A 55966-nucleotide genomic window follows, 5' to 3' on the forward strand; every position below is an offset into this window, starting at 1 on the left:
GGCATTGGGCGCCCTCTTCCTTGCCGATGGCCAGGTAGGACATGATCTTGTCCATCTGCATCTGGGAGGCCTGAGCGCCCATCATGGAGTCGGTGTCCAGGGGACTGCCCTGCTTGATGGCCTTGACCCGGGCCAGCACCCGTTCCATGAAGTGGTCGTAGATGGATTCGTGGATCAGGGCCCGGCTGGGGCAGGTGCACACTTCGCCCTGGTTGAAGGCGAACAGCACCAGGCCTTCGATGGCCTTGTCGAAGAAGTCGTCGTCGGCGGCGGCCACGTCGGCGAAGAAGATGTTGGGGGACTTGCCGCCCAGTTCCAGGGTGGCGGGAATGAGGCTGTTGGCGGCGGCCTGGGCGATGACCCGGCCGGTGGCGGTGGAGCCGGTGAAGGCGATCTTGGCGATGCGCTTGCTGGAAGCCAGGGCCATGCCGGCATCGCGGCCGTAGCCGTTGACGATGTTGAGTACGCCCGGGGGCAGCAGGTCGGCGATCAGCTCGGCCAGCACCAGGATGCTGATGGGGGTGGATTCGGCGGGCTTCAAGACCACGCAGTTGCCGGCGCCCAGGGCCGGGGCCAGCTTCCAGGCGGCCATCAGGATGGGGAAGTTCCACGGGATGATCTGGCCCACCACGCCGAGGGGTTCGTGGAAGTGGTAGGCGATGGTGTTCTCGTCGATCTCGCTGATGGAGCCTTCCTGGGAACGCAGACAGCCGGCGAAGTAGCGGAAGTGGTCGGCGGCCAGGGGAATGTCGGCGTTGAGGGTTTCGCGGATGGCCTTGCCGTTATCCACCGTCTCCACGTAGGCCAGCATTTCCAGGTTGGCCTCGATGCGGTCGGCGATCTTCAGCAGGATGTTGGAGCGTTCGGTGGCGGAGGTCTTGCCCCACTTGTCGGCGGCGGCGTGGGCGGCGTCCAGGGCCAGCTCGATGTCCTCGGCGCCGGATTGGGCGGCCTGGGTGTAGGGCTTGCCGGTGATGGGGGTGATGACGTCGAAGTACTGGCCCTTGACCGGGGCCACCCACTTGCCGCCGATGAAGTTGTCGTAGCGGGCCTTGTACTGGTGTTTGGCGCCGGCGCTGCCGGGGGTCGCGTAAAGCATGGTGTCTCCTTCCGTTTTTATGGGGATCGAACAAGGCTCCATAAAGGGAGCCCGGCTTCTCCTTATCAAGGGCCGTGCCAACGCCGCCACCCAAGCCCAAGCCATTGATTCCTATGGCACCGCCCTCTGCCGCCGGCGGCGGTCGCCGCCCCGTGGCACGTCCCGTCCCGGCACAGCTGTACCAAAATGACACACCCGGCCGGACACTTCCGGGGAAAGCATTGCACCGGGGAAACAGAGGGCTATACTCGCCGGACCACACCATCCGACCCGTCAGAGGCCGGAGCGAAGGAGACATTGATGAACCATCCGCACCCGCGGGCTGGCGCTCCCTTGCTGCGCCAGGCCCGACGCCTGTTTCTCGAGCAGGGCGAGCTTCCCCCCGGCCTGGTGGACGAGCGCCTGCTGCGCTCCTGGCACCGCAGCCGCGGCGCCGGCCTGGAGCCGGTGGGGCGCAACCCGGAAACGCCGCGCCTCTCCGAACAGCACCTGCGCCAGGCCCTGGAGCGCCACCAGGAATTCGTCGCCCACGCCGAGCCGGTCATGGAATACCTCTACGCCCAGGTCCAGGCCTCCCACAGCATGGTGGTGCTGGCCGACAACCGGGGCCTGCTGGTGCATGCCCTGGGGGACCCGGACTTCCTCGGCAAGGCCGAGCGGGTGGCCCTGGCCCCCGGCGCCTCCTGGCACGAGCAGCACCGGGGCACCAACGCCATCGGCACCGCCCTGGCCGAAGGCGCCGCGGTGGAAATCCACGGCGCCGAGCACTTCCTCGAACGCAACACCTTCCTCACCTGCGCCGCCGCCCCCATCCTCGATCCGTCCGGCAAGCTCCTCGGCGCCCTGGACATCTCCGGCGACCACCGCAGCCACCACCCCCACACCCAGGGCCTGGTGCGCACCGCCGCCCAGATGATCGAAAACCGGCTGCTGCTCTCCCGCCACCGCCGCCACATCCGCCTGCACCTGCATCCCCGGGCCGAAGGCATCGGCACCGTGGCCGAAGGGGTGCTGGCCCTCTCGGAAGACGGCTGGATCGTCGGCGCCAACCGGGCCGCCCTGGCCATGCTCGGCCTGCAGCCGGCAGACCTGGGGGCGACGCCCCTGGAGCGGGTGCTGGACAGCCGCAGCGAGGACCTGCTCGACTGGGGCCGGCGCCAGGGCCAGCAGGCCCTGCTGGTGAACACCCGGCGCGGCGGCAGGCTGTTCCTGCAGATCCACGCCGGCAAGGCGCCCATCCCCGTCGGCACTGCCGCGGCGAGCACCCCGCCCCAGGACGCCCTGGCCGCGCTGGATACGGGCGATGCCCGGCTGAAAGCGGCTCTGGACAAGGCCCGCAAGGTGGCAGGCAAACCCATTCCCCTCCTGCTCCACGGCGAATCCGGGGTCGGCAAGGAACTGCTGGCCCAGGCCATCCACCGCAGCAGCCCCCACCGGAAAGGCCCCTTCGTCGCGGTGAACTGCGCCGCCCTGCCGGAAAACCTGATCGAGGCCGAACTCTTCGGCTACGCCCCCGGCGCCTTCAGCGGCGCCCGCAAGGAAGGCAGCCCCGGCCGCCTGCGCGAAGCCCACGGCGGCACCCTGTTCCTGGACGAGATCGGCGACATGCCCCTCAACCTGCAGAGCCGTCTGCTGCGGGTGCTGCAGGAACGCCAGGTGACGCCCCTGGGCAGCGGCAGGCCGGTGGCGGTGGATTTCGCCCTGGTCTGCGCCACCCACCGGCCCCTGCGCCAGGAGGTGGAAGCGGGCCGCTTCCGCGCCGACCTGTATTACCGCCTAAACGGTCTCACCCTGACCCTGCCGGCCCTGCGCGAGCGCAGCGACTTTTCCGCCCTGGTGGCGCGGCTGCTGGCGGAAATGGCCCCCGGGCGGAGCCTGGCCCTGACTCCGGCGGTGGCCAGGGCCTTCGCCGACTACGCCTGGCCGGGCAACCTGCGCCAGCTGGCCAACGCCCTGCGCACCGCCACCGCCCTGCTCGAGGCAGACGAGGAATGCATCGACTGGCCCCACCTGCCGGACGACCTGGCGGAGGAACTGCAGCAGCGCCCCCTTGCCGCCGACGCCGCCGCGACGATGGCGGAGCCGGCGCCGGACCGGCTGCAGGAAGTCTCCCGCCTGGCCATCCAGCGGGCCGTGGCCGCGGCCCGGGGCAATCTGTCGGAAGCGGCCCGGCGCCTGGGCATCAGCCGCAATACCCTGTACCGCAAGCTGAAGGCCGGCGCCGCGGGGGAAGTTTCGTAAACGTCCAAGACGGCCGGCCTGACACCCAATAAGGACGGGCCTGTGCGGCATGGCATGCCGGACAGGCCCGTTTTCATTGGCTCCCGGGGCAGGCCCCGGTGCTGGGATCAGCGCGGACGGATTTCCTGGCGGGCGGAGAGTTCGCCCTTTTCCAGATGCATGATGGCGTGGGCCGATTCCGCCGCCCGCTGGTCGTGGGTGACCATGACGATGGTTTTGCCCAGCTCGTCGTTGAGGCGCTGCAGGAGGTGCAGGATGTCGCCGGCTGACTCCCGGTCCAGGTCGCCGGTGGGTTCGTCGGCCACGATCAGGGTGGGGTCGGTGATGAGGGCCCGGGCGATGGCCACCCGCTGCTGCTGGCCGCCGGAAAGCTCGTTGGGTGTGTGGTCCATGCGGTCCGCCAGGCCCACCATGGAAAGGGCCAGTTCGGCCCGCTCCCGCCGCTCGGCTTTGCCGAGGTTTTTCAGCAGCAGGGGCAGTTCCACGTTTTCCAGGGCGGTCAGCACCGGCATCAGGTTGTAGAACTGGAAGATGAAGCCCACGTTTTCCGCCCGCCAGGCCGCCAGCTCGGCCTCTTCCAGGGCGGCGATGTCCTGGCCGGCGACGCTGAGGGTGCCGGAGTCGGGCCGGTCGATGCCGGCGATGAGGTTGAGCAGGGTGCTCTTGCCGGAACCGGACGGCCCCATCAGGGCCAGGAATTCGCCGGCGGCGATGCCGAAGCTGATACGCTCCAGCACCGGCACCACCTGCTGGCCCCGGCGGTAGCTCTTGGAAAGGTTGTCGAGGACGATCAGGGGCGCCGCGGGGGTGCCGCTGCCAGTGTCACCTGTCCCGGCACCCAGTCCGGCTTGATGGCCGACAGCGTTCAGCACGCTGCCCGCGGCGGCGCTTCCGTCCACCGCGCCGCTCACTTGCTCACCACCTTGACCCGGTCCCCGTCCCCCAGGCGCTCGCCGGGACGGGCCACCACTTTGGCTCCCGGCTGCAACGCCGGGTTAGCGCTCACTTCCAGCAGATCGTTGATCTGGCGCCCCACCGTCACCGCCACCCGCTTCGCCTTGCCATCCTCGATAAGGAACAGGGACTTGCCGTCGGCCGCCAGGGCATCCTTGTGCACCGCCACCAGGGGCTGGCGCTCACCGTCGCCCATGGGCTTTTCCAGGAAGGCCACCTTGGCGCTCATTTCCGGCAGGATGCGCTCGTCCCGGTCCACGAAGCGCACCTTGGTCATGACCGTGGCCTTGGAGCGGTCCACCGTCGGCACCAGGCGGCTCACCTCGCCGCGGAAGCGCAACTCGGGAAAGGCGTCGAGCTGGATTTCGCAGGGCTGGCCCACCTTGATCCTGGCCAGGTTGGATTCGGCCACGTCGGCTTCCACCTCCAGGCTCTCCATGTCGGCCATGGTCACCACCGCGCCCTTGCTTTCCAGGGCCGAGGAGAAGGGAGTGATGACGTCGCCGATGTTGGCGGTCTTGGTCAGCACCACGCCGTCGAAGGGGGCGCGGATGAGGGTCTGCTCCACCCCCACCTGGGCCGCCCGCAGATTGGCCTGGGCCACCGCCACGGCGGCGGCGGCCTTGTCGAAGCGGGCCTGGGCCGTATCCAGGGAGGAACCGGAGACGAACTTCTTCTGGGCCAGGTCCTTCGCCCGCTCCAGGGCGGCCCGGGCGTCCTTCAGTTCGGCCTGGGCCGACAGCACGCCGGCGCCGGCCTGGTCGGCCTGGGCCTGCACGTCCTTGTTCTCCAGCCGGGCCAGCACCTCGCCGGCCTTGACCCGGCTGCCTTCCAGCACCCCCAGCCATTCCAGGCGGCCGGTGGCCTTGGAGGCGACGGAGGCCTTGCGGCTGGCCACCACGTAGCCGGCCGCATTGAGCAGGGTGACGCCCTGGTAGGGATAGGCGGTGGTGACGGAGACCGTCTCCACCTCGGTCTCGCGCCGGGAGAGGGAGGCCAGCAGCAGGCCGCCCAGCACGAGGACAGTGGCGCCGATGAGCCAGGTGCGGCGGCGGGAGCGGGGCGCGGCCGGGGCGGCAGGCCCCCGTTTGAGGCTGAGGCGGGAGAGATCGGGCTTGGACATGGCAGTGGGGGGAGTCGGGATTCCGGGCTGTCGACGGGGCGCAATGATGGGCCGATTATAGCCGTCCCCGGCCCGTCCCCTGCCGGGAATGGGGACCGCCGCCGTATCGGGCGCCGGCAGCGGCTAATCCCCATAAATGACGGGGACTTCCCGGGCTTGTCAGCGTGGGCCTCTAATGCGACCATGGAGCCCATTTTTCCATTCGAGGAGTGCCGTTCGTGACCACCAGCAATCTGAACATCGACGCCTTGCTGTCCTATGTGCCCATGTTCAATGGCCTGGCCCCGGACGAAATCGCCCGCATTGCCCGCGGTACCCGGGAAATCCACGCGGCCCGCGGCGACATCCTGTTCCACAAGGGCGATCCCTGCCAGGGCCTGCACCTGGTGGTCTACGGCCAGGTCAAGCTGGCCTTCACCTCCGCCCAGGGCGGCGAGAAGGTGGTGGAAATCCTCGGCCAGGGCCAGACCTTCGGCGAAGCCCTGATGTTCATGGACAAGCCCTACATCGTCTACGCCCAGGCCCTCACCGACTCCCAGCTGCTGCACATCTCCAAGGCCGTGCTGTTCGAGGAACTGGAACGGGACCCCAAGCTGGGCCGCAAGATGATCGCCGGCCTCTCCATGCGCCTGCACCAGATCATCACCGACGTGGAATCCTATTCCCTGCACTCCGGCCGCCAGCGCATCATCGGCTACCTGCTGCGGGACCTGCCGGACGAGGAACACCTGCCCAAGGAAACCACGGTGAACCTGCCCACCAACAAGGGCATCATCGCCTCCCGCCTCAACCTGACCCAGGAACACTTCTCCCGCATCCTGCATGAACTGTCCGAGCGGGGCCTGATCAAGGTGGAAGGCCGCAAGATCCACATCCCCGACGTGGAAAAGCTGCGCACCTTCGACCTCTAGGCATTCCGGGGCCGCCGGCGCGGCGCCCGCAGTCCGCGAAAAAGCCCCTCTGCCGGGGCTTTTTTGTTTTCTGCGGCAGGCCCGGCGGCGAAGGGGCCGCTGTCATATTGGGATAAATCGCCGGGTGTAGAATCCCCGCCATGGCCCTCGAAACCGAACTCAAGCTGCGCCTGCCCCCCGGCGGCGCCGCCCGCCTCCTGCGGCATCCGCTCCTGGCCGGCAGCGCCCCCCTGCGCCAGCGGCTGCTCAACACCTATTACGACACCCCCGACCTGGAACTGCTCGGCCAGCGCATGGCCCTGCGTCACCGGCGCAAGGGCTGGGACTGGCTGCTGACGGTGAAGACCGCCAACCCGGCCAGCGGCGGCCTGGCCCGGCGCAATGAGTGGGAAGCCAAGGTGGCACCCGGCCAGTTCGATTTTTCCCACGTGGACGATGGGGACCTGCGGCGCTGGCTGGAAAAGCGCACGCCCCGCCTGGAAGCCGCCTTCACCACCGACTTCACCCGCCTCGCCTGGATCGTCGAACCGGCACCCGGCACCCGCATCGAGATCGCCCTGGACCGGGGCACCATCCAGAGCAAGGGTCAGCGGGAGCCCCTGGGGGAACTGGAACTGGAGCTCCTGGCCGGCCCCGAGACCGCCCTCTTCGCCCTGGCCCGGGAACTGTCCACCGCCCTTGGCGAACGCCAGGCCCTGCACCCGGTGGCGGCGAGCAAGGCGGAGCGGGGCTACGCCCTGTTCACCGGCCGCCGCAGCCCGCCCCAGAAGGCCCGTCCGGCGCCCCTGGACACGAACCTGACGCCCCTGGCCGCCTGCCGCAGCGCCGCCCTGGACTGCCTGCAGCACCTGCAGGCCAACGAGGCCGGCGCCCAGCGCGGCGACAGCCCGGAATACGTGCACCAGGTGCGGGTCGCCATCCGCCGCCTGCGTTCCCTGCTCAAGCTGTTCGCCCCGGTCCTGCCGCAAGCCTTCCGGCAACGCTGGACCGGCCCCTGGCGCGACCTGGGCCGGGGCCTGGGAGAAGCCCGCAACTGGGACGTGTTCCTCAGCGAAACCCTGCCTCCCCTGAACGCCGCATTCCCCGGCGTTGCCGAGCTGACCCGCCTGGAACGGCACGCCAATAGCCGCTCCCAGGCCGCCCACCTCGCCGTGCGCCGCCTGCTGGGCTCGCCGGCCTACTCCCGCCTGCTCCTGGAATTCAGTGCCGACCTCTTCGCCCTCGGGGAAGAGCCGGCCGGCCAGCGCCCCCTGACCGACTTCGCCGCCCGCCGCCTCGACCGCCGCGCCCGCCAGGCCAGCCGTCTGGCCCGCAACCTGGCGGAGCTGGACCACGCCGGCCGCCACCGCCTGCGCATCGCCTTCAAGAAGCTGCGTTACGCCATCGAGTTCCTCGCTCCCGCCGGCGGCAACGGCGCCCCCTACACCCAATCCCTGGCCCGCCTGCAGGAACACCTGGGGCGCCTCAACGACCTGGCCACCGCCCGGGAGCTGCTGGCTCCCACCCTGCCGGCCCGGCCCGGTCTGGTCATGGGCTGGCTCGGCGGCCGCAGCGACCTGCTGCTGGAAGAACTGCCGGCTTTCCTCGAGGATTTCCTGGCCCAGACGGCGCCCTGGGAAAAATCCCCCGGCAAGCGCAACAAGACTGCAAAGCGGAGCGGCTAGGATGGCGCCTTTGTCCCCGGAGACCGCCATGGACCTGATCCTCTGGCGCCACGCCGAAGCCGAGGTCGGCAGCGACGACCTGGCCCGCCGCCTCACCGTCCGCGGCGCCAAGCAGGCCCGGCAGATGGCTGCCTGGCTCAAGCCCCGCCTGCCCAAGCACACCCGCATCCTGGTCAGCCCGGCGGTGCGCACCCAGCAAACCGCCGACGCCCTGGAACTGCCCTACGAAACCAGCCGCAAGCTGGCGCCCGATGCCAGCGTCTACGACCTGCTCTCAGCCGCCGGCTGGCCCGACAGCCGGCAGACCATCCTCATCGTCGGCCACCAGCCCACCCTGGGCCAGCTGGCCGCCCTGCTCCTCTCCGGCCAGGAAGCGCCGTGGACGGTCAAAAAGGGCGCCGTATGGTGGTTCTCCAACCGGGTCCGGGCCGGGGAGACCCAGACGTTGTTGCGCTGCTGCCTGGGCCCCGACATTTTGGCTAGCGGCAGTTGAAATTCGCTTAGTTAGGCAAGAAGCGACAGCGTGCTCTGATACACGCCGCCACCCATAAAAAAAGCCCGCCGAAGCGGGCCTTTTCATCACAAAACCTGGGATTAGCTGCAACCCTTCGGCTTCATGTCAGTGGGCAGGGCGCTGGCGTCGCAGGACCAGGCACCACCGGCAGCCCGGGCCAGCTTGATAGCCAGACCATTGACCTTGGTCGGGGCATTCTTCAGGGCGCAGGAGATGCCGGTGTTGTCCACGGTGTAGGTACAGTGGCCGCTCTTGGCAGTGTCAAGCCCGATGGTAGCTTCGGTCGGGGTGCCGCCATCGTTGGCGATCATTTCATAGGCGGTACGGACGGCAGAAATTTCTGCCAGACCGGCGGCGATCTTACCCTTGGCCTGGTAGTCGGAGTAAGCCGGCAGAGCAACTGCGGCCAGGATACCGATGATAGCAACCACCACCATCAGTTCGATCAGGGTGAAACCTTGCTGAACCTTGTTCATGACAATCTCCTATTGGAAGAAGGATATATGGGAGTCTCTGAATATCCGGAACTCCTCAATCAAGTATGAGCAAGTAGGATGCCAGCTTGCTTTTCCTTGATTTCACCGGGGCTACGCCGCAAAAAACTGACGTTTTTTGTCACAACACATCCCTATCGCGGCACTTTCTGACTAGGCGACGTCAAGCTGGCTCTTGTCCATAAAACGCTCGGCATAGCGCAGAAACACCCGCTGCTTCAGGAAAACGTCGAGCAAATCCCCGTCCACATGTCCGTTGTCGCGGAATTTCCGCATGATGGAGAGGGCCTGGGACAGCTTCATGCCTTCCTTGTACGGCCGGTCCCGGGCGGTGAGGGCTTCGAAGATGTCGGCGATGCCCATGATCCGGGCCTGGACGCTCATCTGCTCCCGGGTCAGGCCCCGGGGATAGCCCTTGCCGTCCATGCGCTCATGGTGGCCGCCGGCGTATTCCGGCACGTTCTTCAGGTGCTTGGGCCAGGGCAGGGATTCCAGCATGCGGATGGTGGCGACGATGTGGTGGTTGATGATCTCCCGCTCGGCCTCGGTCAGGGTGCCGGCCCGGATGGTCAGGTTTTCCACTTCGTCCGCGCTGAGGAAATCGTTTTCCTTGCCCTGCGCATCCTGCCAGCGGTAGCGGCGGGCGATCTGCCGCACCCGCTCCTGGTCTTCCGGCTGCATGGCTTCGCCGCCCACATTGCAGCGCTGCAGGAAGCGCTGGTCTTCCTCCATCTGGGCCAGACTCGCCTCCAGTTCCTGGCGCGCCTGGCTTTCCCCTCGGCCGCCGGCAATGGCCTGCCACATGCGGATCTGGGCATCGCGCCGGATCACCTCGAAACGGGTATCCAGCAGATGGATGCGATCGAAGATGGTCTGCAGCTTGGTCGCCTTGTCCACCACGTGCACCGGCGTCGTCACCTTGCCGCAATCGTGCAGCAGACCGGCCATTTTCAGCTCGTAGCGGTCCTTGTCGGACATGCTGAAGTCGGCCAGGGGACCTTCCGTGGTGGCATTCACCGCCTCGGCCAGCATCATGGTCAGCTCCGGCACCCGCTGGCAGTGGCCGCCGGTGTAGGGGGATTTTTCGTCGATGGCGGTGTTGATGAGCTGGATGAAGGACTCGAACAGTTCTTCCAGCTGGGAAATGAGCTGCCGGTTGGTCAGGGCGATGGCCGCCTGGGAGGCCAGGGATTCGGCCAGGCGCTGGTCCGCATAGGAGAAGGCCCGCACTTCACCGCTGACGGGATCCTGGGCGTTGATCAGCTGCAAGACGCCGATGACCTCGTTCTCGTGGTTCTTCATGGGCACCGTGAGAAAGGACTGGGAGCGGTAGCCGGTGCGGGCGTCGAAGGCCCGGGTGCCGGAGAAGTCGAAGCCCTCCGCCGTGTAGGCGTCGGCGATGTTGACCGTCTGCAGGTTGAGGGCGCTGTAGGCGGCCACCATGGAATTGTTGGGCTCGCCGCTTTCGGTATGCAGCGGCAGGTCGGGGAACTTGGAGGAGAGGGGCTGGCCGCTGCTGCCGCCAAAGGCGATGGCCAGGGAGTCGGTGCGGACAATCTCGAAGCGCAGGTGGCGCCCGTCCTCGGTCATGCGGTAGAGGGTGCCGCCGTCCGCGTGGGTGATCTGCTTGGCCGCCAGCAGGATGCGCTCCAGCAGGCGGTCCAGGTTGCGCTCGTGGGAGAGGGCCGCCCCGATCTCGTTGAGTTGCTCCAGGCGCCGGAAAAGATCGTCCAGGGTATCCATGCCCTACCTCCTATTTGATGCAGACCGCGTGTACCTGCTTCATGTCGGTAATGCCCTGCAGCACCTTGTCGATGCCGTCCATCTTCAGGGTGCGCATGCCGTCGTTGAGGGCGCAGGCCACCAGCTCGGCCACCCGGGCATGTTCCTGGATCAGTTTCTTGACGCCGTCGGTCCCGGCCATCAGCTCGTGCAGGCCGACCCGGCCCTTGTAGCCGGTGTCGTTGCAGGCGGGGCAGCCCTTGGGACGATACAGGGTGAACTGGCCATCCTTGGCGTAGCGGCTGTTCCAGTCCCGGTAAACGGCTTCATAGGAGCCTTTGGGGTCCTTCTTCCAGCTGTCGGTGTTGGTCAGCTCCTCGCAGTACTCGGTCAGCAGCCGCTTCATGTCCTCCGGCGAGGGCTGGTAGGCCTCCTTGCACTCCTTGCACAGGCGCTTGGCCAGGCGCTGAGCCAGGATGCCGAGCAGGGCGTCGGCGAAATTGAAGGGGTCCATGCCCATGTCCAGCAGGCGGATCACCGATTCGGGGGCGCTGTTGGTATGCAGGGTGGCGAACACCAGGTGGCCGGTGAGGGAGGCCTCGATGCCGATGCCGGTGGTTTCCGCATCCCGCATTTCGCCCACCATGATCACATCCGGATCGGCCCGCAGGAAGGAGCGCATGACCGTGGCGAAATCCAGGCCGGCCTTCTTGTTGATCTGCACCTGGCGCAGGCCCTTCTGGGTGATTTCCACCGGGTCTTCCGCAGTCCAGATCTTGGTGTCCGGCGTATTGATGTGGCCCAGGATGGAATGCAGGGTGGTGGTCTTGCCCGAGCCGGTGGGGCCGCAGACGAAGAAGAGGCCGTAGGGCTTGCTGATGATGCTCTTCAGGGTCTCGTGGTTGTGGGGCGTCAGGCCCAGGCTGTCCAGGGGAATGGGCTCGCCGGCGGCCAGGATGCGCATCACCACGTCTTCCATGCCGCCGGCGGTGGGGATGGTGGCCACCCGCAGCTCGATATCCAGGGGGCCGTATTTCTTGAACTTGATCTTGCCGTCCTGGGGCTTGCGCTTCTCCGAGATATCCAGATCGCACATGATTTTCAGGCGGGCAATGAGGGCATTGCGGTAGGAGGCGGGAATCTCGATGTAGGGCACCAGGGAGCCGTCCTTGCGGAAGCGGATCAGGGTCTTTTCCTTGCCCGGCCGGGGTTCGATGTGGATGTCGGAAGCCCCTTGCTGGGAAGCCTCGATGATGATCTTGTTCACCAGCTTGACCAGCTCGTTCTCGGCGGCGGCAGAAACGTCGTCGCCGACAACGTCGCCTGCCTCGTCGTCACCATCCCCCAGGTCGGAGAGCAGGTCGCCCACCGAGGCCACGTCCGCCAGGGCACCGAAGAAATGGTCCAGCACCTGGAGGAATTCCCGGTTAGTGGTGACCCGGTAGACCACCTTGCTCTTGGGGAAGATGTTGTTCACCACCCGGGAGTTGCGCACCCGCTCCGGGTCCGTCGCCACCACCACCACGCCTTCCCGGGTTTCCTCCACCGGCACCCATTGCTGGGATTCGAGATAGTCGCGCTTGAGGTTGCGCAGCAGGTCGATGGGCTTGACCCGCTCGCTGCGGTAGGGCTCGTAGGGGTCGCCGAAGTACTTGGCCAGTGCCTGGCCGATGGCCGCCGGCTTGACCTGGAATTCCTTGACCAGGACCTCCTCCAGATCGAGCCCCTTGCGCCGGGCCGAGCGCTGGGCCAGGTCCAGTTCGGCGGCGGAGATGACGGCATCGCTGACCAGGCCGTCGTACTTGGAGCGCACCCCCGGCACCGCCTTCTGCCGCTGGGCGAAGGCGATGGCCAGGGTCTGGGCCAGGCCCTGGACGCCCTCCTCCGCCACGGCGGCAAAGGGCACATCGTCCCGGTTATTGATGATCTGCACCACCCCCAGCAAAGCCCCCTCCCCGTCGCTGATGGGCGCCACCAGCATCTGCTTGGTGCGATAGCCGGTGCGCTTGTCCACCTCCTGCAGGAAGTTCATCTTGGGGGAATAGGCCTTCAGCTCCACGTCGTCGTAGACGTCCCGGATATTGGCCATTTTCTGGGTCATGGCCACGTAGCCGGCCACGCTCTGCTCGGTGATGGGCAGCTTCAGGTCCTTGAAGGAATTGAGGCCGGTCTTCACCTTGGAGACGATGCTGCTACGGTCTTCGCTGACGGTGTAGATGGTCAGCCGGTCTGCATTGAAGAGATTGCAGATGTCCTGGGACAGCTCCAGCATGATCTCGTCAATATTGCTGGTGGCGTGGATCTTGTTGGTGACCGCCTGCAGGTTCTTGAAAAAGAGCAGGCGGCTATTGACGTCGCCCTGGGCGCTGCTGTCGGGGGTGGGATGTGCTGCGTTCATTATTGTTCCTTCGTTTCGGCCAGGGGGCCCCAGAGCCCGCCTTCCAGCCACCAGGCCTGATAGCCCTGCTGCGTCAGGAGAAAGGCGACGGCCGAGCTGCGGCGTCCGCTTTGACAATAGACCACGTATTCCCGGTTCGGATCGAGGCTGCCGAAGGCGCCGCGCACCTCGTTCACCGGCAGGTTGATGGCCCCGGGCAGGCCGTCGAAACGGAACTCCGCCGGATAGCGCACATCCACCCAGACGGCGCCCCGGGCCACCCGATCCTGGGCCTCGTCGCGGGACAGCCCCTTGAGCAGGGGCGCCCGCAACAAAGCATCGAAATCCTCCTTGCCCAGCTTCAGCAGGACGCCCTTGCTCTTCATGGTGACGCTGGCGTTGCGCCGGGCATTGGCCACCAGGGCCTCCTCGCCGAAAGCCTGGCCGGCCCCCAATTGGGCCAGGACGACCTCCTTGTTGCCGAGGCGGCGGGTCACCTCGCAGCTGCCGGACTCGATCAGGTAGTAGGCATCACCCACGTCCCCTTCCCGGATCAGTACTTCTCCGGCCGGCACCCGCAGGCGGCGGAAGCGTTGCAGCAGGACATCGATGTGGGCCGGCGGCAGCTGGCCCAGGGCGCTGGCGGTGAGCACCTGGACATTGAAGGCGCCGGACATCTGCCGCCAGTCGGTGGTCTCCTCCGGGGCGGCAGGGGCGACGGCCGGGGCTTTCTGCACGCCGGCGTTGGCCGCCAGCTGTTCCCAGGTAAGCAGGATGTCCAGCAACTGCCCATCAACGCCCAGCAGTTCAACGTTCCCCACCGCCAGCAGCGCCTGGGGCCGGGGCTCCTGCAGGCCCAGGGGCCAGGCAGCCGCCTCGCTGCCGGCCTGCAGCACGGCGCTGCTGCCGTCGGCAAACGACAGCCGCAGTTCGCCCTGCAGCAGGTAGAGGGAAAGCCCGGCCTCCAGGCGCTGGCGCGGCAGCGCCTGGCCCGGGGTCAGGCTTTCCAGGCGGCAGTAGGCGGCCAGTTCAGCCAGCCGCTCTCCCGACAGATTGCCCAGGGGCGAAAGGCGCGCCAGGGCTTCCACGCTCACCTTGGCCATGACGCGCTCACAGTTCGAAGACCTGGTTGTTCTGCAGCATGCGAGGCTTGAAGCCGGCCACGCCTTCCTCGATCTCCTGCATGGTCTGCTCGATCTGGCCGGGCTTCAGGTGGGTGATGAAAACCTCGGCCGGTCGCGCCAGCTTGGCCAGTTCCTCCGCCAGCAGGCTTGGACAGAGGTGCTTGGAGGCGATGGCCAGGGCCCGCTCCTTGTTGGAGAAGGCCGTCTCGATGATGAGGTAGCGCAGGTTGGCAACCTCGTTCACCCGGGGCCAGAAGCTGTCGTTGCTGGTGGTGTCGCCGCTGAAGGCCAGGCTGTTGCTGCCCGAATCCAGCAGATAGCCCACTGCCGGCACCGTGTGTTCCGCCGGCAGGGCGGTGATGCTGCGGCCGCAGCCCAGATCTACCCGCTGCCCCAGCTCCATGGCCTGGAACTGCAGGCAGGGGGCTTCCCGGCTCGGGATTTCGCTGAAGTCGGGCCATACCAGCCAGTTGAAGACATGCTGGCGCAGGATGGCAAGGGTGGCCTCGCTGGCGTGCACCGTCACCGGCCGGCCGATGCGCATGTCCATGACGGTGTCGATCAGCAGGGGTAGGGAGGCGATGTGGTCGAGATGGGAATGGGTGAGGAAGATGTGGTCGATCGCCCCCAGCTCCGCCAGGGAAAGGTCCGCCACGCCGGTTCCCGCATCCACCAGCACATCGTGATCCACCAGCATGGAGGTGGTCCGCAAATGCCGGCCGCCGATGCCGCCGCTACAACCGAGAATCCTGATTTTCATGATTTTCCGGCCGCTACTTGGTTTCGAAAGTGGTGACGCCGTCCCAGCCGTCGCCCGGAGCTTGCTGCCGCAGATGGGCAACGCGCTCGCCGTAAAGCTGATAGAGCCGGCAGTCGCCGTTGAGGCGCACCAGGTTCATCAGCTGCAGCTCGGCCTGGTCCCATTCCTGGGCACGATAACAGCGCAGGGCCTGCTGCCACAGTTTCAGTTCATCCAGCACGGCCTGGGGCACGCTGCCCGCCAGGCCCAGGGGTTCGTAAATGGCCACCGGCTCATCCTTGCCCTTCACCCGGACCCGGTCAAGCTCGCGGAAGACACCGTCCCGCACCGCCGCCCGAGTGGCCTCGCCGACAATGATGCCGACGCCGTACTGCTTGGTCAGGCCCTCCAGGCGGGAGCCCAGGTTCACCGCATCGCCCATCACCGTGTAGGCCTGGCGCAGGGGCGAGCCCATGTCGCCGACGGTCATGAGGCCGGTATTGATGCCGATGCCGATCTGCAGGGCCGGCCAGCCCCGGGCGGCGAAGGGGGCGTCGAGACGGCGCAGCTCCACCTGCATCTCCAAGGCCGCCAGCAGGGCGTGACGGGCATGGTCGGGGTCGGCCACCGGCGCCCCCCAGAAGGCCATGATGGCATCGCCGATGTATTTGTCCAGGGTGCCCCGGTGGTGCCGGATCACCGTGGTCATGGCGCCCAGGTATTCGTTGATCAGATGGGCCAGGTCCTTGGGGTCCAGGCCTTCCGAGATGCTGGTGAAGCCGCGGATGTCGGAGAACAGCACGGTCAGCTCGGCGTTGCGGCCTTCCATGCTGTAGCGCTCCGGGTCCCGGGCCATTTCGTCCACCAGCTCCGGCGGCACGTACTGGCCGAAGAGCTGGGTCAGCTGGCGCTTGCTGTGGGATTCGACGAAGTAGCCCCAGGACATGTTCATGGCGTAGAGGGCCAGGATCAGGAGCAGCACGCCGGCCACCGGCAGGGCCAGGCCGGACTGCCACAAAGCGAGGTTGAGGCCCACCACCCCGGCCAGCACCGCCCCGGTGAGCAGGGTGGCCCGGGATGGCGACAGGGACGGCAGCAGCAGGGACAGCAGCAGGCCCACCAGCAGCACCTGGACCACGTCGAAACCCAGGGCGTAGGGCGGCTTGTGCTTGAGGCTGCCGTCGAGCATGCCGGCAATCAGGTTGGCGTGGATTTCCACCCCCGGATAGGCCTCGCCCACCGGGGTCGCCCGCAAGTCCATGAGGCCGGGCGCGGTGGTGCCCACCAGCACCACCTTCCCCTGCAGGCTGGCCGGCGCCACCCGCCCCTGCAGCACGTCCGCCGCCGACAGGTAGACGAAGCTGCCCTGGCCGCCCCGGTAGGGCACCAGGGTGGCCACGTTCTCGTCCACGGGAATGCGCAGCGCCCCCCGGAGGGTCGGCAGGTCCAGCCATTCCAGGCCGGCATAGCCGGAACCGCTGCCCCCTTCGGCGTAGCCCGGCCGCACCGGCACATTGCCCAGCAGCAGGCGCACCATGGCCAGGGAGAGGGATTCGTAGTACTGGCCGCCGTGCTCCACCAGCATGGGCACCCGGCGGGAAATGCCGTCGAAATCCACCAGGGGATTGAAGTGGCCGCCGGCCGGGGCCGCCGCCTGGAAGGCCGGCAGGTTGCCGCCGTAGCCGCGCCAGGAGGTGAACAGGATGTTGCGCCCCTGGAAGGTGCCGGCCGGCAGCACCGCCGGTGGCAGCGCCCCCTGGGGAATGCCGTTGGACATGTAGAAGCCCAGCACCACCGGCCGCCCCTTGAGGGTGGCGGCGAACTGGCCGTCGTAATCCAGGCTGCCGCGCAGGGAGGAGAGGGAGGCAAGGAAAGCTGCGTCGCCCTTCAGGCTGGTGGCGCCCATGCGCTCCAGGACCCGCAGGCCGGAGCTTTCATCGGGTTCGGCAAAGACCACGTCGAAGCCGACCAGCTGCACGCCGTAGTGGTCCGTCAGCTGCCGCACCAGCCGGCTCACCTTGTCCCGGCTCCAGGGCCAGCGCCCCACTTCGGCCAGGCTCTTCTCGTCGATATCGACCACCACCACCCGGCTGTCCTGGCCGCCGGGCTGGGTCAGGCGCAGGCGGGCGTCGTAGGTGATGGCATCCAGGTGGGACAGCAGGGGATGCTGGTAGAGGCGGATGGAATGCCCCAGGGTGAGCAGCACCAGCGCCAGGCCGAGGGCGATTCTGACAAGGTTCTTTTTCAATTTGCCCCCGGCTGGCCGTGCGGCGCCGCTGCGTCCGCGCCCCTCAGTTCTTCAGGAAGAATTCCATCTTCACCCCGGCGATTTCGACCACATCGTGGTCCGCCAGGGGATGGGCCTGGGCGTCCAGGGTCTTGCCGTTGACCACCGGGAACTGGCCGCCTTCCACATGGGTGATGAAATAACCATGGGGGCGCCGGGTGATAACGGCCACCTGCACGCCGGGCTTGCCCAGGGTGGTGAGGGTCTTCACCAGTTCCAGTTCCTTGCCCGCATTGGCGCCGTTGAGGATCTGCACCACCCCTAGCAGGGGCGCCGCGGCGGCGGCAGGGGCAGCCGGCGGCGGCGACGGAATGCGCACGTCGCCGAAATTGGCGTGGGTGGTCTCGCCCACGGCAGAGGCGGCGGGCGCCTCCTGGGGCTGGATGCTGCCGGGGCGCAGCACCATGGTCTTCTCGAAGTCGGTCTCCCCCTCACGGGCGGCGGGCAGGTCGCTGATGAACTTGAGCTTGTACTTGCCCAGTTCCACCACGTCGCCGTTCTGCAGGAAGTGCTTCTTGATGGGCTGGCCGTTCACCAGGGTGCCGTTGGTGCTGTTCAGGTCCTCGAGAAAGGAATCGTTGAGGATGGTCACCAGGGCCGCGTGTTCCCCGCTGATGGCCAGATTGTCGATCTGGATATCGTTGTGGGGCTTGCGGCCGATGGTCATCCGCTCCTTGGTGAGCGGGATTTCCTTCAGGACCAGTCCGTCCATGGAGAGAATCAGCTTTGCCATAGTGCAATTCCTTAGCGAAAAATCATTTCAACCAGGCCAGGAAGCGGGACCACCAGCCGCGGGGGGCGGCGAAGTCGCGCAGGACCTTGACCAGGATCACGGACACGTTGTCGCGGCCGCCGTTGTCGTTGGCCATCTGGATCAGCTGGGTGGCGGCCAGCTCCAGGTTGGCGGAAAGGGTCTGCAGGGTGAGGCCGATTTCCTCGTCCTCCACCATGTCGTTGAGACCGTCGGAACAGAGCAGGAAGATGTCGCCCGGCAGTACCGGGTAGGAGCGGATCTCCGGCTCCACCTCCGGGTCCACGCCGAGGGCCCGGGTCACCAGGTTCTTGTTCATGGACAGCCGGGCCTGTTCCGGCGTCAGCATGCCGCTGTCGAGCTGCTCCTGCAGCAGGGAATGGTCCCGGGTGACCCGCACGAATTCCTCGCCGCGCAGGCGGTAGAGGCGGGAGTCGCCGATGTGGGCGACGGTCACCACGTTGTCGGCGAACAGGGCCAGCACCAGGGTCGTGCCCATGCCCGCGTACTGGGGCTGGCTCTGGGCGGCGTGGTAGATGGCCGAATTGGCGGTGGCGATACGCTCCCGCAGCAGGGCGTTGGCGTAGGGCTCGCCGTCGGGCTCCACCTCCCAGGCGCCTTTCAGGATCAGGCCTTCCTCGATCTCGCCCGAGAGCAGGGTGGTGGCCATGCCGCTGGCCACCTCGCCGGCGTTGTAGCCGCCCATGCCGTCGGCCAGGATGGCCAGGCCCAGATGGGGATTGGCGAAGACCGCATCCTCGTTGTGGCCCCGAACCATGCCCGGATCGGTCTTGACGGCGATTTCCAGGGCCTCGCTCAGACTCTTATGCACGCAGTTTTCCTCCCCCTCAGAGCGTCACGTCCACGCCGCCGGCGCCGGGGGCGCAGGCCGCACGCAGGTCGCGCGCCATTTCCGCCCCGGTCTGGTAACGCTGCTCCGCGTCCTTGACCAGGGCCTTGTTGATGATTTCCGCCAGGGCCGCGGGCACGGCCGGATTGGCCAGGCGCACGTCGGGGCTGGCCTCGTTGGCGATCTTGAACATCAGCTGGGCCATGGATTCGCCATGGAACGGCAGCTGGCCGCAGCACAACTGGTACAGGGTCACGCCCAGGGAAAACAGGTCGGAGCGGCCGTCGATCTTCTTCCCCGCCAGCTGCTCCGGCGACATGTAGGACGGGGTGCCGAGAACCATGCCGGTACGGGTGCGGGACGAATCGGTGATGCGGGCAATGCCGAAGTCGGTCACCTTGACCTGATCCGACTCGGGCTCGTACATGATGTTGGCCGGCTTGATGTCCCGGTGCACCACGTTGTTGCGGTGAGCGTAGTCCAGGGCCTCGGCCACCCGGGCGACGATGTCGGCCACCCGCTCGGGCGGCAGCAGGTGGTCGGCCTTGGTGAAGGGCACCAGGTCCTTGCCCTTGAGGAACTCCATGGCGATATAGGCCAGGTCGTGCTCTTCGCCGGCATCGAAAATGGTGACGATGTTGGGATGGTTGAGGCGGCCGGCGGTTTCCGCCTCGCGGAAAAAGCGCTCCTTGACGTCGGCCAGCTCGTCTTCCTCGAACTCCTGGGCCAGGGCCATGGTCTTGATGGCCACCACCCGGTTGATCTTGGGGTCGCGCCCCTGGTAGACCACGCCCATGGCGCCCTTGCCCAGCTCCTTTTCCACCTGATAGCGGCCCAGCATGGGCTTTTCCACCTGATAGCGGCCCAGCATGGGCTTTTCCACCTCGCCGCCGGTGAGAATCTGGGTGCCCCCGCTGCTGCGGGCGCCGGCGCCGCCGAGCATGATGGTTTCCGACATGGCCTTGGCCCGGGACAGGCGCATTTCCAGGTCCCGGAACTTGGGGTTGTAGCCGGACATGTAGCGGAACACGGCCTCGGCCTTGTTGAACTGGCGCTTGCGTTCGAAGTCCAGGGCCAGGTTGTAGAGGTTCTCCATCAACTGGTCGTCCAGGGGGCACTTGCGCAGCTTGTCGAAGGCCATGTCGAGCTGGCCCTGGCCCTGGAAGGCCAGGCCCAGCATGCGGTTGGACTCGGCCGACTCCTGGTCGGATTTCTCCTTGCCCCGCTCCGTCACCAGGAAGCGCTTGGTGGTGAGCAGGAGATGGCCCAGCAGCAGCAGGGTGGCGGCGCCCATCAGCTGCAGCCACAGGCCGGCCCCCAGCATCAGGCCGAAATGCAGGCCGAGCAGGGCCGCCAGCAGCAGGGCGGTGAGGCCGGCGCCGACGCCGGCGGAAAGCCGGGGCAGCAAGAGGATCAGGTACAGGGCCACCAGCAGGTAGGCGGCCAGTTCGGCCCCCAGGCCCCAGGCCGGGATGACGAAGAAGTGTTCCTGCAGGATGCTGGAGACGGAGTGGGCCAGGGTCAGCACCGGTGCCATGGCCGGGGATACGGGCGTCACCTGGCTGGCGCCGACCCCGGCGGCGGTGGCGCCGATGAGGACGATCTTGTCCTGGTACTTGGCGGCGGGAATCTTGCCGGACAGCACGTCGTAGAAGGAATCCACCGCAAAGGCGGGCTTGCCCTCCCGGTCCTTGTAGAAGAAGGTCAGCATGCGGCTGGCCGGGTCGGTCGGGATGCGCAGCTTGCCCAGGCGCACCGACTCCCCCAGGGTCGCCTGGATGTCGGCGGGCCCGAGATTGAGGCTGCGGGCGGCGATCAGCAGGGACAGGGAGGGATAGAACTGGTCGTAGTAGCTGAGCACCAGGGGTTCGCTGCGGATGCCGCCGTCCACGTCCACGGAGGCGTTGAGATGGCCGATGGCGGCGGCCTTCTCGCCGATGCCCGGCACCGGCAGCTGCACCGCGTTGGTGGGCAGGGCAAAGCCGCTGCCGGCATTGACCCGGGTCAGCTGGTTGCGGCTGACGAACTCCGGCAGGGGCTGGTCCGGCCGCCCCAGGGGATCGCCCAGCTGGAACAGCATGGGCAGCAGCACCGTGTCGGTGGCGCCGTAGCTCTGGGCCAGGCGGCGGTCCGTGTTGAGGGCGGCCTCGGCCTCCTGCAGGATGCCGGCGGCCTCCGCCGGCATGGCGCCCTGGCGGGAGAGTTCCAGCAGCCGGGTGATGTAGGCGTAGCCCGGATCGATCTGGGGCTCGGAGAACAGCACCGTGTTGCCGATGACCTTGGCCTTGGCCCCCACCAGGAGGTCGGTGAGGCGGGCATGGACGTCCCGGGACCAGGGCCAGCGGCCGATGTTGGCGATGCTCTGGTCGTCGATGGCGATCACCGCCACCCGCTCGGACGGGGTCCGGCTGGAGGCGGCCACGCCCATGTCGTAGGCCTTGCGCTCCAGGCTCTGGATCAACTCCCCATTGGCGGCGGCCAGCATGGCCAGGGACAGGGCCAGGCCGAGGAACCAGTCGGTCTTCCAGAATCCGGCTTTGCGCATGGCGCAGGGCCTCCAATGCCAAATTGATTAGTTGTCTTCTTCTATGGCCTGCCGGAACGGCCCAATGCTGGCTCCCTCCGACTCCCTCGTGCCGCAACCCTATTATTCAGCGGCGTATTCTGCATTCTTACAGTGCCGCCTTAACTCAGTCAAATGGGATTCTCGCCGAGAAAGCCGGCGCCGGGCGCGCCATAATTCACGCTCCCCGGCGGGCGAGAAACAAACGGGCGTTTTCAGCCGCCGAACGGCAGTTCCAGGCCCAGCCCCCGGGCCCGGGCCTGGGCCAGCACCAGGGAGGCCAGCACCAGATCCTGCACCGCCAATCCCTGGGATTCGAACAGGGTGATCTGCTCGGGCGAACTGCGCCCGGCACGGCGGCCGACGATGACATCCCCCAGTTCCACCAGCTGACGGGCGGAAAGGCGGCCCTTCTCCAGCAGGGGCACCAGGTCGCCGGCCTCCTTCAGGGCCGTATCCACCGTATCCACCGCCACCAGGTCGCAACGGCGCACGGCGGCTTCGGACAGTTCCTGGCGGATCAGGGCATTGGAACCAGCGGCATTGATGTGCACGCCCGGCACCAGCCAGTCGGCATCGAACAGGGGGGCGGCGGCCGTGGTGATGGTGCCGATCACATCGGAGCCGCGCACCGTCGCTTCCGCATCGGCGGCAGGGACGATCTCGACCCCGGGCAGGCGCTGGCCCATCTCGGCACAGAAGGCTTCCAGCTTGTCCCGCTTGCGCCCATAAACCTTGACCCGGCGCAGCGGCAGGGCGGTGCAGATGGCTTCAACATGGCCCCGGGCCTGCCAGCCGCTGCCGAAGACGCCGGCCACTTCGGAATCGGGCCGCGCCAGCCATTTGGCGGCGGTGCCCGAGGCGGCGCCGGTGCGCATCATGCCCAGGTAATCGGCGGCCACCACGGCCTGCAGCACACCGCTGGCGGCGTCGAAGAGGAAGACGTTGAAGCGGTTGCCGCTGCGGTTGCTGGTATAGGCCTTGTAGCCCAGGATGCCCAGCCCGGGCAGGCCGCCGTGCAGCAGGTGCAGGGCTGTCTGGGGCAGGCGGGTGCGGGCCCGGGGCGTGTCCTGGGCGGCCAGGGCGCCCTCCCGGGACAGTTCGCGGTGGGCGGTTTCCACGGCCTCCAGGGCCATGGGCATGGTCAGCACCGACTGGACGTCGGCTTCGCTCAGATACAGGGCCATTCTTACTCCACGGTAATATCGACGGGGGCCGGGCGCCGGGCCTGCAGCACCTTGCCGGCCAGCACCACCAGCACGGCGGCGAGGAGGCCGACGGCCTTGGGCAGCCAGGCCGGCGTGCCGGTCAGCCAGGGCGCCAGGCCGGGATCGGCGGCGATCATTTCGCCGGCGACGAAGCCGAGCAGGGCGGCGCCCAGGGTCACCACCACCGGCCAGCGCTCCATCAGCTTGAGGATCAGCTGGCTGGACCAGACGATCAGGGGAATGCTCACGGCCAGGCCGAAGAGCAGCAGGAACAGGCTGCCGTGGGAGGCGCCGGCAACGCCGATGACGTTGTCCAGGCTCATGACGAAGTCGGCGACGATGATGGTCTTCACCGCGCCCCACAGGTGGTCGGCGGCGTTGATGTCGTGGCCGTCGTCGTCCTCCGGCAGCAGCAGCTTGATGCCGATCCACAGCAGCAGCAGACCGCCCACCAGCTTGAGCCAGGGCAGGTTCATCACCAGGGCGGCGAAGGTGGTCAGCACCACACGCAGGCTGACGGCGCCGGCGACGCCCCAGAAGATGCCTTTCTTGCGCTGCTCGGGGGAAAGGTTGCGACAGGCCAGGGCGATGACCACGGCGTTGTCGCCGGAGAGCACCACGTCGATGGCGATGATCTGGGCCACCGCCAGCCAGAAAACGGGAGAAGTGAGGTCGAGTTCCATGGGGCCGGATTGTACCGTGGCCGGGCCCTGGCCCGGCATTTCCCGGACAGGCGGGGTCTGCGATGACAGAGCATGGGGCCGCTCAGGCAGGAAGGACGGGCATTTCCGGCATGGCATCGCCAGCAGCGGCGCCCCGCCTGCCTCCCAGGGCATGCCCCAAAAGAAAAAGGCGGGCCAGAAGGCCCGCCTTGGCATTGCGCCGGGAACGCTGCTTACTTCAGCAGGCCCTTGAGCAGACGGCCCATTTCGGAGGGGTTGCGGGTCACGGTGAAGCCGCACTCTTCCATGATGGCGAGCTTGGCATCAGCGGTGTCGGCACCACCGGAAATCAGGGCGCCAGCATGGCCCATGCGCTTGCCCGCGGGGGCAGTCACACCGGCGATGAAGCCGACGATGGGCTTCTTCATGTTGGCCTTGCACCACATGGCGGCTTCGGCTTCATCGGGACCGCCGATTTCGCCGATCATGATGACGGCGTCGGTATCCGGATCGTCATTGAACATCTTCATGACGTCGATGTGCTTCAGACCGTTGATGGGGTCGCCACCGATACCCACGGCGGAAGACTGGCCCAGACCGATTTCGGTCAGCTGGGCAACGGCTTCGTAGGTCAGGGTGCCGGAGCGGGAAACCACGCCGATGCGACCCTTCTTGTGGATGTGACCGGGCATGATGCCGATCTTGATTTCATCGGGGGTGATCAGGCCGGGGCAGTTGGGGCCCAGCAGCAGGGTCTTCTTGCCGCCCTTGGCTTCCTTTTCCTTCATCTTGTTGCGCACTTCCAGCATGTCCCGCACGGGGATGCCTTCGGTGATGCAGATGGCCAGGTCCAGGTCGGCTTCAACGGCTTCCCAGATGGCGGCAGCAGCGCCGGCGGGCGGCACGTAGATGACGGAAACGGTGGCGCCGGTGTCCTTGGCAGCTTCCTTGACGGTGGCGTAGATGGGGATGTCGAAGATCTTCTCGCCAGCCTTCTTGGGGTTCACGCCGGCAACGAAGCAGTTCTTGCCGTTGGCGTATTCCTGGCACTTTTCCGTATGGAACTGGCCGGTCTTGCCGGTGATGCCCTGGGTGATGACCTTGGTGTCTTTGTTGATCAGGATGGACATTCAATAACTCCTTACTTGACCGCGTCGACGATCTTCTGGGCCGCTTCGGCCATGGTATCGGCGGAAATGATCGGCAGACCGGAATCCTTCAGGATCTGCTTGCCCAGGTCCTCGTTGGTGCCCTTCATGCGGACCACCAGCGGCACGGACAGGTTCACTTCCTTGGCCGCGGTCACCACGCCGGTGGCGATGGTGTCACACTTCATGATGCCGCCGAAGATGTTGACCAGGATGCCCTTGACCTTGGGGTTCTTGAGCATGATCTTGAAGGCTTCGGTGACCTTCTCGGTGGTGGCACCGCCGCCCACGTCCAGGAAGTTGGCCGGCTCGGCGCCGAACAGCTTGATGGTGTCCATGGTGGCCATGGCCAGACCAGCACCGTTCACCAGACAGCCGATGTTGCCGTCCAGGGAGATGTAGGCCAGGTCGAACTTGGAGGCTTCGATTTCGTCGGCGTCTTCTTCATCCAGATCGCGGTATTCAACGATTTCGGGATGACGGAAGAGGGCGTTGGAGTCGAAATTGAACTTGGCGTCCAGAGCCTTGATGTTGCCGTTGCCTTCCAGGATCAGCGGGTTGATTTCCGCCAGGGAAGCATCGGTTTCCATGTAGCACTGGTACAGCTTCTTGATCTCGGCCTGGGCCTTGGCCACGGAGTCGGCGGGAACGCCGATGCCCTGGGCCAGGTTCAGGGTTTGCTGGTCGGTGATGCCGACCAGGGGATCAACGAATTCCTTGAGGATCTTCTCGGGGGTGGCGTGGGCCACTTCCTCGATGTCCATACCGCCTTCGGAGGAGGCCATGACGGCGACCTTCTGGGTAGCGCGGTCGGTCAGGACAGCCAGGTAGTATTCCTTCTTGATGTCGGCGCCTTCTTCAATCAGCAGGCGGCGGACCTTCTGGCCTTCCGGGCCGGTCTGGTGGGTCACCAGTTGCATGCCCAGAATCTGGGTGGCGTATTGGCGCACTTCATCCAGGGACTTGGCAACCTTCACGCCACCGCCCTTGCCGCGGCCACCAGCGTGAATCTGGGCCTTCACGACCCACACCTTGCCGCCCAGTTCCTCGGCGACCTTGACAGCTTCGTCGACGGAGAAGGCAGGCTTGCCGCGCGGCGTCGTCACGCCGAACTTTCTCAGGATCTCCTTACCCTGATATTCATGAATTTTCATGCGCTTTCCTTGCTTGGTTGAAGTTGCGAGCAAAAGGCAGGAGTGTCTCCCCTACCCCATTTTCTGGTCACGGTACCAGCGCGGGTAATAGCGCTGGACCGCTTCCGAAGTGGATTCGAGGGCATGGCAGCGGTCAAGCTGATAAGGCTTGTGACCATGGTCCTCGTTGTCTTTCATTTCACTGGCAAAGGTCTGGATCGCCGCCGTCGGCAGCACCATGACCAGCTCGGTCAGATGGGAGCAGCCTTTGACATCGCCAAAACGCTCCTTGACCGCCCTGCGGAAGCCGTGAAACAGATTCAAGCCTACCAACCTGTTGTAATCCGCGTTGATACGGTCGCATTGTCCCACATAGGGCATGCCGTCCGTCCGGGTCTCCGCCGCGAGAATGTTGAATTCCCGATCGATGGTGACCCGTACCCACATATCGTGCACCGGTTCTCCTGCTGGCCGCAGCCCGGAGGAAAGGGGGTAATCATGATCCTTGACGTCGGTCAGACGCGCCTCCACGTCCCACAGACCATCCTCGCGCTTGAAGCCATACAACTGGATGCTGCGGACGTGCAGGCGCTGGCGGGCAACAGGGGCAGGGGAAAGTGGCATGGGGAGGCCGGATTCTTTATGCAACGGATTACAGCAGCGGAGCGCTATCTTATTGTTAGTCCGCCAATATTAACACAAGAAAAAAGGCGCCCCGCTGTTTTGCATTCATAATTATGGATACAAATCCCGGGCCCGCAGCGCCTCCATTTGATCCAGATTAAGCGCCTCCCGCCGCGCCGCCCCCAGAATCCCGGACAGCATTATTACAACGACAAAAAGTCGGGGAGAAAACCATGCACCGGGAGTCCGCCGCCGCCCTGGAAGGGGAACGCATCGCCCGCGCCAGCCGGGACGAAATCGCCGCCCTGCAGCTCAAGCGCCTGCAACAGACCCTGCGCCACGCCTACGAGAAGGTGCCCCATACCCGGGCCAAGTTCGACGCCCACGGCGTCCATCCGGACGACCTGAAGACCCTGGCGGACCTGGCCAGGTTCCCCTTCACCGGCAAACAGGACCTGCGGGACAACTACCCCTACGGCCTCTTCGCCGTGCCCATGCGCGACATCGTGCGGGTGCACGCCTCCAGCGGCACCACCGGCAAGCCCACCGTGGTCGGCTACACCGCCGGCGACATCGACCGCTGGGCCGACATCATGGCCCGGGCCCTGCGCGCCGCCGGCGCCGGACCGGAGGACATCGTCCATGTGGCCCACGGCTACGGCCTGTTCACCGGCGGCCTCGGCGTCCATTACGGCGTCGAGCGCCTGGGCGCCACGGCGGTGCCCGTTTCCGGCGGCCAGACCGAGCGCCAGGTGCAGCTCATCGCCGACTTCAAGCCCACGGTGCTGGTGGTGACGCCCTCCTACGCCCTCAACCTGGCCGACGAATGCGAGCACCAGGGCTTCGACCTGGCCGGCTCCAGCCTGCGCATCGGACTCTTCGGCGCCGAGCCCTGGGGCGAAAGCATGCGGGCGGAGATCGAGCGCCGCTTCGGCATCGCCGCCATGGACCTCTACGGCCTGTCGGAAGTGATGGGCCCCGGCGTCGCCAGCGAATGCATCGAATCCCGGGACGGCCCCACCATCTGGGAAGACCACTTCTACCCGGAGATCATCGACCCCAACACCGGCGAAGTCCTGCCCGACGGCGCCCACGGCGAACTGGTGTTCACCTCCCTGACCAAGGAGGGCATGCCGGTGGTGCGCTACCGCACCCGGGACCTGACCACCCTGCTGCCGCCCACGGCCCGCAGCTTCCGCCGCATCGGCAAGATCACCGGCCGTTCCGACGACATGCTGATCATCCGCGGCGTCAACGTCTTCCCCAGCCAGATCGAGGAATTCGTGCTCAAGCAGGCCGAGCTGTCGCCCCATTACCAGCTGGAGGTGTGGCGTGAAGGCCATTTGGACAAGCTGGACATCCGGGTGGAACTGAAACCCGAGTTCGCCAATGCGGGCACCCACGTCTCCGAGCAGGCGGCGCGGGAGCTGCAGCATCACATCAAGTCCTACATCGGCATTTCCACCCGGGTGCGGGTGGAGGCGGTGGGCAGCATCGAACGGGCCGTCGGCGGCAAGGCCCGGCGGGTGGTGGACAAGCGCCCGCAATAGCGGCATCGCCTGGAATGCAGGCAGGACGCCGCTGCCAGCCGTGCCTTGCCTGACAACGAGACGGGACGCGCCTTTTCAGGCAGGACCGGCGAAGCGCCCTATTCCCGGGTTGCCGCCAGCACCCGCCACAGCAGGCCGCCCAGCAGCACCGCCGCCAGCACCAGGCTGGCGGTGGATGCGGCCCAGTAGCCGGCCACGCCCATGGCCGGGCTGCCGTAGGCCAGCCACCAGCCGCCCCCCAGGCCGACACCCCAGAAGCAGAGGGTATGGATCAGCATGGGCAGGAAGGTGATCTTGCAGCCCCGCAGGGAAAAGCCCGCCACCGTCTGGATCGCGTCGAACAGCTGGTAGGCCGCCAGATAACCCACCAGGCCGACGGCCACCGCGGCCACCCGGCCATCCCCCGTGGCGGCCCCCACCAGGGGGCCGGCGCCCCACCACAGCAAGCCCCCGAACAACAGCGACAGACCGGTGGCCAGGACCATGCCGGCGCCGACCGCCCGCTCCATGCCGGCCTGATCCCGGGCCCCGGCCGCCCGCCCGACCCGGGCCAGGGTGGCGATGGCCACCGCCAGGGGCAGCATGTAGAGCAGGGCCGCCAGGTTGGCGACGATGCGGTGCCCCGCCACCACGGTGGCACCTTCCCGGGCGATGAAGAGGGCGATCAGGGTGAAGGCGCTGATTTCCACCAGGTTGGAAAAGCCCATGGGCAGGCCCAGGCGCAGCAGCTCCCGCAAGCGCGCCCACTGGGGCCGGTGCCAGCGCCCCAGCAGGGCCAGGGGCGCCAGGGCGGCCGAGCGCCGCAGATAAGCGAAACCGCAGAAAAAACCGACCCCGACGATGATCAGGGTGGACCAGCCGGTGCCCTCCACCCCCAGGGGCGGGCCACCCCAGCGCCCCTGGATCAGGCACCAGGAGAGGGGCAGGTGCAGGGCGGTGGTCGCCAGGCTGATCAGCATGAAGGGCCGGGAATGGCCGAGGGCATTGGCGAAGGCGAACAGGGTGCGGTACAGCAGCACCAGGGGCAGGCCCCAGGCCAGCAGGTCGAGGTAGGCCCGGGTCTTGGCCTCCACCGCCGGCTCCATGGTGGCCATGGCCAGCAGCGGGTCGGGGAAGCGCATCAGCAGGCAGGCCGGCACGGCCAGCACCAGGGCCACCCAGAAGGCCTGCTGCAGGGCGGCGGCGATTTCCCCGTGGCGCCCGGCGCCGTGCAGGTGGGCCACCACCGGCGCCACCGCCTGCAGCACGCCGGCGCAGGCCATGATGACGGCAATGTAGATGCCGCCGCCGATGGCCACCGCCGCCAGGTCGGCGGCACCGTAGTGGCCGAGCAGGGCCGTGTCGATCAGCATCAGGCCCATGGAGGCCAGCTGGGCCACCAGGATCGGCCAGGCGTGCCGGGCAATGTGGCGGATTTCCTCCCCCAGGCGGGGAGCGGCAGAAGCAGGAACGGAAGCGGTCATGGCGCCCGCAGTATATAAGGGAAGGCGGGCCGCCGACGGGGCGCCCCCTCCTCCTTCGTGGCAAATGCATTGAGCGGGGGGGAAAAATCCCGGAAAATGCGTGACTTGCCCCAGCCGTTAGGGAGGAGGGGGCCATGACAAGGACTATATAAAAATGACGGCAGCAAAGATCGGCCTCGACGCCATCGAAAATGCCAGCCGCGACGAAATCACCGCACTGCAGGTGGAACGTCTGCGCTGGACCCTGAAGCACGCCTACGACAACGTGCCCCACTACCGGGCCAAGTTCGACGCCCAGGGCGTGCATCCGGACGACTTCCACAGCCTGGACGACCTGCGCAAGTTCCCCTTCACCACCAAGCAGGACCTGCGGGACAACTACCCCTTCAAGATGTTCGCCACGCCCCGGGAAGAGGTGGTGCGGGTGCACGCCTCCAGCGGCACCACCGGCAAGCCCACCGTGGTCGGCTACACCCAGAAGGACATCGACACCTGGGCCCACCTCATGGCCCGCTCCATCTACGCCGCCGGCGGCCGCCGCGGCGACATCATCCACGTCGCCTACGGCTACGGCCTGTTCACCGGCGGCCTGGGCGCCCACTACGGGGCCGAGGCCCTGGGCTGCACGGTCATCCCCATGTCCGGCGGGCAGACGGAAAAGCAGGTGCAGCTGATCGCCGACTTCGCGCCGCGCATCATCATGTGCACGCCCTCCTACATGCTCAACATCGCCGACGAGTTCAAGCGCCAGGGCATGGATCCCCGGGGCACCTCCCTGCGCATCGGCATCCACGGCGCCGAGCCGTGGACCGACGGCATGCGCCAGGAAATCGAGAACCTGCTGGGCATCGACGCGGTGGACATCTACGGTCTTTCCGAAGTCATGGGCCCCGGCGTCGCCAACGAGTGCATCGAGTCCAAGGACGGCCCGGTGATCTGGGAAGACCACTTCTACCCGGAAATCATCGACCCCAACACCGGCGAAGTCCTGCCCGAGGGCCGCCAGGGCGAGCTGGTATTCACCTCCCTCTCCAAGGAGGCCCTGCCGGTGGTGCGCTACCGCACCCGGGACCTGACCCGCCTGCTGGCGCCCACCTCCCGCAGTTTCCGCCGCATCGGCAAGATCACCGGCCGCTCCGATGACATGCTGATTATTCGTGGCGTTAATGTGTTCCCCAGCCAGATCGAGGAATTGATCCTCAAACAGGCCAAGCTGTCCGGCCATTACCTGCTGGAAGTGGCGCGGGACGGCCATCTGGACAGCATCACCGTGAACGTGGAAATGAAGCCGGAGTTCGGCATCGCCACCGCCGCCGAGAAGGAATACGTGGCCCACGAGCTGCAGCACCACATCAAGTCCTACATCGGCATTTCCACCCAGGTGCGCATCGTCGAGGTCGGCGGCATCGAACGTTCCGTCGGCAAGGCCAAGCGGGTCATCGACAAACGCCCCCGCTGAGCCCCGCCCGGCGCCCCCCGGATCGCCCGCCAGGGCGCATCCGCAAGCCCTGGGCGGCAGATGGGCCTTGTCTCTGATATAAATCAGAAATAATTGACCGCTGCCGCCCCTATCCCCCATTATTCGAAGCTAAAAACGCCTTGAGGGAAGCTGCTCCATGAAAACCATTTTCCTTGTCGACGATTCGGCAACCATTCTGCTATCCATCTCCAACATCCTCGCCAAGGCAGGCTATGCTGTTGAAAAGGCTGGAAATGCGGAAGAGGGAATGAAGAAGTTCCAGGCCGGGGTGAAGGTGGACCTGCTCATCACCGACCTCAACATGCCCGGCATGAACGGCATCCAGTTCATCCGCGAAGTGCGCAAGCTGCCCAATTACAAGTTCATGCCCATCCTGTTCCTGACCACCGAGTCGCAGCAGGAAAAGCGGGCTGAAGCCAAGGCGGCAGGGGCCTCCGGCTGGATCGTCAAGCCGGCCACCGCCGACCAGCTCCTCAACACCATCAAACTGGTACTGCGCTAAGCCCATGGACTTCGGACTGTTGCTACGGCGGGCCTCCCTGGTATTCGCCATCGTCGCCATCGGAGCAGGCCTCATGGTCTACTTCCTGCACGACTGGTTCCATAGCGACTTCCTGAACTCCTTCGACGTTGCCCAGCCCCTGGGCGACGCCATCGGCACGGTGATCATCGTCGTCGTCGCCTACCTGGCCCAACGCCTGGTTTCCATCGTCTTCTACCGGGACATGATGTTCGGCCTGGCGCGCAACCAGGAGGTCTTCGCCAGCACCAACACCAACTACCAGGCCGTGGCCGAAGAGGTGGCGGAAGAACTGGCGGCCGTGCCGGCCTTCAACGAGGTGCTGCAGGGCCAGCTGCACAGCGTCATCCAGGCCACCGAAGAGGCGGCCTACCAGATCACGGAGCGGCTGCAGGCGGTGGACGGGGTGGTGACCCACCTCAACGAGTTCGTCAGCACCAGTTCCACCGAGTCGAGCCAGATGGTCAACGAGTCGGAAAGCCGCATCGCCGACAACCAGAAGCTCATCGTCGAGATGGGCCTCTACATCGAAAACCGCATCCAGGAAGCCCAGACCGACCAGCAACGGGTGGCCCAGGTGGTGGCCGAGGCCCGTTCCCTGGAATCCCTGACCAAGCTGATCAAGGGCATCGCCAGCCAGACCAACCTGCTGGCCCTCAACGCCGCCATCGAGGCGGCCCGGGCCGGCGAGGCGGGCCGCGGTTTTGCCGTGGTGGCCGACGAGGTGCGCAAGCTCTCCAGCGAAACCGAGGCGGCGGTAACCCAGATCAACCAGGGCATCGTCGGCGTCGCCAGCACCATCGAACAGCAATTCCAGGACAAGCTCTCCCACTCCAACCTGGACCGGGAGCGGGCCGCCCTGCAGCAGTTCGCCACCCAGCTCACCACCCTGGGCCATAGCTACGAGCAGGTCATGCAGCACCAGAGCACGGTGATCGCCACCGTCCAGAGCAGCAGCCAGGAACTGGCGGCCATGTTCATGGATGCGGTGGCCAGCGTGCAGTTCCAGGACGTCACCCGGCAGCAGATCGAAACCACCATCGAAGCCCTGTCCCGACTGCAGCAGCATGCCGCCACCCTGTCCGAACGCCTGCGCCAGGCAGAAAACCCCAATTTCCAGTACCAGCCTTTGTCCGAGCACCTGGACCAGCTGTACAGCCGCTATGTGATGAAACAGCAACGCACCACCCACAAGCAGGCCCTGCACCAGTCCGCCCCCGGCGGCGAGCCGGACCTGCCCCAGGTGGAGCTCTTCTAAGGGGGACTCGTGAGCACCGGCACCCATCGCGTCACCATCCTGGATGACCTGACCATCTACAACGCCCTGACCCAGAAGGCCGCCTTCATGGAAGCCCTGGGCCAGTGCCGCGACCTGGAAATCGACCTGTCCCACGTCGGCGAGGTCGATACCGCAGGCTTCCAGCTGCTCCTGCTGACCAAGCGGGAAGCCGCGCTGCAGAACAAGACCGCCCGCATCGTCGCCCACAGCCCCGCCGTGCGGGAATTGCTGGACTTCTTCAACATGGCCGCTTTCTTCGGCGACCCCCTGGTCATCCCGGCCCGGGAACAGGGCTGAGGAGGAATCATGGACGAACTGACCACCGTATTCGTCACCGAGAGCCGGGAACAGCTGGCCGCCATGGAGGAGGCCCTGCTGCAGCTGGAGGCCAATCCGGAAGACAGCGACCTGATCAACGCCGTGTTCCGCCCGGCCCACACCATCAAGGGCGGCGCCGGCGTCATCGAGTGCAACTTCATCGTCGCCTTCACCCACGTGGCGGAAAACGCCCTGGACAAGCTGCGCAACGGCGACATCAAGGTCAGCAGCGACCTGGTGGCCGTGCTCCTGGGCTGCTGCGACCACATCGGCAACCTGCTCTCCGTGCTGGAGGCCGGCGCCGCCGAACCCGACGAGGACCTGCGGGCCGAGGGCGATTCCCTGCTCTCCCGCCTGCAGCGCGACTGGCTCGACGCCAAGGAAGAGGCCCCGGCGGCCAGCGTGCAGCCCAACCGCCCCCCGGTGGAGAAGGTGGACGACGTCCAGGCTTCCGGCGGCGGCCTGGTGGAAACGGATTTCTGGCACATCTCCCTACGCTTCGGCGCCGGCGTCCTGCGCAACGGCATGGACCCCATTTCCTTCCTGCGCTACCTCTCCACCCTGGGCCAGATCGTGCACATCGAGACCATTCCCGATGCCATGCCCAGCGCCGAGGAGATGGACCCGGAAGCCTGCTACCTGGGCTTCGAGATCAAGTTCAAGAGCGACGCGGACAAGGCCGCCATCGAGGCCGTCTTCGACTTCGTGCGCGACGAATGCACCCTGCACATCCTGCCGCCCAATAGCAAGCTGGCGGACTACATCGCCCTGCTGCAGGCCCTGCCGGAAAACACCATGCGCCTGGGCGAGATCCTAGTGAAGATCGGCGCCCTGACCCAGGCCGAGCTGGACGACGGCCTCAAGCAGCAGCATGCGGTGCCGCCGGAGGAAGGCGGCGAGGAGGCCTCGCCGCCCCTACCCCTGGGTGAAATCCTCATCGAACAGAAGGTGGTGCAGCCCGAGCTGGTGGAAGCCGCCGTCATCAAGCAGAAACAGGTATCGGAGAAGAAGGCCGCCGAAGCGCGCCTGATCCGCATCCAGGCCGACAAGCTGGACCGCCTCATCGACCTGGTGGGGGAACTGGTGATCGCCGGGGCCAGCACCAACCTGCTGGCCAGCCGCGCCGGCCTGTCCGACCTCAACGAAGCTACCTCCCTGCTCAACCGGCTGGTGGAACAGATCCGCGATTCCGCCCTGCAGCTGCGCATGGTGCAGATCGGCGAAACCTTCAACCGCTTCCAGCGGGTGGTGCGGGACGTTTCCAAGGAGCTGGGCAAGGACATCGAGCTGACCATTGCCGGCGGCGAGACCGAACTGGACAAGTCCGTGGTCGAGAAAATCGGCGACCCCCTGATGCACCTGGTGCGCAACGCCATGGACCACGGCATCGAGTCCGCCGAGGTGCGCCAGGCCAAGGGCAAGTCGCCCCGGGGCCGGCTCTCCCTCAACGCCTACCACGACTCCGGCAGCATCGTCATCGACGTGGCCGACGACGGCGGCGGCCTCAACCGGGACAAGATACTCAAGAAGGCCGTGGAAAAGGGCCTGGTCCAGGCCGGCGTCCATCTTTCCGACCAGGAAATCGCCAACCTCATTTTCGAACCCGGCTTCTCCACGGTGGACAAGGTCTCCAACCTCTCCGGCCGCGGCGTCGGCATGGACGTGGTCAAGCGCAACATCCAGGGCCTGCGGGGCCGGGTCGAGGTGCATTCCGAGGAAGGCCATGGCACCCGCTTCTCCATCCGCCTGCCCCTGACCCTGGCCATCATCGACGGCTTCCTGGTGGGGGCCGACCGGGCCTCCTACGTCATTCCCCTGGACATGGTGGTGGAATGCCTGGAGCTTCAGGCCCACGCCACCAGCAGCGGCGAGCGCAACTATCTCAACCTGCGGGGCGAGGTGCTGCCCTTCATCCGTCTGCGGGACCTCTTCGAAATTCCCGGCGAGCCGCCCAAGCGGGAGAACGTGGTGGTGGTCAAGGCAGCCGGCCAGAAGGCGGGGATCGTGGTCGATACCCTGCTGGGCGAATTCCAGACCGTCATCAAGCCCCTCGGCCAACTGTTCCGCCACCTGCGCGGCATCGGCGGCTCCACCATCCTGGGCAGCGGCGACGTGGCCCTGATCCTGGACGTCCAGGCCCTGGCCCAGATCGCCATCGGCAGGGAAGAGCGCAGCCTGGCCGCCCCGTCGTCCGTCAATACACCCCGCATCAGCCAAGTTTAATAATTTCAGGAGAATCAGATGATCGCCAACTTGCGTATCGGCACCCGTCTCGGTATTGCCTTTGCCATCCTCGTCCTGCTCCTCACCGGGGTGGCCGTGCTCTCCGTCACCAAGGCCAACGCCATCAACGACGAGCTCAACGTCATCGTCAAGGACCGCTTCCCCAAGGTGGTCAAGGCCAACGTGATCATCGACATCCTCAATGCCAACGCCCGCGTGGTGCGCAACATGCTGCTGCTGACCAAGGCCGATGACATCAAGCGCGAGGCCGACCGCCTGCCCGACATGAGCAAGCGCATGAGCGAAGAGCTCGACGCCATCTCCAAGATGCCCATGAATGACGAGGAAAAGGCCGTCCTGGCAGAAATCAATGCCGCCCGCGGCCCCTACCGGGACCACCTGGTCAAGGTCATCAAGCTGGCCAATGACGGCGCCCGGGAAGAAGGCACCGCCCTCCTGCTGGGCGACATGCGCAAGTCCTTCAACGACTACATCAAGACCCTGGAAAAGCTGATCGAGCTGGAAACCAAGTCCATGGAGGCTACCGGCAAGTCCGCCGACGAACTGGTGGTGGCCACCCGCAACCAGATCATCACCGTGGGCATCATTGCCGGCCTGCTGGCCATCGTCCTCGGCGTCTTCATCACCCGCAGCATCACCACCCCGCTAAACCAGGCCGTGGGCGTCGCCAACAAGCTCTCCGAAGGCGACCTGACCGTGCGCATCGACGCCTCCAGCAAGGATGAAACCGGCCAGCTGCTCGCCGCCATGCAGGCCATGGTGGCCAAGCTGGCCCAGATCATCGGCGAAGTGCGGGGCGCTGCCGACAACCTCTCCTCCGCTTCCGAGCAGGTGTCCGCCACGGCCCAGTCCCTCTCCCAGTCTTCCAGCGAACAGGCTGCTTCCGTGGAAGAAATCACCTCCACCCTGGAAGAGTCCACCGCCTCCATCAACCAGAACACCGAGAACGCCAAGGTCACCGACAACATGGCCGCCAAGGCCGCCAATGAAGCCAACGAAGGCGGCACGGCGGTGAAGGACACGGTGGTGGCCATGAAGCAGATCGCCGGCAAGATCGGCATCATCGACGACATCGCCTACCAGACCAACCTGCTGGCCCTCAACGCTGCCATCGAGGCCGCCCGGGCCGGCGAGCACGGCAAGGGCTTCGCCGTGGTGGCCGCGGAAGTGCGCAAGCTGGCCGAACGCTCCCAGGTGGCGGCCCAGGAGATCGGCGAACTGGCCGACTCCTCCGTCAAGCTGGCGGAAAAGGCCGGCGGCCTGCTGGACAACATGGTGCCCACCATCCGCAAGACCTCCGACCTGGTGCAGGAAATCGCCTCCGCCTCCGCCGAGCAGTCCGGCGGCATCGCCCAGATCAACCAGGCCATGAACCAGCTGAACCAGGCCACCCAGCAGAACGCCTCCGCTTCCGAAGAGCTGGCGGCGACCGCCGAGGAAATGGGCGGCCAGGCCGAACAGCTGCAGGGCCTGATGCAGTTCTTCCGGGTCGAGGAAGGCCGCAGCGCAGTGGCCTACAGCGCCCGTCCGGCCCAGACCGCCCGCAGCGCGGTGAAGAGCCAGCCGGTCCGCCCCGTGGCCACGGCCGCCCCTGACGAACACGATTTCGAGCGCTTCTGAGGAGGCATAGCCATGGGCAACCTCGTTCCCCAGGCCGGATCGACCCCGGCCAAGACCGGCGATGAGTCCCGCCAGTACCTGACCTTCACCTTGGGCGGGGAAATCTTCGCCCTGGGCATCCTCAACATCAAGGAAATCATCGAGTACGGTAGCCTCACCGAGATTCCCATGATGCCGGGCTTCATCCGCGGGGTGATCAACCTGCGCGGCGCCGTGGTGCCGGTGATCGACCTGGTGGCCCGCTTCGGCGGCACCCCGGCGGCCATCGGCCGCCGCACCTGCATCGTCATCGTGGAGATGGTGCAGATGTCCGAAGGCAGCGAAACCCGCCAGGACATCGGCGTGGTGGTGGACTGCGTGAACGAGGTGCTGGAAATCCCGGCCACCGATATCGAACCGCCGCCCGCCTTCGGCGCCAAGATCCGGGCCGACTTCATCCTCGGCATGGGCAAGGTGGCCGGCAAGTTCGTCATCATCCTCAATGTGGACCGGGTCCTGTCCCTGGAGGAAATGACCTTCCTGGCGGACCTGGGCGGCAGCACTCCCGCAGCCGAACCCAGCGCAGCCTGATGGACGGCCCTTCGGGCATCTCCGATCAGGAGTTCGGCCGCTTCCGGGACCTGATCTACCAGATCGCCGGCATTCAGCTTTCCGACGCGAAAAAGGTGCTCCTGGTGGGGCGCCTTTCCCGCCGGCTCAAGCACTACGGCCTCAGCACCTTCGCCCAGTATTACCAGCTGGTCACTTCGCCCCAGGAAAGCAGGGAGTTGCAGACCATGGTGGACCTGCTGACCACCAACGAGACCTACTTCTTCCGCGAACCCAAGCACTTCGACTACCTGGCCCAGGAAATCCTGCCGCACAAGGCCAAGCCCGGCGTGCCCTTCAACATCTGGAGCGCCGCCTGCTCCAGCGGTGAAGAGCCCTACACCCTGGCCATGGTCCTGGCCGAGCACCTGGGCAACCGGCCCTGGCAGGTGGTCGGCTCGGACATCTCCACCGTGGTCCTGGCCAAGGCCCAGGCCGGCCATTACCCGCTGGAACGGACCGAGGGCATCCCACCCCAGTACCTGAAGAAATACTGCCTGAAGGGCGTCCGCTCCCAGGAGGGAACCCTGCTGGTGGCCAAGGAGCTGCGGGAGCGGGTGCGCTTCCTCCAGGTCAACCTGACCAAGCCAGCGCCGGACCTGGGGCCCTTCGACGTTATTTTCCTGCGTAACGTCATGATCTATTTCGACATGGAAACCAAGCGCAAGGTGGTGGAGAACCTCATCACCCGCCTCAAGCCGGGCGGCACCTTCATCGTCGGTCACTCGGAAAGCCTCAACGGCATCACCGACCGGCTGAAGTGTCTGCGGCCCACCATCTACGAAAAACCCTGATGCCTGCCGACTCCGTCCAGGAGGTGTTCCTCAATCCGGGGGATTTCCACTTCGCCGGCGGCCACACCCGCATCCGGACCCTGCTCGGTTCCTGCGTTTCCATTGCCCTGTGGCATCCGGAAAGGAAGCTCGGCGGCATGTGCCACTTCATCCTGCCGGAACGGGGCCAGCCCGCGGCCGGCCAGGAGCTGGATGGCCGCTACGCCACGGAGGCCATGGGCCTGTTCGACCGGGCCATCGGCCGGGCCGGCACCCGCCCCCAGGACTACCGGGCCAAGATATTCGGGGGAGGCAATATGTTCCCCGGCCGGGAAAACCATGCCGGCATACAAATAGGTCAGCGTAATATAGAGGTTGCGCACCGGCTTCTGGCGGAACGAAAAATCGCCGTCGTTGCCGAACACCTCGGAGGCGCCGGCCATCGCAAGCTGGTCTTCGACATCTGGAGTGGAGACGCCTGGCTGGTATTTCGCGAAGCCGGGACCAATAAGAACTAGGGAAGCCTATGAGCCTCATCAAAGTCATGATCGTGGACGATTCCGCCGTGGTGCGGCAGGTCGTCAAGCAAACGCTGGAAACCGACCCGAGCATCAAGGTGCTGGGCGCCGCCTCCGACCCCCTCTTCGCCATGGAGCACATGAAGCGGGAATGGCCGGACGTGATCGTCCTGGACATCGAGATGCCGCGCATGGACGGCCTCACCTTCCTCAAGAAGATCATGGCCGAGCGTCCGACGCCGGTGGTGATCTGCTCCTCCCTGGCGGAGAAGGGGGCCGAAGCCTCCATGAACGCCCTGGCGGCAGGGGCGGTGGGCATCATGACCAAGCCCAAGATGGGCCTCAAGCAGTTCCTCGAAGACGCTTCGTCCGACCTGCTCGGCGCCGTCAAGGCCGCCTCCCGCGCCAATGTGCGCAAGATCATCACCTCCACGGCCAGCGGCACCTCCTCCCACGCCGAGCGCATCGCCAATGTGGCCAAGGGCCTCAACATCGCCCCCAAGCTGTCCGCCGACGCGGTCATCTCCGCTGGCGGCCTGGGCAGCGGAGCCTCCATGGTCAAAACCACCGACAAGATCATCGCCATCGGCACTTCCACCGGCGGCACCCAGGCCCTGGAAGCCGTACTGACCAAGCTGCCGGCCGTCTGCCCGGGCATCGTCATCGTCCAGCACATGCCGGAGAAATTCACCGCCATGTTCGCCGAGCGCCTCAACGGCCTGTGCCAGATCGAGGTGCGGGAAGCCAAGCACGGCGACCGGGTGATCCCGGGCCGGGCCCTCATCGCCCCCGGCGGCAAGCACATGATGCTGACCCGCAGCGGCGCCCAGTACACCGTGGAAGTGGTGGACGGCCCCCTGGTGAACCGCCACCGCCCCTCGGTAGACGTGCTGTTCCGCTCCTGCGCCAAGTTCGCCGGGCGCAACGCCCTGGGCATCATCATGACCGGCATGGGCGACGACGGCGCCCGGGGCCTCAAGGAAATGGTGGATGCAGGGGCCGACACGGTGGCGGAGGACGAATCCACCTGTGTCGTCTTCGGCATGCCCAAGGAAGCCATCAAGCTGGGAGCGGCGCGCACCGTGCTGCCCCTCAACCGCATCCCGGAAGCCATTGTCGCGGCTGGCCGCGGCTGACCATTTATAATGGTTCCTTCCCTGCCCTAGCGAAACCCGAGACATGGAACTGAACGAGCTGCAGCGCGACGCCCTGGTGGAAGCCTTCAATATCGGCGTCGGCCAGGCCGCAGCCAGCCTGGCCAGCATGGTCAATGAGGAGGTCAAGCTGTCGGTGCTGACCCTGCAGCTGATCCCGCGGCACGAGGCCATGCAGCAGTTCAGCTTCCGCCACAGCGACAAGATCTGCGCCGTGGCCCAGCGCTTCTCCGGCGCCTTCGACGCCCAGGGCTTCCTCATCTTCCCCGAGGAAAAGGGCCTGGAAATCGTCCGCCGCATGGTGGGCGACAGCCTCTCCCTGAAGGAGCTGACCGAGCTGGAACAGGAGGCCATGAGCGAGATCGGCAACATCCTGCTCAACGCCTGCGTCGGCACCCTGGCCAACCTCTTCCGCCGCCCCCTCAACAGCACCCTGCCCACCTATCACCTGGGCAGCCCGGACGAGGTGCTGGGCGGCCAGATCCAGGGCAACGACGAAGCGGTGCTGCTGCTGCACATCGACCTGACCCTGGAACAGCACGAGATCCAGGGTTATGTGGCCTTCCTCCTCAGCGTCGATTCCATCACCAACCTGGTGGCCGAGGTGGACAGCTACATCGCCCAGGCCATGGGGGGACGCTGATGGGACATCCGCATCTGGCGGCACCGCTCCTGCTGGAGCTGGCCCACACGGTCAATGAAGGCCTGATCCTGATCGACGCCGAGGGCAAGGTGCAATTGTGGAACCGCTGGCTGGCGGAGCGTTCCGGCGTCAGCGCCCAGGAAATCCAGGGGCGCCGCCTGGAAGAGGTGTTCCCCCACCTGGCCAACAGCCGCCTCGCCCACGCCGTGCAGACCGCCCTGCAGCAGCAGTTGCCGGCCATCCTGTCCCAGACCCTGAACCGGCGGCCCTTTCCCCTGCAGGATCATCTGCACAACGACGCCCACCCCATCGAGCAGGCCATCACCATCGCCCCCCTGGCCCGGGAATCCGGCCATATCCACTGCCTGATCCAGATCCAGGACGTCACCGCGGCGGTAAGGCGGGAACAGCAGTTGCGGGAACAGGCCCAGCAACTGCAGGCCCTCTCCAACATCGACGGCCTCACCGGCGTTGCCAACCGGCGCAGCTTCGATGCCCGCTTCCAGGAGGAATTCCAGCGGGCCCAGCGCCACGGCAGCGACATTTCGGTGCTCATGCTGGATATCGATTACTTCAAGGAATACAACGACTGCTACGGCCACCAGGCCGGCGACACCTGCCTCACCGTGGTCGCCAACACCCTGCGCCGCTGCCTGCAGCGGGGTGGTGACTTCGTCGCCCGCTACGGCGGCGAGGAGTTTGCGGTGGTGCTGCCGGGCGCCAGCCACGGCGCCGCCTGCAAGCTGGCCAGCAGCCTGCAGCAGGAAATCAGCCGGCTGGGCATTCCCCACGCCAACTCCCACGCGGCCAGCCACCTCAGCATCAGCATCGGTGTCGCCACCCACACGCCCCAGCGCAACGACCGGGCCCAGGACCTGCTGCGCGGGGCCGACATCGCCCTCTACCAGGCCAAGCGCCAGGGTCGCAACCGGGTGGTCAGCGCCGATGCCCTCGACCTCACGGTCCTGCCCGAAAAACTGATGTAGGGCCGGCTAGCGCCGGCCATCCCAGAAGGCCCGGATGTCCGCTGCCGGCATGGGCCGGGCAAAGTAGAAACCCTGGGCCGAGGCGCAGTCGTGGGCCTGCAGGAACTCCAGCTGGGCTTCCGTCTCCACCCCTTCGGCGATCACCGACAGACCCAGGTTATGGGCCATCTGGATAATGGTGGCCGTAATCGCCGCATCCCCGGCGTCGCTGGCGATATCCCGCACGAAAGCCTGGTCGATCTTGAGCTTGTCCAGGGGCAGGCGCTTCAGATAGGCCAGAGATGAATAGCCGGTACCGAAATCATCGATGGAGAGGCGCACCCCCCGGGCCTTGAGCCGGTCCAGCAGGTCCGTGGCGCCCTGGCCCTGGTGCAGCATCATGCTCTCCGTCAACTCCAGCTCCAGCCAGGCCGGCTCCAGGCCGCTTTCCGCCAGGGCCCGCTCCACCGAGGCCTCGAACTGGGGCTGGCGGAACTGCAGGGCGGAAATGTTCACCGCCACCGGCACCGCCGGCATGCCCTGCTCCTGCCAGGCCCGGTTCTGCCGGCAGGCCTCCCCCAGCACCCATTCGCCGATGGGCACGATGAGGCCCGAATCCTCGGCCACGGGAATGAAGCGGGCCGGGGAAACCAGGCCCATCTGGGGATGCTGCCAGCGGATCAGGGCCTCGAAACCGATCACCCGGCCGCTCGGCATGTCCACCTGGGGCTGGTAGTAGAGCAGGAATTCCTGCCGCTCCAGGCCGCGACGCAGGCTGTTCTCCAGGGACAGGCGCTCGAAGACCCGGGCGTTCATGTCCGGCGTGAAGAAGTGGAAGCTGTCCCGGCCCGCCTCCTTGCTGTAGTACATGGCGGCGTCGGCATTCTTCACCAGGGTCTGGAAGTCCCGGCCGTCCTCGGGGAAGACGGCGATGCCGATGCTGGCGGTGATCACCAGTTCGTGCCCGCCCAACTGGTAGGGACGGTTGAGCGATTCCAGCAGCTTCTCCGCCACCCGGGCCGCATCCTGGGGCGTCTCGATGGACGGCAGGAGGATGATGAATTCGTCGCCGCCGGGCCGGCTGACCGTGTCGGCGCTGCGCACGCAGGCCTGGATGCGCCGCCCCACCTCCTGCAGCAGCTGGTCGCCGACCTGGTGGCCGAGGGAATCGTTGATGTTCTTGAAGCGGTCCAGGTCGATGAACATCAGGGCCAGGGACTCACTATTGCGCTCGGCCAGGGCAATGGCCTGCTGCAGGCGGTCGTGCAGCAGGGAGCGGTTGGGCAGGCCGGTGAGGTAGTCGTGCTCGGCGAGGAAGCGGATGTGTTCCTCGTTGCGCTTGCGTTCCGAAACATCGGCGAACACGGCCACGTAGTTGCTCACCTCCCCCGCCTCGTCGCGCACGGTTGTGATGGAAAGCCACTCCGGATACACCTCGCCGCCCTTGCGCCGGTTCCAGATTTCGCCCTGCCAGGTGCCCGCCGTCTTCAGGTGGTGCCACAGGTTGGCGAAGAAGGCGGCGTCGTGGCGACCCGAATTGAGCACCCGCGGGTCCCGCCCCTGGACCTCGGCCTCGGCGTAGCCGGTGATTTCGACGAAGGCCCGGTTCACCGACATGATGCGGTTGTTGCGGTCGCAGATGACGATGCCCTCGCTGACCCCCTCGAAGACCTTGGCGGAGAGGCGCAGCTGCTCCTCGGCCCGGCGGCGGGCGGTGATGTCGTGGATGATGGAATAGAGCAGGCGGCGCCCCCGCAGCAGCACCGGGCCGCTGTGCACCTCCACCTCCCGCACCTCGCCGCTGGCCAGGCGATGGCGGAAGTTGAAATAGCGGCGCTGCTGCTGGTCCGCCAGGGCCATTTCCGCCCGCACCTCCTCCACCGAGAGCTGGTTGAGCTGGGCGATGTTCATGCGCCGCAGGGTGTCCAGGGGATAGCCGTAGAAGTCGGCCGCCGCCGGGTTGGCATCGACGATGGCGCCGTCGCCGGCATCGATCAGCAATTTGATCGAGGTGTTGTTCTCGAACATCTGGCGGTAGCGCTCTTCGCTTTCCCGCAGCACCTCTTCCTGGTGCCGGGCCTGGTCCACATCCTCGATGACGATGATGATGCCCCGCTGGGGCTGCTGGGCGTCGATCTGGCGGGCGTAGAAGTTGGCCCAGAAGAGAGTGCCGTCGGCCCGCCGGAAGCGGCGCAAGAAGTGGGCGACGCGGCCGTCGGCCACGGCCGGATAGAGCTGCTGGCCGAAGTCGGCGAATTCCTCCGGCGTCGGGTAGTAGCCCACCACGGTCTGTCCCAGGGCCGTCTCCAGGGAGACGCCGAAAAGCCGCTCGAAAGCCCGGTTGGCCTGGATCAGGCAGCGGTCCCGCACCACCCCGATGACCACCGGACTGGCGTCGAAGATGGATTCCATCTCGGCGATGCGGCTGCCCAGGTCGTCCCGGGCCTGGCCCAATTCGTCCAGCAGCAGGTAGAACTCCCGCGCCAGGCCGCCGATTTCGTCCTGGCCCAGGACCGGGTCGGCCAGCTTGCGCGCATGGTCCTGGCGCACCTCCACCACGTGCTGGCGCAGGCGGGAAAGGGGTGCCAGCACCCGGCGCATGGCCAGCCAGGCCAGGACCGCCACCGCCAGGGCCGTCAGCAGCAGGTAATAGACCGTGCCCCAGCGGCCCGTCTCGATGGGAGCGTAGGCCTCCTCCACCGGCAGCAGGGCGCCCAGCACCCAGTCCGTGGACGGCACGGACTTGAAGCTCATCAGCACCCGCTGGCCGTAGCTGGTGGCGCCCTCGTCGCTGCCCTCGAAACCGGCGATGGCCCGGTCGAAAACCGGGTTCTGCCCCGGCGCCGCGTTGGGCTGCAGCACCCGCTCGGGGAAGCGGCTGACCAGGGTGGTGCGGTCCCGGGTGACCAGGACGAAGTGGCCGCTGCGCCCCACCTTGCGCCCGGCCAGGCCGCCGAGGAACTGGGGCTTGAGAATCTGCAGGGTGCCGGAGAGGGAGGCGATGACCCGCCCTTCCCCGTCCAGCACCGGCGCCGTCATGGCCAGGGTGGGCAGGCGGGTGACGCGGCCCAAGAAGGGCCGGGAAACCACCGCCCGCCCCTCCTCCAGGGCCTCCCGGACGTGGGGAAAGGCGGAGACGTCGGTGCCCCGGCGCTCGGGCATGACCGGAGAATCGGCGATGACGCGGCCGTCCCGGCCGACCACGATGAGGTCGTCGAAGAGCAGCAGCAGGGAATACTTGTCGTTGAGGAAGGCCTGCAGCTTTTCCGGCTGGCCCAGCATGGCCGGGGTGATGGCGGCAGCGGTGCGGGCCAGGGAGGCCTGGTTGAGCTGGATGCGCTGGTCGATTTCCTCGGCCACCCGGGACACCAGGGAAAACTGCTGGTCGGCGACGGTCTGCTTCAACTGGGCCTGGGCCAAATGCAATTGCACCGCACTGCCCAGCGCCACCAGGAGCACCACCAGTGCCGTGATGGCCAGGGCCATTTTGGTTTTCAGGCTCATCGTTTCTGTCGCCGGCTTCCGTAGAGGGTTACGGGTAGGGATACCCATTACGGAAGCCATATTACCATCGGCGTAGGGGGCGCCAAACCCCTTTAGGGACGCGGCTTCCAGCCCGGCGTCCAGGCTGGAGGGAAGCCCTTGCCGGAGGCCTGCCTCAGGCCAGGGTCACGGCCAGCCGGCCGACGCCCTCCACGCCCCCCTCCAGTGTATCGCCCCGCACCACGGTGGAGACGCCGGCCGGGGTGCCGGTGAAGATCAGGTCGCCGGGGGCCAGGCGCAGGAAGGTGGACAGATTGGCCACCACCTCCGCCACGTTCCAGCTCATCTGGGCCAGATCGCCCGATTGGCGCCGCTCGCCATTGACCTCCAGCCAGATGGCGCCACTGGCGGGGTGTCCGGCCTGGGCGGCCGGGACAATGGCGCCAATAGGGCCGGACTGGTCGAAGCCCTTGCCCATGTCCCACGGGTGGGCCTTTTCCTTGGCCTTCTGCTGCTGGTCGCGGCGGGTCAGGTCGAAGCCCACGGCATAGCCGAAGACGCCCTCCAGGGCTGCCTCCACCGGGACGTTGAGACCCCGCTGGCCCAGCTCGGCGATGCGGGGGCCGAGGGCCACCACCAGTTCCACCTCGTGCTGCAGGTTGTTGGTGGCGGGCGGATAGGCCACCGTGGCGGCGGTGCCGTCAGCCACCGGCACCAGGGCGTCGGCCGGCTTGCTGAAGAAGAACGGCGGCTCCCGGGTGTCGGCGCCCATTTCCCGGGCATGGTCGGCGTAGTTGCGGCCGACGCAATAGACCCGGCGCACCGGGAAGCGGGCCTGGCTGCCGGCAATGGCCAGGGCGACGACGGGCGGCGGAGTGAACAGGTAATCCATGGCGGCAGGCTTTCTCCGGTCAGACCGGGTTGTCGATATCGATGAACTGGCAGTGCAGGCCGAAACGCTCGGCCAGGTGGGCCGCCAGGGCCCGGGCGCCGCCCCGCTCGGTGGCGTGGTGGCCGCAGGCCAGGTAGGGGACGCCGCATTCCCGGGCCAGATGGGTGTTCTGCTCGGAAATCTCGCCGGAAATGTAGGCATCCAGCCCCAGGGCCACGGCCTGCTCGAAATAGCCCTGGGCGCCGCCGGAGCACCAGCCAAGACGACTCACCAGCTTGTCTTGCGGGCCCACCAGCTGCACCGGGCGCCCCAGCAGGGTGCCGGTTCGGGCCGCCAGTTCCCCGGCACTGAGCGGCTCGGGCAGGCGGCCGTACCAGGCGATGTCCTGCTCGCCGAAGCGGCCTTCCGGCTGCCAGCCGCAGAGCCGGGCCAACTGGGCGTTGTTGCCCAGTTCCGGATGGGCGTCCAGGGGCAGGTGGTAGGCGATGAGGTTGAGGTCGTGCTGCATGAGGGTGGCCATGCGCCGCTTGCGAAAGCCGGTGAGGCGCCCGTCCTCGTTCTTCCAGAACCAGCCGTGGTGCACCAGCACGGCATCGGCGCCCTGGGCCACGGCCGCATCGAGCAGGGCCTGGCTGGCGGTGACGCCGGCCACCAGACGGCCGATCTCGGCCTTGCCTTCCACTTGCAAACCGTTTGGGCAATAATCCCGAAACCGGCCCGCTTCCAGCAGTTCATCGAGATAGCGCGTCAATTCTTCACGTTTCATGGGTGCGACCTTTTTCCTTCATGCGTAAGACCTGGTTGATTTTTGCACAAACGGTAACGGTGAGTCTCGCCGTGCTGTTCGTCATCAGCACCCTCAAACCCGAATGGCTGGGCCATCGGGCCAGCGTGGTGGCCCTGCAGGAGGCCGCGCCGGCCGCCGCCGACGGCGGTGCCGGCCTCGGCGGTTTCCGCGAGGCGGTGCGCCGCTCCCTGCCCTCGGTGGTCTATATCTTCACCAGCAAGGAAGTGAAGAGCAGCCGCCATCCCCTCTTCGACGACCCGGTGTTCCGCCACTTCTTCGGCGACCGTTTCGACACCGAGCCCCAGCGCTCCTCCGGCCTGGGCTCCGGCGTCATCGTCAGCCCCGAAGGCTACATCCTCACCAACTACCACGTGGTGGAGGCTGCCGACGACATCGAGGTGGCGGTCAACGACGGGCGCAAGCTCAAGGCCAAGGTCATCGGCAGCGACCCCGAGACCGACCTGGCGGTGCTCAAGGTCAATGCGGACAAGCTGCCGGCCATCGTCTTCGGCCAGATGGACGGCATCCGGGTCGGCGACGTGGTGCTGGCCATCGGCAACCCCTTCGGCGTCGGCCAGACCGTGACCATGGGCATCGTCTCCGCCCTGGGCCGCTCCCACCTGGGCATCAACACCTTCGAGAATTTCATCCAGACCGACGCCGCCATCAACCCGGGCAACTCCGGCGGCGCCCTGGTGGACGCCCAGGGCAACCTGATCGGCATCAACACCGCCATCTACTCCCGCTCCGGCGGCTCCCTCGGCATCGGCTTTGCCATCCCCGTGTCCACCGCCAAGAGCATCATGGAGCAGATCATCCAGACCGGCACCGTGACCCGGGGCTGGATCGGCGTCGAGGCCCAGGAAATCACCGCCGAGCTGGCCGAGTCCTTCGGCCTGCCCGACGCCAGCGGCGCCCTCATCGCCGGCGTGCTGCGCGGCAGCCCGGCCGACGGCGCCGGCATCAAGCCCGGCGACATCCTGCTGGCGGTGGGTGGCAAGGAGGTGAAGGATCCCCAGGTGATGCTGGACCTCATCGCCGAACTCAAGCCCGGTGCCAGCGTGCCCTTCAAGCTGCGCCGCAACCAGAGCCTGCTGGAACCCCAGGTCAGGATCGGCAAGCGCCCGCCCATGCGGCGCGACCCCGACCAGTAAGCCCCGCCTCCCGGAGACGTCCCATGTGCCAGTTGCTCGGCATGAACTGCAATGTCCCCACGGACATCTGCTTTTCCTTCACCGGATTCCAGGCCCGGGGAGGCCTCACCGACGTCCATGCGGACGGCTGGGGCATCGCCTTCTTCGAGGGCAAGGGCACCCGGGTCTTCCTCGACCCGGAACCCTCGGCCCACTCCCCGGTGGCGGCCCTGGTGCGCCAGTATCCGATCCGCTCGCGCAACGTCATCGCCCACATCCGCAAGGCCACCCAGGGCGTGGTGGCCCTGGAAAACACCCATCCCTTCATGCGCGAACTGTGGGGCCGTTACTGGATCTTCGCCCACAACGGCAACCTGCTGGACTTCGCCCCGTCCCTGGACGGCAGCGTCATGCCCGTGGGCAACACGGACAGCGAGCGGGCCTTCTGCTGGCTGCTGACCGCCCTGCGCCGGCGCTTCGGCGACCAGGCGCCGCCCACCGCCGAACTGTTCGCCGCCCTCACCGAACTGAGCGTGGACCTCGGCAGCCGCGGCGAATGCAATTTCCTGCTCTCCAACGGTGACTGGCTGTTTGCCCACTGCTCCACCCAGCTCACCTACATCGTGCGCCGGGCCCCCTTCGCCAAGGCCCACCTGACGGACCAGGACGTGACCGTGGACTTCAGCGAGGTGACCACGCCCAACGACCGGGTGGCGGTGATCGCCACCCAGCCCCTGACCGACGACGAGGTATGGACGCCCCTGCCCCCGGGCAGCCTGTGGTGGTTCGAGGAGGGGGAAGTGCGGGCCTCGGCCCCGACCGTGGCCGGCCCGGCGGAGAAATGCCGCTACCACTGCGGCGGCGGCTGACCGGGCGGAGCGCAAAAGCAAAGGGCCCCGCAGGGCCCTTTTTCATTGCTGCCGGCACTAACTGCCGGTTCAGTCCTGCTTCCGTTCCGGCGCCTGGCTGTGGCCCAGGGCCTGGTCCATTTCGCCGGCGCTCATGGGCTGCCAGTCGGCGGCAGGAGCGGCCGCGGGGGCCGGATCGCTGGGCGCCGGCGCCGCCACCTCGGGCTGGGGCCGGCGGCCGATGAAGCTGGCCAGGATGATGCCCAGTTCGTAGAGCAGCCACAGGGGCACCGCCAGCATGATCTGGGAAAGCACGTCGGGCGGGGTGAACACGGCGCCGATGATGAAGGCGCCGACGATGACGTAGGGCCTCCATTCCTTCAGCTTGGCGATATCCACCAGACCGATGCGCACCAGGACGATGACGATCACCGGCACCTCGAAGGTGACGCCGAAGGCGACGAAGGTGGACAGGACGAAGGACAGGTACTTGTCGATGTCCGTCATCCAGGCCACCCCTTCCGGCGCCACCTTGGCCATGAAGCCGAATACCGTGGGGAACACCAGGAAATAGGCGAAGGCCATGCCGCTGAAGAAGAGCAGCACGGAGGCGAAGACCAGGGGCAGCACCAGCCGCTTCTCGTGGGAATAGAGGCCGGGAGCGACGAAGGCCCAGGCCTGGAACAACACATAGGGCAGGGCGATGAGGAAGGCCACCATCAGGGTGATCTTCATCGGCACCAGGAACACGCCCACCACGTCGGTGGCGATCATCTGGCCGCCAGCCGGCAGGGAGGCCAGCAGGGGGTTGGCCAGCAGGGTGTAGAGTTCCCGGGACCAGGGGAAGAGGCAGACGAAGACCACCAGCACGGCCAGCAGGGCCCGGATCAGGCGGTCCCGCAGCTCCACCAGGTGGGAGAGGAAGGATTCTTCGGCGGCGCCGCTCTCTTGGCTGTCGAGACTCATGGGGCAATCAGGCTTTCGGCGCCTCAGCCGGGGCGGCTGCGGCAGCTTCCGCGGCAGGCGCAGCGGCGGCGGGCGGTGGTATTTCCGCGGCCGCCACCGTTTCGGCCGGCGGCTGGATGGCGTTGTTGAGGGACTGCTCCGTGCTGGAGAGCCCCTGCTGAATGGAATTTTCGAAACTGCGGGCCGAATCCTGCACCTGGGTCTGCAGCTTCTTCAGTTCTTCCAGCTGCATTTCCCGGTTGATGTCGGACTTCACGTCATTCACGTAACGCTGCAGACGCCCAAGCAGATGGCCGGCCGTGCGCGCCACCTTGGGCAGGCGCTCGGGGCCGATGACGATCAGCGCCACCACGGCGATGACGATTAGCTCGGAAAAACCGATATCAAACATAGGTCAGGCAACCAGGAAAAAGGAAACCGGGGCCGGGGAGACAGACGATCTCCGCCAATCCCCGGCCGGAGGGACGGTTCAGGACTTGGTCTTTTCCTTGACCTCGCCCTCGATGGTCTGGCCGCCGGCGACCTGCTGGGGCGGCGTGGTGCCGCCTTCGGCGGTGCCTTCCTTGATGCCGTCCTTGAAGCCCTTCACCGCACCGCCCAGGTCCTGGCCGATGTTGCGCAGTTTCTTGGTGCCGAAAACCAGCATGACGATCACCAGAACGATGAGCCAGTGCCAAATGCTAAAGCTACCCATATCAGTCTCCTTGAATTCGTTTCAGCATCGGCCCCACGGGAGCGTCGCCCCCGACGATGTGGGCGTGCAGGTGCGGTACTTCCTGCTGGCCGATGCGGCCGGTGTTGATGATGACGCGGAAGCCCTCGGGGCTGCCTTGATCGACCGCAATTTTGTTGGCCACCGCCAGCAGGCGCCCCAGCACCGGCGCATCGGCTTCGCTGGCATGGGCCAGGGATTCGATGTGGCGCTTGGGAATCACCAGCACATGGACCGGCCGCAAGGGATTGATGTCGTGGAAGGCGAACACGTGCTCGTCCTCGTACACCTTGCGCGAGGGAATCTCGCCGCGCACGATCTTGCAGAAAATGCAGTTGTCCATATCAGGTCCGGATGGCTTGAAAAATCGCGGGGAGCCGCATCATTTCGTGCGGGAAGCCTTTTCGTCAATCCCGGAAATACCCTCACGACGGCGCATTTCCTGGGACACGTCCTCGATGGACAGGCCGTAGAAGGCCAGCAGCACCAGGATGTGGTAGATGACGTCGGTGGATTCCCAGACGATGTTGAGGCGCTTGCCTTCCTTGCCGGCCATGATCAGCTCGGCGCATTCCTCGCCGATCTTCTTCAGGATGGAGTCCGGGCCCTTGGAAAAGAGCTGGGCGGTGTAGGAAGTCTCCGGGTCCGCGTTGCGGCGGGAAGCCAGGGTGTCGGAGAGGCGATGCAGGATGTCGTGAGTGCTCATTTTGCGTAAATTTCCTTCGGGTCTTTGAGAACCGGGTCGGCCGGAATCCAGCGATCGCCTTCCCGCCGGTAGAAGAAACAGCTTTCGCGGCCGGTGTGGCAGGCGATGCCGCCTTCCTGCTCGACGCTGAGCAGGACCACATCGCCGTCGCAGTCGGCGCGCATTTCCTTGACGTGCTGGAAGTGGCCCGATTCCTCGCCCTTGCGCCAGACCTTGTTGCGGGAACGGCTCCAGTAGGTGGCGCGGCCGGTACGGGCGGTTTCTGCCAGGGTTTCCCGGTTGGCGTAGGCGAACATGATGACGCGGCCGCTGGCGGCGTCCTGGGCGATCACCGGAATGGTGCCGTCGGCGCCGAACTTGAGGGCGTCCAGCCAGGACAGGGAGGGATCGAGATCGTGGCTCATGGTTTGCCTAGAGGCGCACCTCGATGCCCCGGTCGCGCATGTATTCCTTGGCCTGGCGCACCGTGTATTCGCCGAAGTGGAAGATGGAGGCGGCCAGCACCGCATCGGCACCGCCCTGGGTGACGCCGTCGGCCAGGTGCTGCAGGTTGCCGACGCCGCCGGAGGCGATCACGGGAATGGCCACCGCATCGGAGACCGCCCGGGTCAGGGCCAGGTCGAAGCCGTTCTTGGTGCCGTCCCGGTCCATGGAGGTGAGCAGGATCTCGCCGGCGCCCCGGGCCGCCACATCCTTGGCCCAGGTCACCACGTCGATGCCGGTGTTGTTGCGGCCGCCGTGGGTGAACACGCACCACTGGCCCGGCGCCGTCTGCTTGGCGTCGATGGCGACGACGATGCACTGGGAACCCACCTTGGCCGAGGCGTCGGACACCAGGTCCGGATTCTGCACGGCGGCGGTGTTCATGGAGACCTTGTCGGCGCCGGCGTTGAGCAGGCGGCGCACGTCCTCCACCTTGCGCACGCCACCGCCCACCGTCAGGGGGATGAACACCTGGGAGGCGCAGGCCTCGATGATGTGCAGGATGATGTCGCGCTGGTCGGAGCTGGCGGTGATGTCGAGGAAGGTGACCTCGTCGGCGCCCTGCTCGTCGTAGCGGCGGGCGATTTCCACCGGGTCACCGGCATCCCGCAGTTCGACGAAATTGGTGCCCTTGACGACGCGACCGGCGGTCACGTCCAGGCAGGGGATGATGCGTTTGGCCAGCGCCATTACTTGCCGGCCTTGTCTGCTGCTTCCTGGGCCGCCTTGAAGTCCAGGGAGCCGTCGTAGATGGCCCGGCCGGCGATGGTGCCGACCACGCCTTCGCCTTCCACTTCGCACAGCTTGCGGATGTCGTCCAGGTTGGAGAGGCCGCCGGAGGCGATGACGGGAATCTTCAGGGCCTGGGCCAGCTTCACCGTGGCTTCGATATTGATGCCGGAGAGCATGCCGTCGCGGCCGATGTCGGTGTAGATGATGGATTCGACACCGTAGTCCTCGTACTTCTTGGCCAGGTCGATGACGTCGTGGCCGGTCAGCTTGGACCAGCCGTCCACCGCCACCTTGCCGTCCTTGGCATCCAGGCCGACGATGATGTGACCGGGGAAGGCGACGCAGGCGTCATGCAGGAAACCAGGATTCTTCACCGCGGCGGTGCCGATGATGACGTAGGTGAGGCCGGCATCGAGGCAGCGCTCGATGGTGTCCAGGTCGCGAATGCCGCCGCCCAGTTGCACCGGGATCTCGTCGCCCACTTCCTTGAGGATGGCTTTGATGGCCCCCTGGTTCTTCGGCTGGCCGGCAAAGGCGCCGTTGAGGTCCACCAGGTGCAGGCGGCGGGCGCCCTGGTCCAGCCAGTGGCGGGCCTGCTCGGCGGGGGACTCGGAAAAGACGGTCGCCTCTTCCATCAGGCCTTGCTTGAGACGGACGCACTGGCCGTCCTTCAGGTCAATCGCGGGAATGATCAGCATGATCGCGAATACGTAGAGAGAGTAAGTCGGAGGGGATGCCGGCGGCCGTCAGGGCTGCCAGCGGATGAAATTGCGCAGCAGGGCGAGGCCGTCGCGGGCGCTCTTTTCCGGGTGGGACTGGATGGCAAAAATATTATCCCGGGCCACCGCACAGGTAAAGGGGATGCCGTAGTCGGCCGTACCCGCCACCACGGCCGGGTCTTCCGGGGTCACGTAGTAGCTGTGCACGAAGTAGAAACGGGCACCGTCCTCGATGCCTTCCCACAGGGCATGGGGCCGGGTGTGGCGCACCTGGTTCCAGCCCATGTGGGGCACCTTGAGGCGGCTGCCGTCGGCGGCCACCATCTTGTCGGCGGGGAAACGGCGCACCTGGCCGGCGAAAACGCCCAGGCCGGGCACGTCGCCCTCTTCACTGTGTTCGAAGAGCATCTGCAGGCCGATGCAGATGCCGAGGAAGGGCTTGTCCTTGGCGGCCTGCAGCACGGCGGGGCGCAGGCCCCGGGCGTCCAGTTCGGCCATGCAGTCGGGCATGGCGCCCTGGCCGGGGAAGACCACCCGCTCGGCGGCGGCGACCACCGCCGGATCGGCGGTGACCACCACTTCCCTGCCTTCGGCCACGTGCTCCAGGGCCTGCCAGACGGAGCGCAGGTTGCCCATGCCGTAGTCGATGACGGCGATCTTGCCCATTACAGCGCTCCCTTGGTGGAGGGAATGACGCCGGCAGTGCGCGGGTCCGGGCTCACCGCCATGCGCAGGGCGCGGGCGAAGGCCTTGAACACGGTCTCGCACTGGTGGTGGGCGTTTTCGCCGCGCAGGTTGTCCACGTGCAGGGTGATGAAGGCGTGGTTCACCAGGCCCTGGAAGAACTCGTGCACCAGTTCCGTATCCAGGGTGCCGAGCATGGCCCGCTTGAAGTCCACATGGAACTCCAGGCCGGGGCGGCCGGAAAGGTCCACCACGACGCGGGACAGGGCTTCGTCCAGGGGCACATAGGCGTGGCCGTAGCGGGTCAGGCCCTTCTTGTCGCCCAGGGCCTGGGTGAGGGCCTGGCCGATGGCGATGCCGATGTCTTCCACCGTGTGGTGACCGTCGATGTGCAGGTCGCCCTTGGCCTCCACCTCCAGATCGATCAGACCATGGCGGGCGATCTGGTCCAGCATGTGGTCGAGGAAGGGAATGCCGGAATTGAGCTTGGCACAGCCGGTGCCGTCCAGATTGAGACGGATCGTGATCTGGGTTTCGAGGGTATTTCGGGAAACTTCGGCTTGCCGCATGGGAGCACCGTTGAATGGGTAAGTCGGAAACAGCGGCCATGATACCATTTCAGCCCTGCACCAGCCGTGGCGGCGTGCCCTTTCGCGCCGCCCGCCCCATCCACTTTTCCCTGATCCGTCCGGCCATGAGCAAATTCTGGAGCCCCCTGGTAAATCGCCTCACCCCCTACGTTCCCGGGGAGCAGCCCAAGCTGCCCAATCTGGTGAAGCTGAACACCAACGAAAATCCCTACCCGCCCTCCCCCAAGGCCGTGGCCGCCATGCAGGCGGAGATCGGCCATGACGGCGCCAGCCTGCGCCTCTACCCGGACCCCAGCGCCGACCGGCTGAAGGAGGCGGTGGCCGCCTTCTACGGCGAATTCGGCATCGGCGCCAGGCAGGTCTTCGTCGGCAACGGCTCCGACGAGGTGCTGGCCCACGTCTTCATGGCCCTGCTGCAACATGATGCCCCCCTGCTCTACCCGGACATCAGCTACAGCTTCTACCCGGTCTATGCCGGCCTCTACGGCATTAGCGCCGAAACCGTGGCCCTGGACGGGGATTACGGCATCGACCTTTCCGCCTACCGCCGCGCCAACGGCGGCATCATCTTCCCCAACCCCAACGCCCCCACCGGCCGTCTGCTGCCCCTGGGAGAGATCGAGGCCCTGCTGACGGCCAATACGGAATCGGTGGTGGTGGTGGATGAGGCCTACGTGGACTTCGGCGGCCAGGACACAATCCCGACGGCCATCGCCCTGGTGAACCGTTTCCCCAACCTGCTGGTGGTGCACACCCTGTCCAAGTCCCGCTCCCTGGCGGGCCTGCGGGTGGGCTATGCAGTGGGCCACCCGGACCTGATCGAGGCTCTGGAACGGGTCAAGAACAGCTTCAACTCCTACCCCCTGGACCGCATCGCCATCGCCGGCGCCGTGGCCGCCCTGGAGGACCGGGCCTGGTTCGACCGCACCCGCAATGCGGTGATCGCCAGCCGGGAACAGCTGGTGAGCGACCTCACCCTGCTCGGCTTCCAGGTCCTGCCCTCCGCCGCCAACTTCGTCTTCGCCCGCCACCCGGGCCGGGACGGCGCCGAACTGGCCCAGGCCCTGCGCCAGCGCAGCATCATCGTGCGCCACTTCAAGGCGCCGCGCATCGACCAGTTCCTGCGCATCACCATCGGCACCGACGAGCAGTGCGGCGCCCTGGTGGCAGCCCTCAAGGAAATCCTCGGCTAAATTGCCGGCGCTCCCAAGACAAAGGCCCATCCAGCTGGACGGGCCTTTTGTTTTCCCCCTGCCCTACGAGGCAGCAGGGACGGCACTCTCCACCACGGCATGGCCGGAAGGCGCGCAGATATTGCCTCTCCAGCCACCGCTCCCGGACCGCCTCACACCCAGCCCAGCAAGCCCGCCACACCGCCCAGGCCGATCAGCCACAGGGGGTGCCACTTGGTCTTGAGCAGGGCGGCGGCCGTCAAACCGGCCAGCAGCACCCCGCCCCAGCCGAAGCCGGCCGCCTGGCCGATGAGGAAGGCGGCGGCGAAGACCAGGCCCACCGCCAGGGGAGCCACCCCCAGCTGCACCGACTGCTGCCAGCAGGCACCGGCGAAGCGGTGCCAGTGCTGCATCAGCAGGTAGATCATGATGCCCGTGGGCAGCACCATGCCCAGGGAGGCGGCCAGGGCGCCGGGCACGCCCGCCACCTCCCAGCCGATCAGGCTCACCACCAGGCCGTTGGGGCCGGGGGCGGCCTGGGCGATGGCGTAGAGATGGGTGAAGGTGGCATCGTCCAGCCAGTGCTTTTCCAGCACCACCACCCGGTGCATTTCCGGCAGCAGGGCCGAGGCGCCGCCGAAGGCGACGCAGAAGAGCAGGGCGAACTGGAAGAAGAGGTCGGCCAGCAGGCTCACGGCGCCCCCTTGCGTTTCAGGTGGGCGTAGGCGACGCCGGCGGCAAGCGCCAGCAAGGCCA

At 66.6% G+C, this 55966-nt stretch carries 53 protein-coding genes (2 of these 53 cut by a window edge); 20 read left to right on the top strand and 33 right to left on the bottom strand.

The genetic code is table 11. The features are described from left to right. Nucleotides 1–1099, bottom strand: partial view of an aldehyde dehydrogenase gene (gene adh / locus OEL49_RS07505; RefSeq protein ID WP_014236560.1) — the 5' portion only. It extends 422 nt beyond the left edge of the window; only the first 1099 of its 1521 coding nucleotides appear in the window; the start codon lies at nucleotides 1097–1099; the stop codon falls past the left edge of the window. A 300-nt stretch (nucleotides 1100–1399) separates the two neighbouring features. Here adh and OEL49_RS07510 point away from each other — a divergent pair, with 300 nt between their 5' ends. After that, nucleotides 1400–3340: a sigma-54-dependent Fis family transcriptional regulator gene (locus tag OEL49_RS07510; protein ID WP_287874348.1), complete on the top strand. Its 1941-nt coding sequence runs from the start codon at nucleotides 1400–1402 to the stop codon at nucleotides 3338–3340. A gap of 107 nt (nucleotides 3341–3447) precedes the next feature. Here OEL49_RS07510 and OEL49_RS07515 read toward each other — a convergent pair whose 3' ends face one another. Continuing rightward, on the bottom strand, nucleotides 3448–4212 hold the full coding sequence (locus OEL49_RS07515; protein WP_287874349.1) for an ABC transporter ATP-binding protein: 765 nt from the start codon (nucleotides 4210–4212) through the stop codon (nucleotides 3448–3450). Nucleotides 4213–4247: 35 nt separating this feature from the next. Continuing rightward, nucleotides 4248–5417, bottom strand: coding sequence for an efflux RND transporter periplasmic adaptor subunit (locus tag OEL49_RS07520; protein ID WP_287874350.1), 1170 nt, complete (start codon nucleotides 5415–5417; stop codon nucleotides 4248–4250). Between the two features lie 218 nt (nucleotides 5418–5635). On the opposite strand from OEL49_RS07520, the gene OEL49_RS07525 reads away from it, so the two are divergent. From OEL49_RS07525 to sixA, 3 genes are all read left to right on the top strand, one after another. Next, nucleotides 5636–6328: a Crp/Fnr family transcriptional regulator gene (locus tag OEL49_RS07525; RefSeq protein WP_014236556.1), complete on the top strand. Its 693-nt coding sequence runs from the start codon at nucleotides 5636–5638 to the stop codon at nucleotides 6326–6328. Nucleotides 6329–6468: 140 nt separating this feature from the next. Continuing rightward, entirely contained in the window at nucleotides 6469–7992 is a 1524-nt protein-coding gene (locus OEL49_RS07530; protein WP_287874351.1) for a CYTH and CHAD domain-containing protein, read from the top strand. 28 nt (nucleotides 7993–8020) lie between these two features. Further along, a complete protein-coding gene (gene sixA / locus OEL49_RS07535; RefSeq protein ID WP_043797885.1) occupies nucleotides 8021–8485 on the top strand; it encodes a phosphohistidine phosphatase SixA in 465 nt (154 codons plus the stop codon). 101 nt (nucleotides 8486–8586) lie between these two features. Here the strand turns inward: sixA and OEL49_RS07540 are convergent, their stop codons facing one another. The 14 genes from OEL49_RS07540 to OEL49_RS07605 all read right to left on the bottom strand — a co-directional run bounded on the left by OEL49_RS07540 (nucleotide 8587) and on the right by OEL49_RS07605 (nucleotide 26188). After that, complete coding sequence (locus OEL49_RS07540; RefSeq protein ID WP_287874352.1) at nucleotides 8587–8982, bottom strand: pilin; 396 nt, start codon at nucleotides 8980–8982, stop codon at nucleotides 8587–8589. Between the two features lie 171 nt (nucleotides 8983–9153). Continuing rightward, entirely contained in the window at nucleotides 9154–10743 is a 1590-nt protein-coding gene (locus OEL49_RS07545) for an HD family phosphohydrolase (RefSeq protein WP_287874353.1), read from the bottom strand. Between the two features lie 10 nt (nucleotides 10744–10753). Continuing rightward, complete coding sequence (locus OEL49_RS07550) at nucleotides 10754–13120, bottom strand: GspE/PulE family protein (protein ID WP_287874354.1); 2367 nt, start codon at nucleotides 13118–13120, stop codon at nucleotides 10754–10756. Continuing rightward, nucleotides 13120–14202 carry a cyclic nucleotide-binding domain-containing protein gene (locus OEL49_RS07555; protein WP_014236550.1) on the bottom strand — a complete coding sequence of 361 codons (1083 nt, stop codon included), beginning with the start codon at nucleotides 14200–14202 and terminating at the stop codon, nucleotides 13120–13122. The genes OEL49_RS07550 and OEL49_RS07555 overlap by 1 nt, the downstream gene beginning before the upstream one ends. A 7-nt stretch (nucleotides 14203–14209) precedes the next feature. Next, nucleotides 14210–14983: an MBL fold metallo-hydrolase gene (locus tag OEL49_RS07560; RefSeq protein WP_014236549.1), complete on the bottom strand. Its 774-nt coding sequence runs from the start codon at nucleotides 14981–14983 to the stop codon at nucleotides 14210–14212. A gap of 13 nt (nucleotides 14984–14996) precedes the next feature. Then, complete coding sequence (locus tag OEL49_RS07565) at nucleotides 14997–17210, bottom strand: CHASE2 domain-containing protein (protein ID WP_287874355.1); 2214 nt, start codon at nucleotides 17208–17210, stop codon at nucleotides 14997–14999. Between the two features lie 43 nt (nucleotides 17211–17253). After that, nucleotides 17254–17982: an FHA domain-containing protein gene (locus OEL49_RS07570; RefSeq protein ID WP_152090577.1), complete on the bottom strand. Its 729-nt coding sequence runs from the start codon at nucleotides 17980–17982 to the stop codon at nucleotides 17254–17256. Nucleotides 17983–18004: 22 nt separating this feature from the next. Continuing rightward, nucleotides 18005–18832, bottom strand: a complete 828-nt coding sequence (locus OEL49_RS07575; RefSeq protein ID WP_014236546.1) for a Stp1/IreP family PP2C-type Ser/Thr phosphatase — start codon at nucleotides 18830–18832, stop codon at nucleotides 18005–18007. Between the two features lie 16 nt (nucleotides 18833–18848). Continuing rightward, nucleotides 18849–21395 carry a CHASE2 domain-containing serine/threonine-protein kinase gene (locus OEL49_RS07580; RefSeq protein ID WP_287874356.1) on the bottom strand — a complete coding sequence of 849 codons (2547 nt, stop codon included), beginning with the start codon at nucleotides 21393–21395 and terminating at the stop codon, nucleotides 18849–18851. A 233-nt stretch (nucleotides 21396–21628) separates the two neighbouring features. Continuing rightward, nucleotides 21629–22600: an ornithine cyclodeaminase family protein gene (locus OEL49_RS07585; protein WP_287874357.1), complete on the bottom strand. Its 972-nt coding sequence runs from the start codon at nucleotides 22598–22600 to the stop codon at nucleotides 21629–21631. Nucleotides 22601–22602: 2 nt separating this feature from the next. Further along, a complete protein-coding gene (locus OEL49_RS07590; protein ID WP_014236543.1) occupies nucleotides 22603–23304 on the bottom strand; it encodes a TerC family protein in 702 nt (233 codons plus the stop codon). A 212-nt stretch (nucleotides 23305–23516) separates the two neighbouring features. Beyond that, on the bottom strand, nucleotides 23517–24413 hold the full coding sequence (gene sucD / locus OEL49_RS07595) for a succinate--CoA ligase subunit alpha (protein ID WP_014236542.1): 897 nt from the start codon (nucleotides 24411–24413) through the stop codon (nucleotides 23517–23519). A gap of 11 nt (nucleotides 24414–24424) precedes the next feature. After that, on the bottom strand, nucleotides 24425–25585 hold the full coding sequence (gene sucC / locus OEL49_RS07600; RefSeq protein ID WP_014236541.1) for an ADP-forming succinate--CoA ligase subunit beta: 1161 nt from the start codon (nucleotides 25583–25585) through the stop codon (nucleotides 24425–24427). Between the two features lie 51 nt (nucleotides 25586–25636). Beyond that, nucleotides 25637–26188 (bottom strand): DUF2889 domain-containing protein, encoded by a 552-nt coding sequence (locus OEL49_RS07605; protein ID WP_014236540.1) that lies wholly within the window; start codon nucleotides 26186–26188, stop codon nucleotides 25637–25639. A gap of 233 nt (nucleotides 26189–26421) precedes the next feature. Here OEL49_RS07605 and paaK (OEL49_RS07610) point away from each other — a divergent pair, with 233 nt between their 5' ends. Beyond that, complete coding sequence (gene paaK, locus OEL49_RS07610; protein WP_130460126.1) at nucleotides 26422–27738, top strand: phenylacetate--CoA ligase PaaK; 1317 nt, start codon at nucleotides 26422–26424, stop codon at nucleotides 27736–27738. Between the two features lie 98 nt (nucleotides 27739–27836). Here paaK (OEL49_RS07610) and OEL49_RS07615 read toward each other — a convergent pair whose 3' ends face one another. Beyond that, nucleotides 27837–29201: an MATE family efflux transporter gene (locus OEL49_RS07615; protein WP_287874358.1), complete on the bottom strand. Its 1365-nt coding sequence runs from the start codon at nucleotides 29199–29201 to the stop codon at nucleotides 27837–27839. Nucleotides 29202–29355: 154 nt separating this feature from the next. Here OEL49_RS07615 and paaK (OEL49_RS07620) point away from each other — a divergent pair, with 154 nt between their 5' ends. The 12 genes from paaK (OEL49_RS07620) to OEL49_RS07675 all read left to right on the top strand — a co-directional run bounded on the left by paaK (OEL49_RS07620) (nucleotide 29356) and on the right by OEL49_RS07675 (nucleotide 41324). Next, nucleotides 29356–30660 (top strand): phenylacetate--CoA ligase PaaK, encoded by a 1305-nt coding sequence (gene paaK / locus OEL49_RS07620; RefSeq protein ID WP_287874359.1) that lies wholly within the window; start codon nucleotides 29356–29358, stop codon nucleotides 30658–30660. A 157-nt stretch (nucleotides 30661–30817) separates the two neighbouring features. Continuing rightward, a complete protein-coding gene (locus tag OEL49_RS07625) occupies nucleotides 30818–31183 on the top strand; it encodes a response regulator (protein ID WP_014236536.1) in 366 nt (121 codons plus the stop codon). 4 nt (nucleotides 31184–31187) lie between these two features. After that, a complete protein-coding gene (locus OEL49_RS07630) occupies nucleotides 31188–32459 on the top strand; it encodes a methyl-accepting chemotaxis protein (protein WP_287874360.1) in 1272 nt (423 codons plus the stop codon). 9 nt (nucleotides 32460–32468) lie between these two features. Next, entirely contained in the window at nucleotides 32469–32777 is a 309-nt protein-coding gene (locus OEL49_RS07635) for an STAS domain-containing protein (RefSeq protein ID WP_014236534.1), read from the top strand. Nucleotides 32778–32786: 9 nt separating this feature from the next. Further along, nucleotides 32787–35021, top strand: a complete 2235-nt coding sequence (locus OEL49_RS07640; RefSeq protein ID WP_287874361.1) for a chemotaxis protein CheA — start codon at nucleotides 32787–32789, stop codon at nucleotides 35019–35021. Nucleotides 35022–35039: 18 nt separating this feature from the next. After that, nucleotides 35040–36662 carry a methyl-accepting chemotaxis protein gene (locus tag OEL49_RS07645; protein ID WP_014236532.1) on the top strand — a complete coding sequence of 541 codons (1623 nt, stop codon included), beginning with the start codon at nucleotides 35040–35042 and terminating at the stop codon, nucleotides 36660–36662. Nucleotides 36663–36674: 12 nt separating this feature from the next. Then, the gene (locus OEL49_RS07650; protein ID WP_014236531.1) at nucleotides 36675–37232 is read left to right on the top strand and encodes a chemotaxis protein CheW; all 558 of its coding nucleotides are present in this window, start codon (nucleotides 36675–36677) and stop codon (nucleotides 37230–37232) included. Continuing rightward, nucleotides 37232–38044, top strand: coding sequence for a CheR family methyltransferase (locus OEL49_RS07655; RefSeq protein WP_014236530.1), 813 nt, complete (start codon nucleotides 37232–37234; stop codon nucleotides 38042–38044). Before OEL49_RS07650 ends, OEL49_RS07655 begins: the two co-directional genes overlap by 1 nt. Beyond that, nucleotides 38044–38541, top strand: a complete 498-nt coding sequence (locus OEL49_RS07660; protein WP_014236529.1) for a chemotaxis protein CheD — start codon at nucleotides 38044–38046, stop codon at nucleotides 38539–38541. Before OEL49_RS07655 ends, OEL49_RS07660 begins: the two co-directional genes overlap by 1 nt. An 8-nt stretch (nucleotides 38542–38549) precedes the next feature. After that, nucleotides 38550–39677, top strand: a complete 1128-nt coding sequence (locus tag OEL49_RS07665) for a protein-glutamate methylesterase/protein-glutamine glutaminase (RefSeq protein ID WP_287874362.1) — start codon at nucleotides 38550–38552, stop codon at nucleotides 39675–39677. 43 nt (nucleotides 39678–39720) lie between these two features. Continuing rightward, the gene (locus OEL49_RS07670) at nucleotides 39721–40338 is read left to right on the top strand and encodes a chemotaxis protein CheC (protein WP_287874363.1); all 618 of its coding nucleotides are present in this window, start codon (nucleotides 39721–39723) and stop codon (nucleotides 40336–40338) included. Beyond that, nucleotides 40338–41324: a GGDEF domain-containing protein gene (locus tag OEL49_RS07675; RefSeq protein ID WP_287874364.1), complete on the top strand. Its 987-nt coding sequence runs from the start codon at nucleotides 40338–40340 to the stop codon at nucleotides 41322–41324. The genes OEL49_RS07670 and OEL49_RS07675 overlap by 1 nt, the downstream gene beginning before the upstream one ends. A gap of 6 nt (nucleotides 41325–41330) precedes the next feature. On the opposite strand, the gene OEL49_RS07680 is transcribed toward OEL49_RS07675, so the two are convergent. The 3 genes from OEL49_RS07680 to OEL49_RS07690 all read right to left on the bottom strand — a co-directional run bounded on the left by OEL49_RS07680 (nucleotide 41331) and on the right by OEL49_RS07690 (nucleotide 46444). Continuing rightward, nucleotides 41331–44807, bottom strand: coding sequence for a bifunctional diguanylate cyclase/phosphodiesterase (locus tag OEL49_RS07680; RefSeq protein ID WP_287874365.1), 3477 nt, complete (start codon nucleotides 44805–44807; stop codon nucleotides 41331–41333). Between the two features lie 154 nt (nucleotides 44808–44961). Beyond that, the gene (locus OEL49_RS07685) at nucleotides 44962–45678 is read right to left on the bottom strand and encodes a fumarylacetoacetate hydrolase family protein (protein WP_287874366.1); all 717 of its coding nucleotides are present in this window, start codon (nucleotides 45676–45678) and stop codon (nucleotides 44962–44964) included. Nucleotides 45679–45697: 19 nt separating this feature from the next. Continuing rightward, entirely contained in the window at nucleotides 45698–46444 is a 747-nt protein-coding gene (locus OEL49_RS07690; RefSeq protein ID WP_205231087.1) for a Nif3-like dinuclear metal center hexameric protein, read from the bottom strand. Nucleotides 46445–46464: 20 nt separating this feature from the next. Here OEL49_RS07690 and OEL49_RS07695 point away from each other — a divergent pair, with 20 nt between their 5' ends. Further along, nucleotides 46465–47619 (top strand): Do family serine endopeptidase, encoded by a 1155-nt coding sequence (locus OEL49_RS07695; RefSeq protein ID WP_287874367.1) that lies wholly within the window; start codon nucleotides 46465–46467, stop codon nucleotides 47617–47619. A 23-nt stretch (nucleotides 47620–47642) separates the two neighbouring features. Further along, nucleotides 47643–48467: a class II glutamine amidotransferase gene (locus OEL49_RS07700; RefSeq protein WP_205231088.1), complete on the top strand. Its 825-nt coding sequence runs from the start codon at nucleotides 47643–47645 to the stop codon at nucleotides 48465–48467. 69 nt (nucleotides 48468–48536) lie between these two features. Here OEL49_RS07700 and tatC read toward each other — a convergent pair whose 3' ends face one another. The 10 genes from tatC to hisB all read right to left on the bottom strand — a co-directional run bounded on the left by tatC (nucleotide 48537) and on the right by hisB (nucleotide 54017). After that, nucleotides 48537–49412, bottom strand: a complete 876-nt coding sequence (gene tatC / locus OEL49_RS07705; RefSeq protein ID WP_130460138.1) for a twin-arginine translocase subunit TatC — start codon at nucleotides 49410–49412, stop codon at nucleotides 48537–48539. A 7-nt stretch (nucleotides 49413–49419) separates the two neighbouring features. After that, nucleotides 49420–49803 (bottom strand): Sec-independent protein translocase protein TatB, encoded by a 384-nt coding sequence (tatB, locus tag OEL49_RS07710; RefSeq protein ID WP_205231106.1) that lies wholly within the window; start codon nucleotides 49801–49803, stop codon nucleotides 49420–49422. A gap of 78 nt (nucleotides 49804–49881) precedes the next feature. Then, nucleotides 49882–50106 carry a Sec-independent protein translocase subunit TatA gene (gene tatA, locus OEL49_RS07715; protein WP_014236518.1) on the bottom strand — a complete coding sequence of 75 codons (225 nt, stop codon included), beginning with the start codon at nucleotides 50104–50106 and terminating at the stop codon, nucleotides 49882–49884. A 1-nt stretch (nucleotide 50107) separates the two neighbouring features. Continuing rightward, nucleotides 50108–50467, bottom strand: a complete 360-nt coding sequence (locus tag OEL49_RS07720) for a histidine triad nucleotide-binding protein (protein ID WP_014236517.1) — start codon at nucleotides 50465–50467, stop codon at nucleotides 50108–50110. Between the two features lie 39 nt (nucleotides 50468–50506). Then, complete coding sequence (locus tag OEL49_RS07725; RefSeq protein WP_014236516.1) at nucleotides 50507–50830, bottom strand: phosphoribosyl-ATP diphosphatase; 324 nt, start codon at nucleotides 50828–50830, stop codon at nucleotides 50507–50509. Further along, nucleotides 50827–51234, bottom strand: coding sequence for a phosphoribosyl-AMP cyclohydrolase (gene hisI, locus OEL49_RS07730; RefSeq protein WP_014236515.1), 408 nt, complete (start codon nucleotides 51232–51234; stop codon nucleotides 50827–50829). The genes OEL49_RS07725 and hisI overlap by 4 nt, the downstream gene beginning before the upstream one ends. A gap of 7 nt (nucleotides 51235–51241) precedes the next feature. Continuing rightward, nucleotides 51242–52003 (bottom strand): imidazole glycerol phosphate synthase subunit HisF, encoded by a 762-nt coding sequence (hisF, locus tag OEL49_RS07735; protein WP_130460139.1) that lies wholly within the window; start codon nucleotides 52001–52003, stop codon nucleotides 51242–51244. Beyond that, a complete protein-coding gene (hisA, locus tag OEL49_RS07740; protein ID WP_014236513.1) occupies nucleotides 52003–52743 on the bottom strand; it encodes a 1-(5-phosphoribosyl)-5-[(5-phosphoribosylamino)methylideneamino]imidazole-4-carboxamide isomerase in 741 nt (246 codons plus the stop codon). Before hisA ends, hisF begins: the two co-directional genes overlap by 1 nt. Before the next feature lie 48 nt (nucleotides 52744–52791). After that, nucleotides 52792–53430: an imidazole glycerol phosphate synthase subunit HisH gene (hisH, locus tag OEL49_RS07745; RefSeq protein ID WP_014236512.1), complete on the bottom strand. Its 639-nt coding sequence runs from the start codon at nucleotides 53428–53430 to the stop codon at nucleotides 52792–52794. Continuing rightward, nucleotides 53430–54017 carry an imidazoleglycerol-phosphate dehydratase HisB gene (gene hisB, locus OEL49_RS07750; protein WP_205231107.1) on the bottom strand — a complete coding sequence of 196 codons (588 nt, stop codon included), beginning with the start codon at nucleotides 54015–54017 and terminating at the stop codon, nucleotides 53430–53432. Before hisB ends, hisH begins: the two co-directional genes overlap by 1 nt. A gap of 125 nt (nucleotides 54018–54142) precedes the next feature. On the opposite strand from hisB, the gene hisC reads away from it, so the two are divergent. Further along, nucleotides 54143–55231 (top strand): histidinol-phosphate transaminase, encoded by a 1089-nt coding sequence (gene hisC, locus OEL49_RS07755; protein WP_205231125.1) that lies wholly within the window; start codon nucleotides 54143–54145, stop codon nucleotides 55229–55231. A gap of 152 nt (nucleotides 55232–55383) precedes the next feature. Here the strand turns inward: hisC and OEL49_RS07760 are convergent, their stop codons facing one another. Both OEL49_RS07760 and OEL49_RS07765 read right to left on the bottom strand, forming a co-directional pair. Further along, entirely contained in the window at nucleotides 55384–55905 is a 522-nt protein-coding gene (locus OEL49_RS07760) for a chromate transporter (RefSeq protein ID WP_205231108.1), read from the bottom strand. Further along, nucleotides 55902–55966, bottom strand: partial view of a chromate transporter gene (locus OEL49_RS07765; RefSeq protein WP_014236508.1) — the 3' portion only. It continues 535 nt past the right edge of the window; the window shows 65 of its 600 coding nt (coding positions 536–600); its start codon lies off the right edge, out of view; it ends in the stop codon at nucleotides 55902–55904. Before OEL49_RS07765 ends, OEL49_RS07760 begins: the two co-directional genes overlap by 4 nt.

This window comes from Azospira sp., from assembly GCF_030247495.1.
Lineage (GTDB): Bacteria > Pseudomonadota > Gammaproteobacteria > Burkholderiales > Rhodocyclaceae > Azospira > Azospira oryzae.

Coding starts and splice junctions, on each gene's coding strand:
- OEL49_RS07510 (WP_287874348.1), top strand. CDS start 1,400: ATGAACCATCCGCACCCGCGGGCTGGCGCTCCCTTGCTGCGCCAGGCC.
- OEL49_RS07625 (WP_014236536.1), top strand. CDS start 30,818: ATGAAAACCATTTTCCTTGTCGACGATTCGGCAACCATTCTGCTATCC.
- OEL49_RS07560 (WP_014236549.1), bottom strand. CDS start 14,983: ATGAAAATCAGGATTCTCGGTTGTAGCGGCGGCATCGGCGGCCGGCAT.
- OEL49_RS07530 (WP_287874351.1), top strand. CDS start 6,469: ATGGCCCTCGAAACCGAACTCAAGCTGCGCCTGCCCCCCGGCGGCGCC.
- OEL49_RS07685 (WP_287874366.1), bottom strand. CDS start 45,678: ATGGATTACCTGTTCACTCCGCCGCCCGTCGTCGCCCTGGCCATTGCC.
- paaK (WP_130460126.1), top strand. CDS start 26,422: ATGCACCGGGAGTCCGCCGCCGCCCTGGAAGGGGAACGCATCGCCCGC.
- OEL49_RS07670 (WP_287874363.1), top strand. CDS start 39,721: ATGGAACTGAACGAGCTGCAGCGCGACGCCCTGGTGGAAGCCTTCAAT.
- OEL49_RS07630 (WP_287874360.1), top strand. CDS start 31,188: ATGGACTTCGGACTGTTGCTACGGCGGGCCTCCCTGGTATTCGCCATC.
- OEL49_RS07690 (WP_205231087.1), bottom strand. CDS start 46,444: ATGAAACGTGAAGAATTGACGCGCTATCTCGATGAACTGCTGGAAGCG.
- OEL49_RS07550 (WP_287874354.1), bottom strand. CDS start 13,120: ATGAACGCAGCACATCCCACCCCCGACAGCAGCGCCCAGGGCGACGTC.
- OEL49_RS07675 (WP_287874364.1), top strand. CDS start 40,338: ATGGGACATCCGCATCTGGCGGCACCGCTCCTGCTGGAGCTGGCCCAC.
- hisC (WP_205231125.1), top strand. CDS start 54,143: ATGAGCAAATTCTGGAGCCCCCTGGTAAATCGCCTCACCCCCTACGTT.
- OEL49_RS07660 (WP_014236529.1), top strand. CDS start 38,044: ATGCCTGCCGACTCCGTCCAGGAGGTGTTCCTCAATCCGGGGGATTTC.
- OEL49_RS07585 (WP_287874357.1), bottom strand. CDS start 22,600: ATGGCCCTGTATCTGAGCGAAGCCGACGTCCAGTCGGTGCTGACCATG.
- OEL49_RS07570 (WP_152090577.1), bottom strand. CDS start 17,982: ATGGCAAAGCTGATTCTCTCCATGGACGGACTGGTCCTGAAGGAAATC.
- OEL49_RS07695 (WP_287874367.1), top strand. CDS start 46,465: ATGCGTAAGACCTGGTTGATTTTTGCACAAACGGTAACGGTGAGTCTC.
- OEL49_RS07655 (WP_014236530.1), top strand. CDS start 37,232: ATGGACGGCCCTTCGGGCATCTCCGATCAGGAGTTCGGCCGCTTCCGG.
- hisI (WP_014236515.1), bottom strand. CDS start 51,234: ATGAGCCACGATCTCGATCCCTCCCTGTCCTGGCTGGACGCCCTCAAG.
- hisB (WP_205231107.1), bottom strand. CDS start 54,017: ATGCGGCAAGCCGAAGTTTCCCGAAATACCCTCGAAACCCAGATCACG.
- OEL49_RS07545 (WP_287874353.1), bottom strand. CDS start 10,743: ATGGATACCCTGGACGATCTTTTCCGGCGCCTGGAGCAACTCAACGAG.
- OEL49_RS07590 (WP_014236543.1), bottom strand. CDS start 23,304: ATGGAACTCGACCTCACTTCTCCCGTTTTCTGGCTGGCGGTGGCCCAG.
- tatC (WP_130460138.1), bottom strand. CDS start 49,412: ATGAGTCTCGACAGCCAAGAGAGCGGCGCCGCCGAAGAATCCTTCCTC.
- paaK (WP_287874359.1), top strand. CDS start 29,356: ATGACGGCAGCAAAGATCGGCCTCGACGCCATCGAAAATGCCAGCCGC.
- OEL49_RS07640 (WP_287874361.1), top strand. CDS start 32,787: ATGGACGAACTGACCACCGTATTCGTCACCGAGAGCCGGGAACAGCTG.
- OEL49_RS07650 (WP_014236531.1), top strand. CDS start 36,675: ATGGGCAACCTCGTTCCCCAGGCCGGATCGACCCCGGCCAAGACCGGC.
- OEL49_RS07520 (WP_287874350.1), bottom strand. CDS start 5,417: ATGTCCAAGCCCGATCTCTCCCGCCTCAGCCTCAAACGGGGGCCTGCC.
- hisA (WP_014236513.1), bottom strand. CDS start 52,743: ATGCTGATCATTCCCGCGATTGACCTGAAGGACGGCCAGTGCGTCCGT.
- OEL49_RS07615 (WP_287874358.1), bottom strand. CDS start 29,201: ATGACCGCTTCCGTTCCTGCTTCTGCCGCTCCCCGCCTGGGGGAGGAA.
- OEL49_RS07700 (WP_205231088.1), top strand. CDS start 47,643: ATGTGCCAGTTGCTCGGCATGAACTGCAATGTCCCCACGGACATCTGC.
- hisH (WP_014236512.1), bottom strand. CDS start 53,430: ATGGGCAAGATCGCCGTCATCGACTACGGCATGGGCAACCTGCGCTCC.
- sixA (WP_043797885.1), top strand. CDS start 8,021: ATGGACCTGATCCTCTGGCGCCACGCCGAAGCCGAGGTCGGCAGCGAC.
- OEL49_RS07555 (WP_014236550.1), bottom strand. CDS start 14,202: ATGGCCAAGGTGAGCGTGGAAGCCCTGGCGCGCCTTTCGCCCCTGGGC.
- OEL49_RS07680 (WP_287874365.1), bottom strand. CDS start 44,807: ATGAGCCTGAAAACCAAAATGGCCCTGGCCATCACGGCACTGGTGGTG.
- tatB (WP_205231106.1), bottom strand. CDS start 49,803: ATGTTTGATATCGGTTTTTCCGAGCTAATCGTCATCGCCGTGGTGGCG.
- hisF (WP_130460139.1), bottom strand. CDS start 52,003: ATGGCGCTGGCCAAACGCATCATCCCCTGCCTGGACGTGACCGCCGGT.
- sucD (WP_014236542.1), bottom strand. CDS start 24,413: ATGTCCATCCTGATCAACAAAGACACCAAGGTCATCACCCAGGGCATC.
- OEL49_RS07540 (WP_287874352.1), bottom strand. CDS start 8,982: ATGAACAAGGTTCAGCAAGGTTTCACCCTGATCGAACTGATGGTGGTG.
- OEL49_RS07580 (WP_287874356.1), bottom strand. CDS start 21,395: ATGCGCAAAGCCGGATTCTGGAAGACCGACTGGTTCCTCGGCCTGGCC.
- OEL49_RS07725 (WP_014236516.1), bottom strand. CDS start 50,830: ATGAGCACTCACGACATCCTGCATCGCCTCTCCGACACCCTGGCTTCC.
- OEL49_RS07665 (WP_287874362.1), top strand. CDS start 38,550: ATGAGCCTCATCAAAGTCATGATCGTGGACGATTCCGCCGTGGTGCGG.
- OEL49_RS07720 (WP_014236517.1), bottom strand. CDS start 50,467: ATGGACAACTGCATTTTCTGCAAGATCGTGCGCGGCGAGATTCCCTCG.
- tatA (WP_014236518.1), bottom strand. CDS start 50,106: ATGGGTAGCTTTAGCATTTGGCACTGGCTCATCGTTCTGGTGATCGTC.
- OEL49_RS07605 (WP_014236540.1), bottom strand. CDS start 26,188: ATGCCACTTTCCCCTGCCCCTGTTGCCCGCCAGCGCCTGCACGTCCGC.
- sucC (WP_014236541.1), bottom strand. CDS start 25,585: ATGAAAATTCATGAATATCAGGGTAAGGAGATCCTGAGAAAGTTCGGC.
- OEL49_RS07645 (WP_014236532.1), top strand. CDS start 35,040: ATGATCGCCAACTTGCGTATCGGCACCCGTCTCGGTATTGCCTTTGCC.